This window comes from Chelatococcus sp. GCM10030263 (genome assembly GCF_042666455.1).
GTDB lineage: Bacteria > Pseudomonadota > Alphaproteobacteria > Rhizobiales > Beijerinckiaceae > Chelatococcus.
Map to the genome: position 1 here is coordinate 513,101 of NZ_JBHTDB010000016.1, position 56,392 is coordinate 569,492.

Annotated in this window: 50 protein-coding genes and 1 tRNA gene (2 of these 51 cut by a window edge); 19 read left to right on the forward strand and 32 right to left on the reverse strand. The window is 65.0% G+C overall.

All coding sequences use genetic code 11. The features are described 5' to 3' along the window. Both mfd and ACFQU1_RS24740 read right to left on the reverse strand, forming a co-directional pair. Window positions 1–1,971: the 5' portion of a transcription-repair coupling factor gene (gene mfd, locus ACFQU1_RS24735; RefSeq protein ID WP_378137805.1), read on the reverse strand. Its footprint begins 1,551 nt before the window's first position; the window shows 1,971 of its 3,522 coding nt (coding positions 1–1,971); the start codon lies at window positions 1,969–1,971; its stop codon lies off the left edge, out of view. A gap of 98 nt (window positions 1,972–2,069) precedes the next feature. Further along, window positions 2,070–2,357 (reverse strand): succinate dehydrogenase assembly factor 2, encoded by a 288-nt coding sequence (locus ACFQU1_RS24740; protein ID WP_378137807.1) that lies wholly within the window; start codon window positions 2,355–2,357, stop codon window positions 2,070–2,072. Window positions 2,358–2,615: 258 nt separating this feature from the next. Between ACFQU1_RS24740 and ACFQU1_RS24745 the strand changes: the two genes are divergently transcribed. Beyond that, window positions 2,616–2,999 carry a hypothetical protein gene (locus ACFQU1_RS24745; protein WP_378137809.1) on the forward strand — a complete coding sequence of 128 codons (384 nt, stop codon included), beginning with the start codon at window positions 2,616–2,618 and terminating at the stop codon, window positions 2,997–2,999. Between the two features lie 143 nt (window positions 3,000–3,142). Then, complete coding sequence (recG, locus tag ACFQU1_RS24750) at window positions 3,143–5,245, forward strand: ATP-dependent DNA helicase RecG (RefSeq protein WP_378137811.1); 2,103 nt, start codon at window positions 3,143–3,145, stop codon at window positions 5,243–5,245. Window positions 5,246–5,429: 184 nt separating this feature from the next. Here recG and ACFQU1_RS24755 read toward each other — a convergent pair whose 3' ends face one another. The 3 genes from ACFQU1_RS24755 to glmU all read right to left on the reverse strand — a co-directional run bounded on the left by ACFQU1_RS24755 (window position 5,430) and on the right by glmU (window position 9,639). Then, window positions 5,430–6,218 (reverse strand): DUF502 domain-containing protein, encoded by a 789-nt coding sequence (locus ACFQU1_RS24755; protein ID WP_378137813.1) that lies wholly within the window; start codon window positions 6,216–6,218, stop codon window positions 5,430–5,432. 106 nt (window positions 6,219–6,324) lie between these two features. Beyond that, window positions 6,325–8,151: a glutamine--fructose-6-phosphate transaminase (isomerizing) gene (gene glmS / locus ACFQU1_RS24760; RefSeq protein ID WP_378137815.1), complete on the reverse strand. Its 1,827-nt coding sequence runs from the start codon at window positions 8,149–8,151 to the stop codon at window positions 6,325–6,327. 108 nt (window positions 8,152–8,259) lie between these two features. After that, entirely contained in the window at window positions 8,260–9,639 is a 1,380-nt protein-coding gene (glmU, locus tag ACFQU1_RS24765) for a bifunctional UDP-N-acetylglucosamine diphosphorylase/glucosamine-1-phosphate N-acetyltransferase GlmU (protein ID WP_378137817.1), read from the reverse strand. A gap of 225 nt (window positions 9,640–9,864) precedes the next feature. On the opposite strand from glmU, the gene ACFQU1_RS24770 reads away from it, so the two are divergent. Both ACFQU1_RS24770 and mdoH read left to right on the forward strand, forming a co-directional pair. Then, window positions 9,865–11,460, forward strand: coding sequence for a glucan biosynthesis protein (locus ACFQU1_RS24770; protein WP_378137819.1), 1,596 nt, complete (start codon window positions 9,865–9,867; stop codon window positions 11,458–11,460). 11 nt (window positions 11,461–11,471) lie between these two features. After that, window positions 11,472–13,622 (forward strand): glucans biosynthesis glucosyltransferase MdoH, encoded by a 2,151-nt coding sequence (gene mdoH / locus ACFQU1_RS24775; protein ID WP_378137821.1) that lies wholly within the window; start codon window positions 11,472–11,474, stop codon window positions 13,620–13,622. A 673-nt stretch (window positions 13,623–14,295) separates the two neighbouring features. Here mdoH and ACFQU1_RS24780 read toward each other — a convergent pair. The 3 genes from ACFQU1_RS24780 to ACFQU1_RS24790 form a co-directional block, all read right to left on the reverse strand. Further along, window positions 14,296–16,503, reverse strand: coding sequence for a hypothetical protein (locus ACFQU1_RS24780; RefSeq protein WP_378137823.1), 2,208 nt, complete (start codon window positions 16,501–16,503; stop codon window positions 14,296–14,298). 195 nt (window positions 16,504–16,698) lie between these two features. Then, a complete protein-coding gene (locus ACFQU1_RS24785) occupies window positions 16,699–17,664 on the reverse strand; it encodes a TIGR03557 family F420-dependent LLM class oxidoreductase (protein ID WP_378137825.1) in 966 nt (321 codons plus the stop codon). A gap of 332 nt (window positions 17,665–17,996) precedes the next feature. Next, window positions 17,997–18,386: a hypothetical protein gene (locus ACFQU1_RS24790; RefSeq protein ID WP_378137827.1), complete on the reverse strand. Its 390-nt coding sequence runs from the start codon at window positions 18,384–18,386 to the stop codon at window positions 17,997–17,999. A gap of 366 nt (window positions 18,387–18,752) precedes the next feature. Between ACFQU1_RS24790 and ACFQU1_RS24795 the strand changes: the two genes are divergently transcribed. Further along, window positions 18,753–19,400, forward strand: a complete 648-nt coding sequence (locus ACFQU1_RS24795) for a glutathione S-transferase family protein (protein ID WP_378137829.1) — start codon at window positions 18,753–18,755, stop codon at window positions 19,398–19,400. A gap of 255 nt (window positions 19,401–19,655) precedes the next feature. Here ACFQU1_RS24795 and ACFQU1_RS24800 read toward each other — a convergent pair whose 3' ends face one another. Then, window positions 19,656–20,783 carry a helix-turn-helix transcriptional regulator gene (locus tag ACFQU1_RS24800; RefSeq protein ID WP_378137830.1) on the reverse strand — a complete coding sequence of 376 codons (1,128 nt, stop codon included), beginning with the start codon at window positions 20,781–20,783 and terminating at the stop codon, window positions 19,656–19,658. Window positions 20,784–20,993: 210 nt separating this feature from the next. Between ACFQU1_RS24800 and ACFQU1_RS24805 the strand changes: the two genes are divergently transcribed. Then, on the forward strand, window positions 20,994–21,752 hold the full coding sequence (locus tag ACFQU1_RS24805) for a rhodanese-like domain-containing protein (RefSeq protein ID WP_378137832.1): 759 nt from the start codon (window positions 20,994–20,996) through the stop codon (window positions 21,750–21,752). A 278-nt stretch (window positions 21,753–22,030) separates the two neighbouring features. On the opposite strand, the gene ACFQU1_RS24810 is transcribed toward ACFQU1_RS24805, so the two are convergent. The 6 genes from ACFQU1_RS24810 to ACFQU1_RS24835 all read right to left on the reverse strand — a co-directional run bounded on the left by ACFQU1_RS24810 (window position 22,031) and on the right by ACFQU1_RS24835 (window position 24,569). Then, window positions 22,031–22,429: a DUF6481 family protein gene (locus tag ACFQU1_RS24810; protein ID WP_378137834.1), complete on the reverse strand. Its 399-nt coding sequence runs from the start codon at window positions 22,427–22,429 to the stop codon at window positions 22,031–22,033. Window positions 22,430–22,711: 282 nt separating this feature from the next. Continuing rightward, window positions 22,712–22,909 (reverse strand): hypothetical protein, encoded by a 198-nt coding sequence (locus ACFQU1_RS24815; protein WP_378137836.1) that lies wholly within the window; start codon window positions 22,907–22,909, stop codon window positions 22,712–22,714. Window positions 22,910–22,935: 26 nt separating this feature from the next. After that, entirely contained in the window at window positions 22,936–23,157 is a 222-nt protein-coding gene (locus ACFQU1_RS24820) for a hypothetical protein (protein ID WP_378137838.1), read from the reverse strand. 62 nt (window positions 23,158–23,219) lie between these two features. After that, entirely contained in the window at window positions 23,220–23,429 is a 210-nt protein-coding gene (locus ACFQU1_RS24825; protein WP_378137840.1) for a cold-shock protein, read from the reverse strand. A 790-nt stretch (window positions 23,430–24,219) separates the two neighbouring features. Further along, on the reverse strand, window positions 24,220–24,336 hold the full coding sequence (locus tag ACFQU1_RS24830) for a winged helix-turn-helix domain-containing protein (RefSeq protein WP_378138362.1): 117 nt from the start codon (window positions 24,334–24,336) through the stop codon (window positions 24,220–24,222). Further along, on the reverse strand, window positions 24,282–24,569 hold the full coding sequence (locus ACFQU1_RS24835; RefSeq protein ID WP_378138364.1) for a transposase: 288 nt from the start codon (window positions 24,567–24,569) through the stop codon (window positions 24,282–24,284). Before ACFQU1_RS24835 ends, ACFQU1_RS24830 begins: the two co-directional genes overlap by 55 nt. Window positions 24,570–24,688: 119 nt before the next feature. Between ACFQU1_RS24835 and ACFQU1_RS24840 the strand changes: the two genes are divergently transcribed. After that, window positions 24,689–25,921 carry a patatin-like phospholipase family protein gene (locus tag ACFQU1_RS24840; RefSeq protein ID WP_378137842.1) on the forward strand — a complete coding sequence of 411 codons (1,233 nt, stop codon included), beginning with the start codon at window positions 24,689–24,691 and terminating at the stop codon, window positions 25,919–25,921. Between the two features lie 475 nt (window positions 25,922–26,396). On the opposite strand, the gene ACFQU1_RS24845 is transcribed toward ACFQU1_RS24840, so the two are convergent. Both ACFQU1_RS24845 and ACFQU1_RS24850 read right to left on the reverse strand, forming a co-directional pair. Further along, window positions 26,397–26,472: transfer RNA gene (locus ACFQU1_RS24845), tRNA-Lys, on the reverse strand. Window positions 26,473–26,609: 137 nt separating this feature from the next. Continuing rightward, window positions 26,610–26,912 carry a hypothetical protein gene (locus tag ACFQU1_RS24850; protein WP_378137844.1) on the reverse strand — a complete coding sequence of 101 codons (303 nt, stop codon included), beginning with the start codon at window positions 26,910–26,912 and terminating at the stop codon, window positions 26,610–26,612. Window positions 26,913–27,152: 240 nt separating this feature from the next. Here ACFQU1_RS24850 and ACFQU1_RS24855 point away from each other — a divergent pair, with 240 nt between their 5' ends. After that, window positions 27,153–27,578: a nuclear transport factor 2 family protein gene (locus ACFQU1_RS24855; protein ID WP_378137846.1), complete on the forward strand. Its 426-nt coding sequence runs from the start codon at window positions 27,153–27,155 to the stop codon at window positions 27,576–27,578. Between the two features lie 40 nt (window positions 27,579–27,618). After that, window positions 27,619–28,920: an MFS transporter gene (locus ACFQU1_RS24860; protein WP_378137848.1), complete on the forward strand. Its 1,302-nt coding sequence runs from the start codon at window positions 27,619–27,621 to the stop codon at window positions 28,918–28,920. A gap of 17 nt (window positions 28,921–28,937) precedes the next feature. Here the strand turns inward: ACFQU1_RS24860 and ACFQU1_RS24865 are convergent, their stop codons facing one another. Genes ACFQU1_RS24865 through ACFQU1_RS24875 form a run of 3 tightly spaced genes read right to left on the reverse strand, consistent with a single transcriptional unit; the run spans window position 28,938 to window position 31,131 of the window. After that, complete coding sequence (locus ACFQU1_RS24865) at window positions 28,938–29,225, reverse strand: PTS sugar transporter subunit IIB (RefSeq protein ID WP_378137851.1); 288 nt, start codon at window positions 29,223–29,225, stop codon at window positions 28,938–28,940. 15 nt (window positions 29,226–29,240) lie between these two features. Then, complete coding sequence (locus ACFQU1_RS24870) at window positions 29,241–29,702, reverse strand: PTS sugar transporter subunit IIA (RefSeq protein ID WP_378137853.1); 462 nt, start codon at window positions 29,700–29,702, stop codon at window positions 29,241–29,243. A 4-nt stretch (window positions 29,703–29,706) separates the two neighbouring features. Continuing rightward, window positions 29,707–31,131, reverse strand: a complete 1,425-nt coding sequence (locus ACFQU1_RS24875) for a PTS galactitol transporter subunit IIC (RefSeq protein WP_378137855.1) — start codon at window positions 31,129–31,131, stop codon at window positions 29,707–29,709. A 294-nt stretch (window positions 31,132–31,425) separates the two neighbouring features. On the opposite strand from ACFQU1_RS24875, the gene ACFQU1_RS24880 reads away from it, so the two are divergent. Together ACFQU1_RS24880 and ACFQU1_RS24885 are read left to right on the forward strand one after the other, a co-directional pair. Further along, entirely contained in the window at window positions 31,426–32,349 is a 924-nt protein-coding gene (locus tag ACFQU1_RS24880; RefSeq protein WP_378137857.1) for a sugar-binding transcriptional regulator, read from the forward strand. Window positions 32,350–32,367: 18 nt separating this feature from the next. Then, window positions 32,368–33,021, forward strand: coding sequence for an HAD family hydrolase (locus tag ACFQU1_RS24885; protein WP_378138366.1), 654 nt, complete (start codon window positions 32,368–32,370; stop codon window positions 33,019–33,021). A 184-nt stretch (window positions 33,022–33,205) separates the two neighbouring features. Here the strand turns inward: ACFQU1_RS24885 and ptsP are convergent, their stop codons facing one another. From ptsP to ACFQU1_RS24910, 5 genes are all read right to left on the reverse strand, one after another. Beyond that, entirely contained in the window at window positions 33,206–35,158 is a 1,953-nt protein-coding gene (ptsP, locus tag ACFQU1_RS24890; protein ID WP_378137859.1) for a phosphoenolpyruvate--protein phosphotransferase, read from the reverse strand. 74 nt (window positions 35,159–35,232) lie between these two features. After that, entirely contained in the window at window positions 35,233–35,619 is a 387-nt protein-coding gene (locus tag ACFQU1_RS24895; RefSeq protein ID WP_378137861.1) for a PTS glucitol/sorbitol transporter subunit IIA, read from the reverse strand. A 241-nt stretch (window positions 35,620–35,860) separates the two neighbouring features. Beyond that, on the reverse strand, window positions 35,861–36,883 hold the full coding sequence (locus ACFQU1_RS24900) for a PTS glucitol/sorbitol transporter subunit IIB (protein WP_378137863.1): 1,023 nt from the start codon (window positions 36,881–36,883) through the stop codon (window positions 35,861–35,863). 17 nt (window positions 36,884–36,900) lie between these two features. Further along, complete coding sequence (locus tag ACFQU1_RS24905; protein ID WP_378137865.1) at window positions 36,901–37,692, reverse strand: PTS glucitol/sorbitol transporter subunit IIC; 792 nt, start codon at window positions 37,690–37,692, stop codon at window positions 36,901–36,903. Window positions 37,693–37,741: 49 nt separating this feature from the next. Further along, window positions 37,742–38,143, reverse strand: coding sequence for a transcriptional regulator GutM (locus ACFQU1_RS24910; RefSeq protein ID WP_378137867.1), 402 nt, complete (start codon window positions 38,141–38,143; stop codon window positions 37,742–37,744). Window positions 38,144–38,587: 444 nt separating this feature from the next. Between ACFQU1_RS24910 and ACFQU1_RS24915 the strand changes: the two genes are divergently transcribed. From ACFQU1_RS24915 to ACFQU1_RS24930, 4 genes are read left to right on the forward strand one after another with little or no spacing between them, the layout of a single operon-like run. After that, window positions 38,588–39,904 carry an NAD(P)H-dependent oxidoreductase gene (locus tag ACFQU1_RS24915; RefSeq protein WP_378137869.1) on the forward strand — a complete coding sequence of 439 codons (1,317 nt, stop codon included), beginning with the start codon at window positions 38,588–38,590 and terminating at the stop codon, window positions 39,902–39,904. Between the two features lie 49 nt (window positions 39,905–39,953). Continuing rightward, a complete protein-coding gene (locus ACFQU1_RS24920) occupies window positions 39,954–40,979 on the forward strand; it encodes a thiamine pyrophosphate-dependent dehydrogenase E1 component subunit alpha (RefSeq protein WP_378137871.1) in 1,026 nt (341 codons plus the stop codon). 7 nt (window positions 40,980–40,986) lie between these two features. Then, complete coding sequence (locus ACFQU1_RS24925) at window positions 40,987–41,985, forward strand: alpha-ketoacid dehydrogenase subunit beta (RefSeq protein ID WP_378137873.1); 999 nt, start codon at window positions 40,987–40,989, stop codon at window positions 41,983–41,985. Between the two features lie 2 nt (window positions 41,986–41,987). Further along, window positions 41,988–43,352 (forward strand): acetoin dehydrogenase dihydrolipoyllysine-residue acetyltransferase subunit, encoded by a 1,365-nt coding sequence (locus tag ACFQU1_RS24930; protein WP_378137875.1) that lies wholly within the window; start codon window positions 41,988–41,990, stop codon window positions 43,350–43,352. A 34-nt stretch (window positions 43,353–43,386) separates the two neighbouring features. Here the strand turns inward: ACFQU1_RS24930 and ACFQU1_RS24935 are convergent, their stop codons facing one another. After that, a complete protein-coding gene (locus ACFQU1_RS24935; RefSeq protein ID WP_378137877.1) occupies window positions 43,387–43,890 on the reverse strand; it encodes an MEKHLA domain-containing protein in 504 nt (167 codons plus the stop codon). A gap of 51 nt (window positions 43,891–43,941) precedes the next feature. Then, on the reverse strand, window positions 43,942–44,451 hold the full coding sequence (locus ACFQU1_RS24940) for an isoprenylcysteine carboxyl methyltransferase family protein (protein WP_378137879.1): 510 nt from the start codon (window positions 44,449–44,451) through the stop codon (window positions 43,942–43,944). A gap of 202 nt (window positions 44,452–44,653) precedes the next feature. Between ACFQU1_RS24940 and uvsE the strand changes: the two genes are divergently transcribed. Continuing rightward, window positions 44,654–45,721, forward strand: coding sequence for a UV DNA damage repair endonuclease UvsE (gene uvsE, locus ACFQU1_RS24945; RefSeq protein WP_378137881.1), 1,068 nt, complete (start codon window positions 44,654–44,656; stop codon window positions 45,719–45,721). A 78-nt stretch (window positions 45,722–45,799) separates the two neighbouring features. On the opposite strand, the gene ACFQU1_RS24950 is transcribed toward uvsE, so the two are convergent. From ACFQU1_RS24950 to ACFQU1_RS24970, 5 genes are read right to left on the reverse strand one after another with little or no spacing between them, the layout of a single operon-like run. Beyond that, the gene (locus ACFQU1_RS24950) at window positions 45,800–47,683 is read right to left on the reverse strand and encodes a TRAP transporter large permease subunit (RefSeq protein ID WP_378137883.1); all 1,884 of its coding nucleotides are present in this window, start codon (window positions 47,681–47,683) and stop codon (window positions 45,800–45,802) included. Next, entirely contained in the window at window positions 47,680–48,687 is a 1,008-nt protein-coding gene (locus ACFQU1_RS24955; protein ID WP_378137885.1) for a TRAP transporter substrate-binding protein, read from the reverse strand. Before ACFQU1_RS24955 ends, ACFQU1_RS24950 begins: the two co-directional genes overlap by 4 nt. A gap of 58 nt (window positions 48,688–48,745) precedes the next feature. Next, window positions 48,746–49,843, reverse strand: a complete 1,098-nt coding sequence (locus ACFQU1_RS24960) for a maleylacetate reductase (protein WP_378137887.1) — start codon at window positions 49,841–49,843, stop codon at window positions 48,746–48,748. 6 nt (window positions 49,844–49,849) lie between these two features. Further along, window positions 49,850–51,040: an enolase C-terminal domain-like protein gene (locus ACFQU1_RS24965; protein ID WP_378137889.1), complete on the reverse strand. Its 1,191-nt coding sequence runs from the start codon at window positions 51,038–51,040 to the stop codon at window positions 49,850–49,852. 18 nt (window positions 51,041–51,058) lie between these two features. Further along, the gene (locus ACFQU1_RS24970) at window positions 51,059–52,036 is read right to left on the reverse strand and encodes an NAD(P)-dependent oxidoreductase (protein ID WP_378137891.1); all 978 of its coding nucleotides are present in this window, start codon (window positions 52,034–52,036) and stop codon (window positions 51,059–51,061) included. Between the two features lie 98 nt (window positions 52,037–52,134). Here ACFQU1_RS24970 and ACFQU1_RS24975 point away from each other — a divergent pair, with 98 nt between their 5' ends. The 3 genes from ACFQU1_RS24975 to ACFQU1_RS24985 all read left to right on the forward strand — a co-directional run. Continuing rightward, window positions 52,135–53,025 (forward strand): LysR family transcriptional regulator, encoded by an 891-nt coding sequence (locus tag ACFQU1_RS24975; RefSeq protein WP_378137893.1) that lies wholly within the window; start codon window positions 52,135–52,137, stop codon window positions 53,023–53,025. Between the two features lie 286 nt (window positions 53,026–53,311). Continuing rightward, window positions 53,312–54,343 (forward strand): ABC transporter substrate-binding protein, encoded by a 1,032-nt coding sequence (locus ACFQU1_RS24980; protein ID WP_378137895.1) that lies wholly within the window; start codon window positions 53,312–53,314, stop codon window positions 54,341–54,343. 102 nt (window positions 54,344–54,445) lie between these two features. Beyond that, window positions 54,446–56,392 carry the 5' portion of an ATP-binding cassette domain-containing protein gene (locus tag ACFQU1_RS24985; RefSeq protein ID WP_378137897.1) on the forward strand. 546 nt of this gene lie beyond the right edge of the window, so 1,947 of the gene's 2,493 nt are visible here — the first part of the coding sequence; it begins with the start codon at window positions 54,446–54,448; its stop codon lies beyond the right edge, outside the window.

Here is a 56,392-nt window from a genome sequence, read left to right on the forward strand (position 1 = left end):
TTTGCCGAAGCCGACGTCGCCGCAAACGAGCCGGTCCATCGGCCGCCCCGAGGCGAGATCGTCGAGCACGGCATCGATGGTGTTCTGCTGGTCTTCCGTCTCCTCATAGGGAAAACGGGCGGCGAATTCGTCATAGAGGCCCGGCGGGGGCACGACGCGCGGCGCCTCCTTGAGCGCGCGGGCTGCGGCCACCTTGATGAGCGCGCCGGCCATCTCGCGGATGCGCTGCTTCAGCTTCGACTTGCGTGCCTGCCAGGCTGCGCCGCCGAGCTTGTCGAGCGCGACCTCGGTGTCTTCCGAGCCGTAGCGCGACAGAAGGTCGATATTCTCCACCGGCAGGAACAGCTTGTCGCCGCCGGCGTAATGCAGCTCCAGGCAGTCGTGCGGGGCACCCGCAACGTCGATCGTCTTCAGCCCGACGAAGCGGCCGATGCCGTGATCCACGTGCACGACGAGGTCGCCGGCGGCAAGGCTCGATACCTCCGCAATGAAATCTTGCGCGCGCCGTGACTTGCGCTTCTGGCGCACGAGCCGGTCACCGAGGATGTCCTGCTCGCCGATGACGGCGAGATCGCCGACCTCGAAGCCGGATTCGAGACCCCAGACGGCAAGGCCCACCTCGCCCGCCGGCAATCCCAGCGCGACCGAAAGGCGGCCGACCGGCGTCATCTTCTTGAGGCCGTGGTCGGCGAGCACCGAGCCTAGCCGCTCGCGCGAACCTTCCGACCAGGCCGCGACGACGACCTTGCGGCCAGCAGACTGCAGGTCGCGGATATGGGCGACGGCGGCCTCGAAGATATTGATGGTGCCGTCGGCGCGCTCGGGCGCGAAATTGCGCGCCTGCCGGCCGCCGACATCGATAACGAGCCGCGCCTCGCTTTCGGGCTGGGCGAAGGGCGTCAGCCGCGCCACCGCGCTCGCCTTCAGGCGCTCCTGCCATTCCGCCTTCGGCAGATAGAGCGCATCTGGCGGCAGAGGCTTGTAGGGCGGTGCCCCGCCGGTCGCGCCGGCGGCGGGCTGGTTGCGGCGCGCCTCGTAATAGTCGGTGATCTGCGCGAGCCGTTCCTCGGCGGCGTCTTCCAGCAGCGGATCGAAAACCAGCGGCACGCCGGGCAGATAATCGAAGAGCGTATCCAGACCGTCATGGAAGAGCGGCAGCCAATGTTCGAGGCCGGGATGGCGCCTACCCTCGCTCACCGCCTCGTAGAGCGTGTCGTCGCGGGTGGCGGCGCCGAAGGCTGCCACATAGCCCTGGCGGAAGCGACGGATGGTCTCGGTCATGAGCTTCACTTCGCTCATCGGCACGAGATCGAGCGAGCGCAGCTGATGGGTCGTGCGCTGCGTCTCCGCATCGAAGGCGCGGATCGATTCGAGCGTATCGCCGAAGAAGTCGAGGCGGAGCGGCTCCGGCAGGCCGGGGGCATAGAGATCGACGATGCCGCCGCGCACCGCATATTCGCCGGTGTCGCGCACGGTCGCCGTGCGCTGAAAGCCGTTGATCTCGAGCCACTGCACGAGCGCGTTCATGTCGACCGTATTGCCCGGCGCCGCCGACAGCGTTTCACGGGCGATGCGCGCCTGGGGCGGCACGCGCTGCAGGACCGCATTGATCGTGGTCAGCACAACCCGCGGCCGCTCGGCCGAGGAGCGGGTGGAGGCGAGCCGGGCAAAGGTCATCATCCGCCGGGCGGTAATCGCCGCAGATGGTGAGACGCGGTCATAGGGCTGGCAGTCCCAGGCCGGCAGGGTCAATACGTCGAATTCGGGCGCGACGAAGCCGAGCGCCGCTTCCATGGCGCTGAGGCGCCGGTCGTCGCGCACCACATGCACGACCGCGGCGACCCGTTCCGCACTCGCCTCGGCGCGTGCGAGATCGGCGACGACGAGGGCGTCCTGCCCGTCGGCCACGCTGGAGATGAGCGGACTGTCACCCCGGCGGAGGGCGTCGACAGCGCGCTGGAGCGGATTCATGTCAAACCTATCGAGATGCAAAATGGCGCAGCGCGCCGCGAGCGGAGATCGGACCTATAAGCCCGCAATCACCGCCACTCAACGCCGACGGACGAGGTTCAGTTGCTCGTCGTGGCTTCGTGGACCGGAAAAGCCCTGAGCTTTGCGAAAAAGGCGGTATCGTGAGCCGCCGGCACCGGCACTTCGCCGCAGAACCAGGAGAAGACATCCTTGTCCTGTTCCTCGAGCAGAGCCTCGAAGGCGGCGATGTCGGGCTCGTCCAGGCGATCGAGCTCCGCATCGGCGAAGCGGCCGAAGATGAGATCCATCTCACGCATGCCGCGATGCCAGGCGCGAAACCTGAGCCGCCTGCGGCGCAGCGCAAGAGCTTCGGTTTCGTCGGACATCGCTGTTCTCCAATCTGCGGGACCGCCCGTATATAGGAGCTGATATCTGCCATGTCAGCAGAAGTCCGGCGGTAGCGGTCGTCAGTGACGACTGGCCGCTGAGCGCGCGCTTCTCGTCCCATATCACGGTCATTCCATGGCGCCGGCCGCCAAAAAGATATTACCCGCCAATAATATACGTCTTATTCCCCCTTGCCCTTCTTGATTGCGCTCTTATTATCAAGTCGTTTTCATGCACATTTTTGGACGTTGATTATTATGCTTCACGCTCTACATTTTGCTACCAATTGGATCAAAGATGACGAATACGATTCTGAAAGATTTGTTGAGAAGATTATCTTGGATGCTTGCAAGAAGTCCCCACGATTGGACGAGGCGTATTTGAGCGGAGAGCTTGAAGTCGTCGCTGGAATTCATCGCAAGAGCGGCCCTGGCATGGGCGGTGACGCGCGGCCCCACATCACGGTGCGGCTGAGAGACGCCGGCGAAGCCTGGCACATTATTCTCAACAGAAGCGGCGGCCGTTATTGGTTCCACAAGGTTGAGACGCGGCCGAAGGTGAACCAGGAATTCCTCTCCGCCAATGCCCAGCGGCAACGACGCCAAAATACCCCGCCGCTTCCAAACGCCCCTCAAATCTGAACAAGGGAGTTTCTCAGCCCGCCTTCATCGGGCTGCTCCGGTGCCGGACGATCTCGCGACGGTTCTCCACCGGCGCGGAAGCCGGCACCACGCCGATGCTCGATGGACTGGCTAGGGCCTAGGCTGTTCCGCTATGAAGCCTCATGCGTCCACCGATCCTCGATCCTCTCTTCGCACCGCTGTCGGCCCTGCCGGGCGTGGGGCCACGCACGGCCCAGCTCTTCGCCCGGCTGCTCGATGCCGCGCCGGGTGAGGCGCGCGTACTCGATCTTCTCTTTCATCTGCCGCATACGGGCATAGACCGGCGCGCCCGGCCGACGATCGCCGATGCCGTGCCGGGCGAGGTGGTGACGCTCACCGTGCGCGTCACCGCCCACCGCCCGCCGCCGCCCGGGCGCTCGCGCGCGCCCTACCGCGTGCTCGTCGAGGACGAGACCGGCGACGTCACACTCGTCTTCTTCAGCATGGTTCAGACACGGCTCGACAAGATGCTGCCGCTCGGTGCCGAGCGGCTCGTCTCCGGCCGCATCGAGCTCTGGGACGGCCGCCGCCAGATGGTGCATCCGGACCGTGTCCTCGACCCGGCCGAGGCTGAGAAGCTGCCGCCGGTCGAGCCGGTCTATGGACTCACCGAAGGGCTTTCGGCGCGCTATGTCACGCGCATCGCGGGGGCGGCCCTCGACCGCTTGCCGGAGCTGCCGGAGTGGCAGGACGCGGCTTGGCTGCGCCGCGCCGGCTTTCCCGTTTTCGGAGAGGCTATGCGGGGCGTGCATCAGCCGGCGGATATGACACCTTTCCTGCCGGAGGCCCCTGCCCGGCGTCGCCTCGCCTATGACGAACTGCTGGCGACGCAGCTCGCGCTCGCGCTCATGCGTGCCCAAGGGAGGCGCAAGGCGGGGCGGAGCATCGCCGGCGACGGCAGGCTGACCGGCGCCATCCGCGCCGCGCTGCCCTTCGCGCTGACTGCATCGCAGGAGAAGGCCGTCGCCGATATCGCCGGAGATCTCGCCTCGCCGCACCGCATGGTGCGGCTGCTGCAGGGCGATGTCGGCTCCGGCAAGACGGTCGTTGCCCTGATGGCCATGGCGAGCGCGGCGGAAGGCGGCCGGCAGGCCGCCCTGATGGCGCCGACCGAAATCCTCGCCCGCCAGCACCATGCGCGGCTCGCGCCGCTTGCGGCTGCGGCCGGCATCGAGGTCGGCCTGCTGACTGGCCGCGACAAGGGCGCCGAGCGCGCCGAGACGCTGGCGCGGCTCGCGAGCGGCGATCTCAAGCTCGTCGTCGGCACCCATGCGCTCTTCCAGGAGGCGGTCGCCTTCGCCGATCTCGGGCTTGCCGTCATCGACGAACAGCATCGCTTCGGCGTCCACCAGCGTTTCGCCCTCGGCCGCAAGGGCGAGGCCGTCGACCTCCTCGTCATGACGGCGACGCCGATCCCGCGCTCGCTGGTGCTCAGCTATTTCGGCGACATGGACGTGTCGCTGCTCACGGAGAAACCGGCCGGCCGGCGGCCGATCGACACGCGCGCCGTGCCGCTCGACCGCATGGACGACGTGGTCGCCGGCCTGCAACGGGCACTCGCCGGCGGCGCCCGCGCCTATTGGGTCTGCCCGCTCGTCGCCGAATCCGAGACCCTCGACGTCGCAGCCGCGGAGGAACGCCATGCGGTGCTACGCCAGATCTTCGGCGATACGGTCGGGCTCGTGCACGGCAAGATGCCCGGCCGCGACAAGGATGCCGCCATGGCCGCCTTCCAGCGCGGCGAGACGAAGATCCTCGTTGCCACCACTGTCATCGAGGTCGGCGTCGACGTGCCGGAAGCGACCATCATGGTGATCGAGCATGCCGAGCGCTTCGGGCTCGCGCAGCTTCACCAGCTGCGTGGCCGGGTCGGGCGCGGCGCGGCGCAATCGAGCTGTGTCCTGCTCTACAAGGCGCCGCTCGGCGAGGTCGCCAAGGCGCGGCTCGGTGTCATCCGCGCGACCGAAGACGGCTTCCGCATCGCCGAGGAGGATCTGAAGCTGCGCGGCGAAGGCGAAATTCTCGGGACCCGCCAATCCGGGGCGCCCGACTTCAAGCTGGCGCAACTCGCCCTAGATGCCGACCTGATCGCGGCAGCGCGCGACGACGCCCGCCTCATTCTCGAGCGCGACCCGAAGCTCACGAGCCCGCGCGGCGAGGCGCTCCGCCTTCTTCTCTATCTCTTTGAACGCGACGAGGCGATCCGGCTGGTCCGGGCGGGGTGAGTAAACGCCGTGTCATTCTGGGGCCGGCGAAGCCGGAGCCCGGAATCCAGAATCGATGCGGATCGAAGGTGAGTCTTGGTCGGCAATCGTCGCAGGCTCCACCGTCCCGATTCGTCTTCCACCACCATCGACTCTGGATCCCGGACACCTCACTTCCTTCGGTTCCGGGATGACGGGTGAGTGATCACGCCACGTCTGATTTCTCCAGCGCCCGCACCTCTTCCGCCAGTGCAGCAAGACGGGGTTGGGCGGCGGGCGCGGGTTGGATCATGCCGGCCGACATGATGAGCTTGGCGCCGTCCTCGACACTCATCGGCACCTCGATGATCTCCCGGCGCGGCACGAAGAAGAAGAAGCCGGTCGTCGGATTGGGCGTGCAGGGCATGAAGGCGCTGACATAATCGCCCGCCTCCGGCAGATGGGCGGCGGTCTGTTCCGTCGGTGGCGCCGACAGGAAGACGATGGACCACATGCCCGGTGCCGGAAACTGCACGAGCGCCACCTTGCGGAAGGACGTTCCGGACTGGGAGAAGATCGTCTCGAAGACCTGCTTCACACCCCTGTAGAGGCCGCGCACCACCGGCATGCGGGCGAGCAGCCGCTCTCCGGCGTTGAGCAGGGTTCGCCCAACCAGCCCCGCCGTGAGAAAGCCGAGCAGCGTCAGCCCGATGAAGGCGACCACCAAGCCGAAGCCGGGAATCGGAAAGGGCAGATAGGTCTCGGGCAGATAGGCGGGCGGAATGAGCGGTTTCACCCAGCCGTCGACGAGCGTCACAAGCCACCACACGATATAGGCGGTGACGGCGAGCGGCCCCGCAATAATGAGACCGGTGAAGAACGAGGTTTTCAGGCGCCCGCGCACTGTTTGGCGCGCGCCGATAGCCGCCATGCCGCGAACGACCTCGTTCGCGCTCGGCAGAAGATCACCGGGAGACGACGGTTCGCCGCCACCCGTTTTGTCGTCGGGAGCCATGCCTGCCCCTGTGAAAAGGGATGTGAGTTCTCACAGTAGCATGAATCGGGAGCATGAATCGCGCCAAGGCCACTAGGTGTTATGGTCCGTTGTTATCGCATCCCGATCACTCGACCGTGACCGATTTGGCGAGATTGCGCGGCTGGTCGACATCCTTCCCCATGACGACGGCCGTGTGGTAGGCGAGGAGTTGCACGGGAACCGCATAGACGATCGGCGCCACGACCGGATCGAGCGCCGGCATGCCGATCGCAGCGAATGTCGCAACGCCCGCTTCGTCGACCGCCCTGCCCTCGCCGATCAGGATGATCTTGCCGCCGCGTGCGGCAACCTCCTGCACATTCGACACGGTCTTGTCGAAGACACCGTCGTGGGGCGCGAGCACGATCACCGGCATCGCCTCGTCGATCAGTGCGATCGGCCCGTGTTTCAGCTCGCCGGCGGCATAGCCTTCGGCATGGATGTAAGAAATTTCCTTGAGCTTCAGCGCGCCTTCCAGCGCCAGCGGATAGGCGGTGCCGCGGCCGAGATAGAGCACGTCGCGCGCCTTCGCGAGTTCCCGCGCCAGAAGCTCGACGTCGCGCTCGTGCTTGAGGCTGTCGGCGATGGCGCTGGGCACGGCGATGAGCGCTGCAACCAGGCGCTGCTCCTCGGCCTCGGAGATGACGCCACGCGCCCGGCCGGCGGCGATGGCGAGCGCGAGCAGCACCGAGAGCTGGCAGGTGAAAGCCTTGGTGGAGGCAACGCCGATCTCGGGCCCTGCCAGCGTCGGCAGCACGACAGCGCTTTCCCTGGCGATGGTCGAGGTCGGCACATTGACGATCGAGACGATATGCTGCGCTTGGGCTTTGGCATAGCGCAGCGAAGCGAGCGTGTCGGCCGTCTCGCCCGATTGCGAGATGAAGAGGGCGAGCTCGCCGCCGTCGAGCGGCATCTCGCGGTAGCGGAACTCGGAGGCGACATCGATGTCGACCGGCAGCCGCGCCAACCGCTCGAACCAGTATTTGGCGACGAGGCCCGCATAATAGGCGGTGCCGCAGGACGAGATGACGAGCCGCTTCAGCCGCGCGAAGTCGAAGGGCAGCGCGGCCGGGAGATTGACCCGGCCGGTGGCGAGATCGACATAATGGGCGATGGTGCGGCCGACGACCTCCGGCTGCTCATGTATTTCCTTCGCCATGAAATGGCGGTGGTTGCCCTTGTCGGCGATGAAAGCGCTGGGCGCAATATGCTGGCGCGCGCGCTCCACGAGCGCGCCTGATTGATCGCGAATTTCCGCCCCGGCGCGTGACAGCACGGCCCAGTCGCCATCATCGAGATAGGCGACGTCCTCGGTGAAGGGGGCGAGCGCCAGAGCGTCCGAGCCCAGATACATCTCCCCCCGGCCGTAGCCGATGGCGAGCGGGGCACCATGGCGTGCGCCGATCATCAGGTCGTCTTCGCCCGAAAAAAGAAAGGCGAGCGCAAAGGCGCCCTTGAGGCGCGGCAGCACCGCCGCGATGGCCTCGCGCGGCGAGAGGCCCGCGCCCAGCCGCTGCGAGACGAGATGCGCGACGACCTCGGTATCTGTCTCGGTGTCGAAGACCACGCCATCATCCGTCAGCTCCGCCTTCAGTTCGCGGAAATTCTCGATGATGCCGTTATGGACGACGGCGACACTTGCGGTGGCATGGGGATGGGCGTTGGTTTCGTTCGGCCGGCCATGCGTTGCCCAGCGGGTATGGCCGATGCCGCTCGCGCCCTGCAGGGGGGCGAGCGTCAGCCTCTCCTCGAGATTGCGCAGCTTGCCCTCCGCCCGCCGGCGGTCGAGCTGACCGGCATGGATGGTCGCGACGCCGGCCGAATCGTAGCCACGGTATTCGAGCCGCTTCAGCGCGTCGACGACCTGCGTCGCGACCGGCCCCTGCCCGAGAATTCCCACGATGCCGCACATGTATCCCGGTCCCCGTTCAACGTCCTACGTTACCGAAGCAGCTAGCAGAGGCGTAGCCGGAGCGACAAATCAAGTTGGATATCTGTTTGTATCGTGGTTTCGAAAGACTCAATCGTGCTTCTTCGGGCCGAACTTCTCGCGAAAGAGCGCCGCCCATCCCTCTTTCACCACCTGTCGCCCCCGGCCTATCGCAAGGGCGTCCGCCGGCACGTCGCTGGTGATCACCGAGCCGGAGCCGATATAGGCGCCGTCGGCGATCGTCACCGGCGCGACCAGTGAGGAATTGGACCCGATGAAGGCGTTGGCGCCGATCGTTGTCCGATATTTGCGGAAGCCGTCGTAATTGCAGGTGATGGTGCCGGCGCCGATATTCGTCCCCGCCCCCACGCTGGCATCGCCGATATAGGTGAGATGGTTGATCTTGGCGCCGGCCCCGATTGCGGCCGCCTTGATCTCCACGAAATTTCCGACACGCGCCGAGGCGCCGAGGTCGGCGCCGGGCCTCAGCCGGGCAAAGGGCCCGACGGTCGCGCCTTCGCCCACCCGCGCGCCTTCCAGATGCGAAAAGGCATGGATTACCGCGCGGTCTCCGACGCTGACGCCGGGGCCGAAGACGACATTCGGCTCCACCACGACATCCGTGCCGAAAGCCGTGTCGGCGCTCAGGAAAACGGTGTCCGGCGCGACGAGCGTCACGCCCGCCGCCAGGACCGCCGCCCGGAGACGGCGCTGCAGGACGGCCTCCGCGGCCGCAAGCTGGGCGCGATCGTTGACGCCCTGGATCTCTTCCTCGCTCACGGTCAGGACCGCGGTCTCTAGCCCGCGCCGGTGGGCTATCTCCGCGACGTCCGTCAGGTAATATTCGCCCTTCGCATTGGCATTGGAGACCTGTTCGAGCAGGGCGAGCGCCGTCGTGCCGGCGAGCGCCATCACGCCGCCGTTGCAGAGCGTGATCGCGCGCTCGACCTCGCTCGCGTCCTTCTCCTCGCGGATGGCGACGAGCGTCTCGCCGTCGCGCACCAAGCGGCCGTAGCCTTTGGGATCGCGCGCCTCGAAGCCGAGCACGACGACGGCGGCTCCTCCGGCGAGCGCTTCGCGCAGCCGCAGGAAAGTCTCCGGCCGCACCAGCGGCGTATCGCCGAAAGCGACGATAACGTCGTCGGCGCCGCGCATGAGCGCCTCGCGGGCGGCGAGCACGGCATGCGCGGTGCCGAGACGTTCTCTCTGCACATAGATTTGGGCGGCAGGCGCCACCTTTCGGGCGGCGGCGCCCACGTCGTCCCGGTCCGGGCCGACCACCACGGCAATCTCGCCGGCGCCCGCTTCGGTCGTCGTGGTCAGCACATGTGCGAGCAGCGCGCGGCCGGCCACCTCATGCAGCACCTTGGGGCGCTGAGAGCGCATACGCGTGCCTTCGCCGGCCGCCAGCACGACGGCCAGGCAACGACGCGCCACCAGGGCGCCGGGGTGCGAAACTTGGGTCACCATCACCGCCTATCCTCAGGTCCGCGCTGCTCGTCCTCCGGCAGCCGGTTTGCCGGGAACGCATGCCGCAGCCAATCGATTTCGTCAAAGCTTTGCCGATATTTGATGATCAAGATCATACGCGTCATGCATGAATCGATCTCGCGGCCCGGCCGCTCGCCATGTTAAATGTCGGCCTTGCGGGCCGAAAGCTAGCTTAGCCCTACCCACAAGGAATAACGGACTCACGTGTCAGACGCCGCCTCGCGCCCGCCCTCCCACACCCAGTCCGTGCTCGCACGGCGCGATCTGCTCGGCATGGGCGCAATGGCGATCGCCGCCGGCGTGTTCCGTCCCCTCCCCGCTCTCGCCCAGGAGCCGAATGTCGTCGATGCAGCGCTGCAGACGCTCGGCGACGGGAAGTCCTTCAATCCGGCGCGCGTCGCAGAAATCGCCAAGTTCCTGGCGACCAAGCCCTTCGTTCCGCTGCCCAATGATTTGCCGGATAATTTCGGCAAGTTGCCTCTCGATCAGTACAACAGCATCCGTGCCAAGCCGGAGGCCGTTCTCTGGCTGAAGGAGGGCCGCGGGTTCGGCATCGAACCGCTGCATCGCGGCTTCGTCTTCTCCACCCGCGTCAGCCTTTTCGTCGTGGAGGACGGCGTCGTCCGGCATATCGCCTACAGCCCGTCGATGTTCGACTTCGGCAAAGTGGCACCACCGGCGGGCGATGACGATCTCGGCTTTTCCGGCTTCCGGGTGCTCGCGGAGGGCCCTGACGCGACCAACTGGGAAGCGGCGATCTTCCAGGGAGCGACCTTCTTCCGTGCCATGGCACGCGGCCAGAATTTCGGCGTGCATGCACGCACGCTCATCCTGAAGCCCGCCGATCAGCGCGGCGAGGAGGTGCCTTTCATCCGCGCCTTCTGGATCGACCGCCCGACCGCCGGGAGCGGCGCCTTGGTGGTCAATGCGCTGTTCGACACGGAAAGCGTCGCGGGCGCTGCGCGCTACACGCTGCGCCCTGGCGACGTCACCATCACGGACCTCGAAGTAAGCCTTTATCCGCGCGCTGCCCTCGACCATGTCGGCTATGGCGCGATGACCGGCGCCTATTTGTTCGGACCCAATGACCAGAGCGCGGCGCCCGATGTACGCGCGGCGGTCTACGAGGTCGAGGGCCTGCAGATGCACAACGGCCACGGCGAATGGATCTGGAGGCCGGTGAGCAATCCGACCAACCTCGAGATCTCGGCCTTCGTCGACGTCAATCCTGCCGGCTTCGGTCTTCTCCAGCGCGAGCGCGACTTCAACGCCTTCCAGGACGATCAGCAGCATTTCGAGCGGCGCCCCAGCCTCTGGGCCGAGCCTCTGGGCGAATGGGGCGAAGGCTCCGTGCAGCTGATCGAGGTGCCGACAGAATCGGAGATGAACGACAACATCATCACCTATTGGCGGCCCAAACAGGCCCTCCAGGCGGGCAGCGAAGTGAGCTTCGCCTGCCGCCTCTACTGGTGCTGGTCACCGCCGGAGCGGCCGAGCTTCGCCATCGTCGAGGCGACCCGCGTCGGGAATGGTCCAGGTGGACGCCAGCAACGTTTCGCGGTCGATTTCACGGCCGAAAGTTTCGCAGATCCGAATGTGTTGAACAATGCGACGGCGCAGGCGACCGCCTCCCCCGGCAAGATCGCCGGGATCAAACTCTGGCCTTATCCGGAACGCAAAACGCTGAGAGTGATCTTCGATCTCGATCCCGGCAGCGAGCCAGCGGTCGAATTGCGTCTCGTGCTGGAGGCGGCAGGGAAACCATTGGGCGAGACATGGCTTTATCGGTGGACAGGTTGACGGAGCACCCGATGACGGACTGCCCCCTGCCACGCGATCCGCTGCCGCCCGAAAGGCGGCTCGCCATGCCGACCCAGTCGCTGCGCGTCTGGACGGCGCCTGAACGGCGTCAACTGGTTCGGCCGCAGCGCATGTCCGGCTGCTGGCTCGCGCGCCTCGGCGTCTTCGGCGGCGCAGCGGCACTCACCGCCTATGGCGCTTGGGAAATGTACCAGGTCGTCTCGGTCAGCCGCACGACCGTTCTGCAGTGGGTGCTGCTCACCCTGTTCACCATCAATTTCTCGTGGATCGCGCTGGCCTTCACGAGCGCCGTCGTCGGCTTCGCGGCCTTTCTGGTCGCCCGGCGCGGCTCGGATGTGCTGCCGCAGCAGCTGCGCACGCGCACTGCGGTCGTCATGCCGATCTATAACGAGTCGGCGGCGCGGGTGTTCAGCGCGCTCGCCGCCATCCGCGAATCCGTCGAGGAAACCGGTCTCGGTGACCAGTTCGACTACTTCATCCTGTCGGATACCACGCATCCCGACGTCTGGCTGGCGGAGGAGCGCGCCTTCCTGGAACTGCGCCGGCGCTGCGGCGAGAACTGCCGCATCTATTACCGGCACCGGCCGAAGAACACCCATCGCAAGGCCGGCAATATCGCCGATTTCGTCGCGCGCTGGGGCGGCGCTTACGACCACATGCTGGTGCTCGACGCCGACAGCCTGATGACCGGCGCCTGCATCGTGCGGCTCGCCTATGCGATGGAGCATGACCCGGACGCCGGCATCATCCAGAGCCTGCCGCTCATCATCAACCGCAACACGCTCTTTGCGCGGGTGCAGCAGTTCGCGGCGCGTGTCTATGGGCCGCTCATCGCCAAGGGGCTCGCGGTTTGGATGGGCCGCGACGGCAATTACTGGGGGCATAACGCCATCATCCGCACGGCCGCTTTCGCGGCCCATTGCGGCCTGCCGGATCTGCCGGGCAAGCCGCCCTTCGGCGGCCATATCCTGAGCCATGACTTCGTTGAGGCGGCGCTCATGCGCCGGGCTGGCTGGACCGTCTATATGATCCCGGAGATGGTGGGGAGCTACGAGGAAAGCCCGCCGTCGCTGATCGATGTGGCGGCGCGCGACCGCCGCTGGTGCCAAGGCAATCTCCAGCACTCGCGCGTCATCGGTGCCAAGGGGCTGAAGCTCGCAACGCGGCAGCATTTCGCGACGGGCATTTTCTCCTATCTCGCCTCGCCGCTGTGGCTGCTTCAGCTCATCGTCGGTATCGTGCTGGTCTGGCAGACGCATTACGTGCGGCCGGAATATTTCAGCAAGGAGTTCTCGCTCTTTCCCATCTGGCCGCGGTTCGACCCAGAGCGCGCCTTGTTCCTCTTCGCGCTCACCATGGGCATTCTCGTCGCGCCGAAGATCTTGGGGCTGGTGCTGATGCTCCTGTCCGGGCGCGAGCGTAAAGCGAGCGGGGGAGGCATTCGCCTCGGCGTATCGGCGCTGCTCGAGATCATATTGTCGGCGCTGCTCGCGCCGATCATGATGCTGGTGCAATCCGGCGCCGTATTCCAGATCATCGCCGGGCGCGATACCGGCTGGCAGCCGCAGCGGCGCGACGACGGCTCCATCCCCTTCCGCGATATCGTGCGCCGGCACAGCGCCCACACCTTTCTCGGAGTTCTCACGGGCATCTCGGCCTTCATGATCGCCCCGTCCCTGTTCGGCTGGATGTCGCCAACGATCGTCGGTCTGGTGCTCGCCATCCCAATCTCCTGGGCGACGGGGACCTTGGCGGTCGGGCTTGCCCTGAAGCGGATGGGCCTTCTCCTGACGCCGGAGGAGACAAAGCGACCGCCGATCGCCGTCCGCGCCGCCGAGCTTCATGCCGATTTCATGCGCAACGGTTTCGATGATGCCGATTCAATCGACGTGCTCCATGCCGATCCGGAAGTCAGGACATGGCATGAAGCGCTTCTCCCGACGGCACCGAAACGGCATCGCGGCGAGATCGATGCCGATCACGCGCTCGCCTTCGCCAAGCTCATCGACGCCGAGACGATCGAGGATGCACGCGCCTGGCTCAAGCCCAAGGAACGCATGGCCGTGCTGCACGACCGCGGGATGATCGCGATGCTCGTCAAGCTGCCGCCGGCCGAGACCCGGTCGGCGGAGGCGGCTTGAGAGCCGAGGCAACCGCTTTCCCAAGTGCCGTAGCCTTGCGGTCGGAAACAGGCCCGCTCGGGTGATCCATTTGGCCGCAGGCTATCCGCACGTCCTTGGCGAACAATTGCCGCTGGCGCGTCACAGCAGCCAGTACTCTGCTTTTCGAACAAGTAATTCCAGCAATATTTGTTAGAATTGATTTGAAAGTTCTCCTAATAAGAAGAGTTGCAGAAGTGACTTTTGCTCTGTAGAGGTGACGCATCATCTTCTTTGAGAGACATTCATGCACCAGCTGTCGATCAACCAAACAGCGAATGTTTCGGGTGCCATGCCTGATGCCATATGGTGGCAGGAGCCTGGGGAGCCGGACTTGGCCTTACGATAAGAACGGCAGCGGCCGTTTTAGGTGGTCCTATTGCCGCTGCCATCGTCATCAGCGGCGTCGGCCTCGGCGCCTATGCCGTGAGTAAGACCATATTTTGCGACGGTGTCGAGACGACAAACGCGGTGCCAGAAACGGCCCTGGCCGCTCGACAAAGCCACTGATTGCGCCGTTCGATGCGTTCCCTTGCCTGAGTGGACTGAGCAGACGGAAGCGGCGTAGCGACGGCGGCTATCAAATCCAGCGAAGGGCTGCGCGTCGGCTGTATGCAGCCGTTTGTCCAGCTGGCGACGATCTGTGAGGCACCGACTACTCTTGAATAGAGGGCGATCGGTTCTCGATCGGAGCCGGCAAGTCGGCGTGTTCGGCGCGCGGATCATTGTCGGCCAGTGGACGCAACCGAATCCGCATCTTGGGCCGCGGGGCAGCGCCTGCGGGAGGCTTTGTCCCGAGGCGGCGCGGCCTGTCGAATGTCGCCTCCGGGGAGGCCCGCGTTCTGTCCGCCATATCGAGGGCGAGAGCCTCGAAAGCGTCCGTCACGCCGCGAAAATAATCCCGTGCGCCGGCCGGCGCCGGATAGCCGAGGCGTGTAGGAGTTGATCCGGCGATCATCTCCTCGAGGGACGGCTCGCAGCGGATTGCACCTGCCCTGTCGGATTCCCGCCGCGCTGCCGCGTAGCGGCGCGCGAGATCCTCGAAGGCGGCCATGAAGTTGCGATACCGCACCCAGCGGTGGTTCGCGAAGACCCGCGCATTGGGCTCGCCCGTCTCGGGGTCGATGGCCGCGAGCGGATCGAAGCGGGCCGATATCAGGAGCCCGGCCGCCCGGCCTCTGAGGTCGAGGTCGGCGACCACATTGCCCTTCATGTCGAGATTGAGGCCGCCCTCGTCATCGCGAAGCGCGACGTGAACGACCCGGTCGCGGACACCGGGCGCGATCAGCATCTGATTATCGCTCCAAAAGCGCGCCGTGTTGAGGAGCGTGTTCAAGAACGAGAGGAGACCGGTGCCCGCCCCCGAATCGAAGGCGGTGAACGGAACTGGCGTGAAGCGGTTTCCCTTCGCCATCGAGACGAAACCCCAGACCTTGTTTCCCGGTCGGGGGTCGGCTGCCGGCGTTTCAGCCGGACGTTGGCGAGCGGTGCGCTCCGGCGCCTGCGGACGCGTGATCGGCTTTTCTTCGGCGTCGGTGATCCCGCTTTCAGGTGCGCGTTCATCCGCCACCTCGGATTCCTCCGCCAGTTCGGCCGTCGGCACCTCGGCATCGAAGTCCACGAGGTTGAGGCAGAAGGTCGGTCGGGAGGGAATGGGGCTGTCGAACAAATGGATCGGGAAATTGGACGTGAGCCCACCGTCCGAAAACCATAGGGGCCGGAGCGGGATTGCACCGGTCTCATCGGCCTTCTTGTGGAAATCTGGTGTGAGGAGCGGCACTGCGGACAGCAGGATCGGGAAGCTCAGGGAGAGCCGCGCGCCAAAGACGACAGGAAGATCCTGCGGCATCGGCAGCCGGATGACGCCGTGCCGCCGCTCGATACGCGCATCATATTCGCCGGCGCGACGCTCCATCCATTCCACGACCTCCTCGGGGAAATAGCGGCGAAGGACGGCCAAGTCGGCATAGAGGGGGGACGGTGTCTGGATGAAGGGAATCTGGACGGTTCGGTTCCGGCTGATGTCGCTCGCGATCATCGACAGGTCGATCGCGCGGTGCGCTGCCGGATCTGTGGCGCCCACGTCCTCTCCCGCCGCAAGGGGCGCCCAGAGATCACCGAAGGTGAGTGGCGGCTCGCCCGGCGCGCGCCCGGCGGCTCGCTGGATGATCCCATGCATCCAAGGCGTGAGCCCCTCCCAGGCGGTCTCCCCCTCCCTTCCCGGGAATTCCGGCGATGCCATGCCGGTGCAGATGCCATAGCCGTTCGTGCGCCAAGCCGGCAGCCATTGCCGCCGCAATACCCGGACGAGCGACAGCACGAACACGGCCGCGACGAGCGCGCCCGCGGCGATCAGACCGATTGCGGCGAGAGCGAAACGAAACTCCAGCGCGGGAGCCACGATAAGGGCGAGCCCCGCGAGCAGAGCAGCCAAGAGGGGAAGAGCGATCCGCCACTCCCGAAGGAGCGGCAGGAGATCGGCGAGCTTTTGGACGATGCCTCCCTTGCCCATGAACGGCGTCAGGAGCGACATGAAGGGCCGGGTCGCCGCCTCCGGCGTGAACAAGTGAAACAGGCGCGAGTGTCCGCTCCGCGCCTGTTCGGCCAGCGTCATCGGGATGGCGGCGAGTTCCTCGAAAGCGCCCGGGTTGCGGCCAGTTCGCCGTCCGTATTCCGCCGCCGCCGTGGCAGCCGCCGCGATGGCACCGACCGACGTTCCCCCGATCGCGTGGAAGGAGAAGCGCCGGGCGATCATGGCCACGGCTCCGGGATAGATGATACCGCTCGTGACCCCGCCCGCCATGACGATGTCGCACGGAAGAAGCGCCTCATCAGCCGACGCAGGCTGCCGATCGTCGGCCATGGGCCCTCCATGCCGTCTGTTATCTCGCAAGATGTTAACCGAGCGGGAAAGGGCCGACCAGCCAGCACGCGGGTTCGCTCATGCGGGTCGAGATAGTGTGGGCCAGCTATTTTGTGGGTTTGGGGCCGCGGGACGGCTCCAAATGGTTCGACCTGTGCTCGTTAAGCCGATCGAAGGTGACCTTCAAGGCTTGGCTCAGGCCAGCCTGCTCAATGGGTCCCGGAGCTCGTTCTGGAAGAAGTCGATGAACCGCTCCTGGTGAGGGCCGGGACAGGTCAGAACAACGTGATCGTAGCCGGCGTCGATATACTTCCGGATCAATGCCACATGCGCTTCGACATCCGGACCGGTGGCGATGGTGTCCTTGAGATCGTCCGGTCTGACGAAAGCGGTGGCGGCTTCAAAGCCTTTGACCGTCGGCAGCTCGCTGTTGACCGCCCAGCCGAGCACCGAAAACCGGAAACGCTCGTGAGCCGTGTTCAGCGCTTCTTCCTCTGTCGGCGCATAGGCCAGGACCGCCTCGGCGTAGCATGGCCCGTCGGAGCGCCCCTTGGACCGAAAGCCGGTCACGAGATCCGGGTTAGGCTCGGTCGTCATGATCCCGTCGGCCTTCTCGGCGGCGAGTGCGACGGAGGCCGTCCCGCTGACGCCGACCACGAGCTCGATCGGGTTGTCGGGCAGATCGTAGAGCTCCGCATGATCGAGCACGAAATAGCGCCCCTTCCAGCTGTGGACGCCGCCCTTCCACAACATGCGGCAGATGTCGATCGCCTCGCCCAGCATCTCGTGGCGTTCGGGAATGGACGGCCAGCGGACACCCGTTACATGCTCGTTCAGGCGCTCGCCTGCTCCGACGGCAAGCGTAAAACGGTTCTCGCTCAACAGGGCGACCGTCGCCGCCGCCTGGGCGATGATGGCGGGATGATAGCGCAGGATCGGGCATGTCAGGCCGGTGGCAATGCCGATGCGCGATGTGGCCTGGGCGATAGCGCCGAGCACGCTCCACGCAAAGGGCGCGTGGCCCTGCGCCTTCAGCCAGGGATGGAAATGGTCGGAGATCGAGAGAAAGTCGAAGCCCGCAGCTTCGGCGCGGCAGGCGTTGCTGACGAGGGCCGCGGGACCGTGCTCCTCGGTCATCAGCTTGTATCCGAACTTGACCATGGCGTCCTCCATCCTCGTCCCTTAACGCGGCGGAAGGCAGAACGATCCTCGTAAGACTCGGGATCGGGCTCCGGTCAGGTGCCGCTCTCGCGCCTTAGACAATCCCGAAGGCCCGCCCTCAGGTGCACGCGAGCGATCGAAAGAAGCTGTCGTGTGAGTAGGCGCGATCGCCAGTCGGACTGCGAAAGGCCGGCGGGCCCGGCAACGCGCGACCGGTCTGGCTGACCCGGCCGCACATGCGGGCAATCCAACGCACCTGTCGTCGCGCGTGAATCCACGAGCCGCGGCATACCAATTCGCCAGCGGTGAAGTTCCGCATGTCCTGAGCGAGTTCAGGGCTGCTTCTGGAGCCTCGCGCAAACAGCGAGGCCGTCATTGTCGCCGGCCTCGAGATAGCAGGCGTCCAGCGTCGTGCCGTTGAGTTCCGCGATGTGGATCCCATCATCAGCCGCCAAATATATCGATTTGCCGTCAGGGGCGAAGGTCCCGACGATGTTGTCAGTCTGGTCACCGCCCTTGGGCGAGGCATAGGTGATCCTCGCCTTGAATGACCGCCCGCGTTGCTCGGCCACCACCAGCGTGACGGGGCCTGTGATCCAGCCGTCTTTCGCGCTCAGCCCGTCGCTCGCCCCCTTCCAAGTGCCGATGATCGAGGGAACCTCTTGGGCAACGGCGGGCGTGCCGAGTAGCGTCAGGCCGAGCAGTGCGATGACGGATTTCATGTGAGGTTCCTTCCTACTGACGTTGAACGCGCCCAGTGCAGAGCACCGACAGCCGGCGCCCCTACGCCAACTCTCCTATTCGCTTTCTTCATTCAAACCTAGCTCATGCCAGCTATAGACCGCGCCTAAACCGCACCCCGAGCGGTCCTTACTAGCCGCCGCCATAGAGCGCGGCATAATAGGTGTCGAGATCGGCGGAAGAGCCCGAGCTGCCGTCGACGTTTAGAAATGATTTTGCATGATATCAACGATGTATATAGACGCTGCTTGACCGGCATATTCCCAAGAATATGTCGGGTTCCGGCAATCTCATTCGTCATCACCTGTGATCCCAATGCCGATGGATCAAGCAAGGAGATTGACGCAATGAGCAGCACCATTACCGCCTTTGAACGGTCGCCTGATGGCGGCAAGGGACTGGCGCGCGATACGCGTGCGCGCTGGGCGCTCGAAGAAACCGGCCAACCTTACAAAGTTCGCCTGGTTTCTTTCGCCGAGATGAAGAAGCCCGCGCATCTCGCTCTCCATCCTTTCGGACAGATTCCCACCTATGAGGAGGGCGATCTTACCCTGTTCGAGACAGGCGCGATCGTCTTCCACATCGCGGAGCAGCATGCGGGCTTGCTGCCCGAAGATGCGAACGCCCGGGCGCGCGCTATCACGTGGATGTTTGCCGCCCTCAACACGGTAGAGCCGCCAATCCTCGACCTGGTCACCGCCAGAATAGTCGAGGGCAACAGATCCTGGAGCCAGGAGCGCCTGCCGTTGGTCGCTGAGCGCATCCGCGCGCAGCTGAAACAGCTGTCCACTCGGCTGGGCGATGCCGATTGGCTGGACGGCGCGTTCAGCGCAGGTGACCTGTTGATGGTGTCGGTGCTGCTCCGATTGAGAATGTCGGGCATCCTGGACGAATATCCGAACCTGGCCGCTTATGTCGCTCGCGGCGAAGCCCGACCGGCCTATCGTCGAGCTTTCGCCGCGCAACTGGCGATCAACGCCCCGACGACTGGCTGAAATGTATCCCTACGAAGTTCATCCTACGGCTCTACGGTTTGTCAGAGGTCAGCGTCCACGCCACACGTATGACCGACTTTGGCGCGTTTGCCGATTGCGGCGTTCATGGCGCCGTATTTTGATTAGACTCAACATGAGCCGTCATGATCTGGCCGACTTGGATTATGACGTGACCGATTTGGGAAATGGCGCGGCCGCTGCTGCCCGGCCGCGAGGCGTACTGTGCCGAGTGGTATCGTTTGGGTGCGCCAAGGCCTAGCCCCGCATCAAAAGCCGAACAAGTTCAGCCTGCCTCCGTAGGCCGGTTTTCCCGAATATTTGGCTGAGATGCGCTCTGACGGTGTTGGCGGTGATACCGAGCCGAGCTCCGACTGCCTCTCGGCCGTCACCTTTGGCAATCTCAAGCGCTACGTCGGCTTCCGCCGGAGTGAGACCGTACCGATGGCGCAAATCCTCCTTTCGCATGAGCTCTTGCTTTTGGGGATTGGCGATCATCAGAATTGCCGCCGGCCGGGCGGCGCCGAGCCAGGCAGTAGCAATCTGTGCCTCCTCCGCTCGAAATGGCGCGACCACGACGCGTAAGACGCCGCGCCCATCCCGGCGTGGAACCTCCATCCTCCCGCCGGGACCGCGGTCGGACAGCGTCATGCACGCGCAGCTCGCGATCAGACGGCGTAGCAGCCGGGTTGCATTTTGGCTGCAGCAAGCGCGGATGCCGTCCCGATCGGCCGTTAGGCCGTCATTGCCGTCGATGATTGCCGTGGCGGTCCGGTTCGCGAATAGAATTCGAGCCACGGGGTCGACAAGAATGACGCCAGTCTCCAGCAGATCGAGGGCATCCTCCGCTCCCGCCGTATGCAGATCGGCGACGGCCAACCGCTGGGCTACGTGCAGCGCATTCACAAGATGCGGCACCAGGATCCGCATTGCCGCGACGTCCTCGGCATTGTAATCCTCACGGCCTAAACGGCGGCCGGTCGAGAGGTGAATCAACCGCTGCGGCGTGCTGAGCGGCGATAGCACCAGACCGTGAAAGGCCCCCAAGGGCCTTACTCCCTCGTTGTAGAAGCGTGTCCGGGCGTATTCGCGGTCGGGCGAGAGTGCTGACGTGGGCGTCGGGCTTTCGGCCGGTAGCGCTCGGATGATCTCCCAGAGCTTGGACCCGCTGGCCGCCACGCCGGCGAAGGCGGTTGTCTGCTCCGAAGTCATCTCGAAGCTCACGGCATGCGCGATTTTCCGGCCAGCATTCTGAACAAGCAGAATGCCGTGCTCGCTACACAAGGCGCGGGCGATCGACGGCAACGCGCGCGTCCAGCCGTCCGTTGTAAGCGGCGCCTCATGGATGTGCTGCACTGCCGCCAGAATCGCGTCTGCACGTGCCATCGGGCACCCGCCTGAGCTGACTGAACTCTTCAACGCCTCCAACGCCAAGAATATAGAACGAACGTCCGATGCGCCAGCGCTCCGCAGGTGAGATCAATTCGACCTGCTACGACACTTCGCCAGGCGGCTGTAATCCTGCTGCGGTGTCAGAGCGATCAAGCCGCGCGAACAGCGCGGCGAGCTCGAGGGAAGCGCATCGACGAGGTAGCCATGGGAGAGCACAGCTTTAAAACCCTCTCGCGGATTGCCGTCATGGCCATGACGTTGTTCGCAGGTGATGCATACGCACAAGAGATCAATATCTATCAGGCCATCATCGGCGAACCTGACCAGAAGACGCAGGAAGTCAGCACCGAGCAGATGCGGCGGATCGTGTCAGATGGCAGCGCCATCATCCTGGATACGCGACCGCACGACGAATTCGTGAACGGACACATTCCCGGTGCCCGCAATCTAAAGGGCTCACCCGAAGAAGCGATGGCCGCGGTCGAGCAGCTAGTTGACGGCGACAAGAGCAAGGCACTGGTGCTCTATTGCAATGGACCGTTTTGCCAGGCCAGCCGGCGAATGAGCGAGCAACTGCTCGATGCTGGATTCATCAATGTCCGCAGATATCAGCTCGGTATGCCGATCTGGCGCGCGCTCGGCGGCCCGACGGAAGTTGAACTCGAAGGGGTCGTGAGAGTTTTCAAGAACGATCACACGGCAGTGTTTTTCGACGCCAGGTCAGCAGAAGAGTTCGCTGAAGAAAGTCTTCCACGAGCTCGCAACCTTCCTCTTGCCGCGGCCGCCACTGTGAGGGGCAAGCCGATGCCGCTCGACGACTTCAACACACGCATTGTCTTATTCGGTCGTGATGCCGCGCAAGCACGAGCTCTCGCCGACGCGCTGAGTAAGCGTCCTTGGCACAACGTAGCTTACTATCCGGGCTCGTTCGAGACGCTATCGACCGCAGTCAAGGGCGAATAGTTCACCGCACTGGGAAAATCGTCTGATGCGGCGAAGTGTTATCGATGAGACTCTATCGAGTCTGCAATGGCCTAGCCACGCTGGCTGATCGGTTCCACGCCCCGACGCTGAGCCGGCGCCCTAATCGGCCCCTTTGAAACATCCCCTGGCCAGCGCCAAACAGAGGCCCCGAGAGCCCCGGCCGCTTCCGCGCCGCGGCGGCAAGCCGGCGCACCCTTCAGCTCCGCGGCCGAAACGGGCTCCGAGCATGGGCAGCGGACCGGCCGCCCGATCCTATCTCAACGCGCTGCGCGCTGCTTCCGGGCGGCATAACGCAGGTCGCGTCGGGCTTTACGTTCCGCCTCGTCCGCGATGACACGTACGACCCGCTCCCGCTCGAGCTGCTGGCGCTCTCGCACTTCGGCCTGTGCGGCGGCTTCGAGGGCAGCCTGCTCTTCCAGATGTGCGCGCTCTTGCGCAGCTGCCGATTCCGCCGCGGCTTCGCGTTGAGCCTTCTCTTCCAGCTCGCGAAGATTCTTGCGCTCTGCACGTGCCGCTGCGATAGCCTGGCGCGTGGCAGCCTTGGCGAGAACCGCCGGATCATCCGGCGCCGGGCGCTTCTTGAGATTGTCGATGAGGCGGGCCTTGGCGGCGGCCGCGGTTTTCCTGCGGTCGGCGAAGCTGTCCACTGGTTTCATGATGTCCCAATTCTAATCGGAATGGTAGAGTGGTCGATCACCCGGCGAAGCGCGTCTGGGCGTCGTCGGGTCGTGACGCCGTCGCGTGGGCCTGGAAGGAGCTGACGTCCCGGAACATCCGGCCAGTTCCTTTGGGAGCTCGAGGGCTCGAAGCCGAGCCGTCCTGTCGCGCACGCCTGAACGTCTCTCTGGTACTCCAGCATGACCTTCTCCTTGGCGGCCGTTCGACGCTATGCTTCCGGAAAACTGGCTTCTGCCCGGAGCTTGGCAGTCTGCACATAATCAGTCACTGGACGCTTTCGTCGCAGGTCCGTCGGCCACCGGCCCGCTCTCGCCGAGCGTATCGGATGCCTCTGCCTCCCGGCCGGACTTGCGCTGCTCGGCGCGGTCCCGCAGAGCGTTCATTTTCTCCGCCGATTTGGCTCGGGCAGCGCGGTCGCGCTCGGCGCGTTGCTGATTGTAATTTGGGCGTCTCGTCATCTGGGCCTTTCTTGTGTGCGCGACGGCTACTTCGTAGCGCGGCGTAGCGACTTTATGGGGATCGCGGGCATGCCGGACTTTTCGGCGATGTCCTGGTCCTGCGCCTCGACCACCGCACGAGCAGGTTCATCGCCGTCGAGACCGCCGAGCACCGAGCTGGGAACGCGGCGGTTCGAACGCTGCGAACCATCCTCGTAGAAAACGTCGAACAGAACAAATTCAGCGCGGGTTCCAGGCTTGCGTGCCATGTCGCGTCCTCGAATGAAAAAGCCCGGCGCGAGCCGGGCTCTTCGACCATATCAGCGATCAGTTACGCTGCCTGAAGATTTGCAGCGGCCGACTTACCGGATCGCCGATCAGCTTGAATGTCGAAGCTCAGCTTCTGCCCTTCGACCAGTCCCGGCATTCCGGCAGCCTCAAGCGCGGAGGCGTGGACAAAAACGTCCGGACCGCCATTGTCCTGCACGATGAAACCGAAACCCTTTTGGGCATTGTAGAACTTTACCGTACCGACAGCCATCTTGGCCTCCTCGTAGACGCGCGAACGCGATTGTACCGCGCGATCGTCGCGCGGCGCCTAATCCGAATTCAGCGTTGTCTTGAGGAAAGCCCTAAACGGGGGCGGACAGCAAGTCAGGCAGAAAGCTCGAACGTACAGGGCATATGAGCGCTTTATGCCAAAAATGCAAGCTCGGATTGTGCGGGCTGCGTCTTCGGGACAGGGCTGCGCGCGAGCTGGCCCCGCCTCGTCATCAGGCAAGCGGTCGGGGTCATGCCGCAGCCGGCCTTCGATCATACCGAGGCAGGAGATAGGCATTACCGACATGCGGACACAGAGTCGATCGGCCCTGCCCCACCGCCTAGCTACGCTGAGTCGGCATTTAGAATGACATTACTTATGGTGAGCGCGCTGGGGCTCGAACCCATCGCGTTTCCAGCATGTGGCTTTGGCGACGGGCCAAGACCGACCCCTCCTTCCCTCCGACTAGTACTTGGGGCGCCAAAGATTTTGGCGATTGGTTGATATCGAGCGCTGGGAGCGCCAGCAGGTCGCCGGGAGGGCGTCGTCATGAGCGGCGGGGACAAGTCGATGGAGATCCTCTCCGACATCTACGACGTGCTCGCGGAGCACGGTGTCAGGCCATCTTTTGCGCTGATCCTTGGCCGCGGCGGGCCCAACGTCGGATGATACCGTTCTTCTGGCCTATGCACGCCTCCTCTTGCCACCAGAGTTCCAGTGCCGAGCCGCGCCCGGGCCATTGCCAAGAGGGCGGGGAAGCTTTTTTGAACGCCGGGATCGCCTCTGGATGCTACGCATGATGACGCGGGCGGGCGGAGAGCCTGCGATAGCCCATGGCCCGCAGCTCACGGCTCATCGTCTGCGGGCTGAGGGAGATCCGGAACTCCTCGAACACCCATTGCACCAAATCGGCCAACCGCTAGCGCACGTGCCGTGCACCGCCGGGATCGTGCCGCTCTCGACCAGCGCCGCCAGCACCCCGCGCTGCTCGGCAGTGAGCCTCGGCGTCGGGCCGGGAGTCTTGCGGTCGAGCAGCCCGTCCGGGCCTCGTGCGTTGAACCGCAGCACCCAGTCGCGCACAATTTGTAGCGTCACGCCGCCCAACCGCGCCGCACCCGCACGGGACCCACCGTCGTAGATCGCGGCATAGCCCGGCTCAGAGAGAAGAACCGTACTCTATGGTGTCCAGCTGACATCGGACGCTCTGTCTTCTAGTAAGTAGAAGCTGGATATTACCTGACGTAATCCGGGGTCTGACAATGAAGCGAACGGCCGGCGGCATCATCCTATCGATCGTGATCCTCGGCGCCGTCGCAAAGTTGTCGGCATGCGAGCCACTCCCTCGGCTGAACCATGTGTCACAGGCGGAAAAGGGCGACATCACGGTCCTCGGTCTCAGTGATATCCGCTACTGGGGCGATGAGGTAACGCCGCAGATGGTGGCAGGAGGGCTCGCGTCCTACCGCCGGGAACAAGATTATGCCACTGCGACGGGACATGCGGGACCGCTTCCGCCGGCCCAATATCTCGCCATTTCCGGCGGTGGCGACAACGGAGCGTTTGGTGCCGGGCTCTTGGTCGGCTGGACGGCCGCCGGCACGCGCCCAACCTTTAAGGTGGTCACCGGGATCAGCACGGGCGCCTTGATCGCGCCATTCGCGTTTCTTGGTGCCGCATATGATGACCAGTTGCAGCAGATTTATACGGAAATTTCGGCGAAGGACGTACTGGAGCGACGCTGGATCCTCTCGGCCCTGTTCGATGATGCCATCGCAGCCAGCCAGCCTTTGCACCAGACCATTGCGCGCTTCATTACCCCGGCGATTTTGCAGGCGATCGCCCGGGAACATGAAAAGGGACGGCTGCTGCTGGTTGCCACCACCGACCTCGACGCGGGCCGTCCGGTGATCTGGAACATAGGCAAGATCGCCGCGAGTGGTCACCCGGGGGCGTTGAAGCTTATTCAGAATCTGATGCTGGCCTCGGCGGCCATCCCCATCATATTTCCACCGGTGATGATCGACGTCGAAGTGGGCGGGAAGCAGTACCAGGAAATGCATGTGGACGGCGGGGCAACCACGCAGGTGATTGTTTACCCGCCAGGCCTGCGTGTGAACGACCTTGGTATCACGCGAGAGCGCCGTCTTTATGTCATCCGTAATGCTCGACTCGACATCGAATGGGTAGACGTAGACCGGCAGATCCTCAGCATTGCCCGGCGTGCCATGGCCACAATGATCGAGACGCAGGGTATCGGTGACCTCTACAGGATCTACAGTCTTGCCCGGCGCGACGGCATCGATTTCAACCTCGCCAGCATACCGCGGACGTTCAAGATGAAGCGTGTGCAACTATTCAATACTCGATACATGAAGGCATTGTTCCAGTATGGCTACAACCTTGGCGAGGCGGGCTATTCATGGGCAAAGGTTCCGCCCGGTTACGGAGGCACGGACCCTCGCGTAGCCCCGACTGCGTTGACTGAGCATTGATCGCCTGGATGAGGCGCCGCGATCGCCAGCGCTTCCAGGCGAGGGATTTCCGCACGCTCGGCCGAGCGAGGCGGCGCCTGACCCATCCGGCTCTGCCGCAGAGCGCGGTGTTCATCCCACCGCTCCTGCACCACCTCCGGGAACACGATCTGAACCTGCTTGAGGGTCTCGCGTGGTCCGCCGCTACCGGACGACGTCGCTCCGATAGCGTCCGCTTCGGAAATGCCGGCCCAGTGGCTGCTATTGGCGCGGATGGGATGCGTCTGGAGCACTGTCCCAATATAACTTGTTCATGGAGCATTTGGCGCCGAGCCGTTCGACGTCTTGCTCTCATCCGGCCAGGCCAGGGTTGCGGCTAAATCGGCCTCGATCGCCCTTCATCACGGTGGGAAAGGCCTGGCAACGCCTCTGTTACCCCAAGCGGTCATTCTGTGCCGCCAAAAGTCGGGAAAATTGTCTAAGTCATTGATCTTCATGGTGAGCGCGCTGGGGCTCGAACCCAGGACCTACTGATTAAAAGTCAGTTGCTCTACCGACTGAGCTACGCGCTCGCTCACGAAGCGCCCAGGAGATACGGGTTGCCGGCGCCCCGGTCAACCTTTTGCCGGAAGCTCCTGCTCGTCGGCTGCACAACCGGGAGGCCGGAGGGCTCTGCACCCCCGGCCGTTCTCCGGAATTTCCCGGCCGCTCAGCGGGCCGCCTTCTGGTCGCCCTGCTCCCGCCGTTCGACGGTATCGCGGCCGACGATCTTGCTGAACAGGCCGTCCTCGTCATAGAGCAGCGCAAGCTTGCTCTCCTCAAACTGCTCGAAGAACTCGTCCCAGGAGATCTCGACGAGGCTCTCGTGCTCCGACTGAGGATTGTCGGGGAACATGATGCGGATGATGCCGACGTCCCCGCCCTTGTGTGTCCGGTCGACGGCGGCCGGCTTGCCGCCCTTCTTCTCCGCCCATTTGCGGATCGTCGCGTGATCGGTGGTGGCTTCAGCCATGATGCGTCCTCCGTGCCTGTGTCCAGGAGAACGCCGCAAAGGCCATAGAGTTCAACCGGGTGACAGGGGCCTTGCAACCCGTCGCCGGGCCGAATCTGGACGAAGCCGGCGGGCCGTCCGGATGACGCCGAACTCGCCGCGGATCTCGGCGGGCACGCCTTGACTCCCACCTCGAACCCTCGAATGATAGTCCTATAAATAGTCGGTTCGCGTTGGGGCCGGCCAAAGGGGAGGAAGCGCATGCACCCGCCGTCGGTGGAAGATCGCCTGGCCATTCAGGACCTGTTCGCCCGCTACATGTGGGCGCTCGACGGCGGCGACGCCGAAGGCATAATCGATTGCTTCACCCCCGACGGGGCGCTCGAAAGCCCGGCCATTGGTCGGCGTGAAGGCCGGGACGGCCTGCGCGAATTTGCCACCCGCTTCTCGCGCTTTCACGCCAACGGCGCGCAGCTCCGGCACATGATCTCCAATATCCGCTGCGAGGTGGACGGCGACCGCGCCAAGGCGCGCTGCTATCTCGTGGTCTATCTCACCCGCGACGGCCAGAGCCGACTGCTCGGCCCCGGTCATTACGATTGCGATTTGCGCCGCCAGGATGGCCGCTGGCTGTTTGAAACGCGCCGCGTCCTAATGGACCACGATTACGAGCTCGAAGGCCTCTAGCTCCGCCCGACGCCGGAACACTCTCGGAGGGCGGGCGAGCATGCGCGACCAAAAGCGGTTCTTGATCTATATCCTGCTGTTCCTGTTCCTGAGCTTTTACTCGCTCGACAGGGTCACCATGGCCGTCGCAGGCAGCTCGGTCGCCAAGGAAATGGGCTTGAGCCCAGTCTCGCTGGGTTATCTCTTCTCCTCCTACCTGTGGCTCTATGCTTTCGTGCTCTTGCCGGCCGGCGCCGTTACCGACAGACTCGGCGCGCGCCGCACGAGCGCGCTGGCCGCCACTTTCTGGTCGCTCTGCCAAGCGCTGGGTGGGGCCGCGACCTCCATATTCACGCTCCTGCTCACGCGGCTCGGCCTCGGCCTCTTCGAATCGGCTGCCAATCCATGCGCTCATAAGGCGATCCGGGAATGGACGCCGCGCAGCGAGCGAGGCCTCGCCACCGCCATCTGGTACGCCGGCACCAATGCCGGGCCAGCGCTCGGCTCGCCGCTCGTTGCATGGCTCATCACCTATTACGGCTGGCGTTCTGCCTTTGTCGTCACGGGCGCGCTCGGCCTGATCTGGGTCGTCGTCTGGCTCTTCGTTTATCAGCCGCCGGAAAAGGCCCGCTGGATCACCGAGACCGAGCGCCGCAAGATCCTCGATGAACGGGACGCCGCAACGGCCCAGGAGAGCGCGCCCTCGATCGGTTACCGCGGGCTCCTCACCACCACCCCGACCATGTGGGGCTTGGCGCTCACCCAGGGCTGCATCAATTATACGTCGTATTTCTTCCTGGCCTGGTTGCCGATCTTCCTGCAGTCGTCCTATCACCTCTCGGTCCTCGAGACCGGTGCCTATACCGCCCTGCCCTTCGGCCTCAGTGCCGTGCTCAGCGTCGTCCTGAGCGGCGTTGCCGACCGCGTGTTGAGCGCAGAGGCGCTTCACCAGGGCAAGCGCCGCTATGCGGTTGCGCTCGGCAGCCTGGCCTCAGCCTTGATCGTGGCGACGCCCTATGTCGGGTCCATCGGCTTCGCCATGGTCGTCCTGACCATTTCGCTGACCTGCAACACCTTCGCCCAGTCCATGAATTTCGCGCTGGTCAACGACCGGCTGCGCACAGCCGGCGATGTCGGCCGCGCCTATGCCTTTTTCACGCTCGGCGGCATCAGCTTCGGCATCGTCGGACCGATCGTCACCGGCTATCTGGTGAATATGCTGGGCGACTTCAAAATAGCCCTGGTGCTGTGCGGCGGGCTTGCCGTCGTCGCGGCAATTCTGGTCACTGCCTTGACGCGCCGGGCAATGGGCGAAAAGGTCGGCGCACTTGCGGCCCCTGTCGCAAGCGTTCCGGCGGCGTAGCCAGCACCGCTGCAATCTCAGGCGCGCAGCGCCTTTTCGATATCGTCGAGGAGTTGGCTTTTGCCGATGCCCGTCAAGAACGGCAGGCCTTTGAAGACGGGCTTGCCGAGATCGCCGGGCACCGGCGTCGTCGCGACCACCAGGTCGACGTCGTCGATCATACTGCGGACTTCCGTGGCCTTGCATTGGCGGATGGTGACGGGAACACCGCGCTCGGCCATCGCTTCTTCGATGGCGTGGGCCACGACGGTCGACGTGGCGACGGCGGTCCCGCATGCGACCAGAACGACTTTCGGCTGAGCCATCGGTTACTCTCGCATTCAGTGTGGAAGGGCGGCGAAGGCTTCATCCGGGCTCCGGGCTGCCGCAAGCGCCGCCAGGGCGTCGGCGTTCTGGATGAAGCCCGCCACGGCTTGCAGCATTTCGATCTGCGCGTTCTTGTCGTTCAAGGCGAGCGCGATCACCACCTTGACCGGGATTGTCACGTCCGGGTCGTCCATGCTGGCGAAGAGGACGGGCTGGGTCAGCGTCGCGAGCGCGATAGCTGGCGCACGCACATAGGCCGGCTCGGCGTGAGGCACCGCGACATTGATGGCGCCGAGCGGAAGCCCCGTCGGCATGGTGCGCTCGCGTTCGATCAGCGCGGCGGGATAATCCGGCGTCACCTTGTCGAGCGCAATGAGGCAGTCGCCGAGGAGCATGATCACCTCGTCCGACGAGCGCACGGAGGCCCCGAGGCACATGGCCTCGGGCATGAGGATCGACCGGAAATCGACAGCCATTGCGCTACTCCGCAGGCATCGTTCGCGCCGCGGCAGGCGGCTGCGGGGGCTCGGCGCCGGCGATGCGCTCCCAGGCCTTCGGCGCGGCCCGGAAGCCGAACAACAGCGCGAGCACCACCAGGAGCACTATCCCGACCCCGACGATACCGAGCGCCGAGATCACCCCTATGACGAGATAGGGAAGATAGAGGAAGCCGTCCACCACGCTCGTGATCTGCGTCGTGTTGGCAGGCATCTGGAAGCCGGCCGTCTGCGCCGTGGAGGTCATCAGCGGCGACAGCGCCATGCCGACATAGAAGCCGACGATGAGCGTGACGGTGCCGATGATGATCATGCGGAAGACATTGCCGTTGACGATCGGCGCGGCCATGGCCACGACGAAGGGAATGACGGCGAGGTCGGCGAAGAGGATGATCCTGTTGCCGGGCAGGATGATCGACAGAAGAATGGCGATCGGCACGAGCACGAGCGAGCTCGCGATGGCCGCGGGATGGCCGATGAGGATCGCGGAATCGAGCCCGACATTGATCTCGCGATCGCCCGCTCGCTTCTGCACGAAGTCGCGTGCCGCCTCCGAGACGGGGATGAGCCCCTCCATCAGGATCTTCACCATGCGCGGCAGGAGAAGCATCACGGCGGCGAGATTGATGCCGACCTTGAGCGCTTGGGCGATCACCGCGCCGGCATCGCCGGCGTTGTAATAGGCCGCGAAGCCGAGCACGAGGCCGATGATGAGGCCGAGCACGATCGGCTCGCCGAAGACGCCGAGCCGCTTCTGCACGGTGTCGGTGTCGATCTGAATGGAATTGATGCCGGGAATGCGGTCCATCACCCAGTTGAGGCCGATGGCGATCGGCACGATCTGCGCCGAGGCGAGATGCGGCACGGAGACGCCCGGCACCTCGTAGAACCGCTGCACGCCCTTGGCTGTCCAATCGGCGAGCACCAGCGCGAGCGCCGCCATGAGAGCAGCGGCCATGAGGCCGTAGCCGAGGCTGCCGGTCGCGGCGACGACCAGCGAGCCGACGAAGGCGAAATGCCAGAAGTTCCAGACGTCGACATTGAGCGTGCGTGTGAGCCCGGCGAACAGGAGGGCGATGTTCACCAGGATGCCGATGGGAATGACCCAGAGGCCGACTGAAGAGCCGAAGGCGATGGCGGCGGCCGATGGCCAGCCCACGTCGACGATATCCCGCTGCATGCCGGTGTTTTTGACGATCGCCTGCGCCACGTCGCCGAGCGTCGTGAGCATGAGCCCGAGCACCAGATTGATGCCGATGAAGGCGATGCCGATGGTCAGGCCGGCGCGAAAGGCCCGGCCGGGGCGCGCACCCAGAACGAGGGCGATGATGAAGATGATGATCGGCAGCAGGACCGTTGCGCCGAGCGTGTCGACGACGGCCTTCAAAGCGGCGAGAATGCTGTCCATGGCACCTGCCCTCCCAAATGTGATTCGTATTCCCGGCGTTCTTCGACCGGCGCCGCAGCATAATTCAAGCGGGCTCCGACTGGCAAAACGTTTAAGATCTTTTGTCTAGCGGAGATGCAAATTGTTCTGGATGGGGGCAGCATCATTGTGTGCCGATCAGGCCTAGGTTACAAACCGGACATGAGCCAGAACAAGACGCGAAGGAAGGCCCCTGCGGCCGCGTCACTCGAAGCCGAGAATGTCCCCATTTCTGTTGGACGCCGCTCGGATCGGCTCCGGCTTCGGGCTGCCTGGATGTATCACGTCGAGGAGATGACGCAGAGCGCCATCGCCGATGCGCTCGGCATCGGGCGAGTTACCGTCGTGCGCCTCTTGTCGGATGCGCGCAACAATCACGAAGTGCGCATCTCCCTGAGCCGTGCCGTCTCCGAACTGACGGCGCTCGAAATGGCGCTGGAGAGGGCCTTCGGCATCGGCGAGGCGATTGTTGCCCCCTTGTCCTCGAAGGAGGCCGATCCGACCCGGCCGATCGCCGCTGCCACCGGGCAGTTCGTGTCGGATTTCCTGCAGCCCGGCATGAAGATCGGTGTTGGCTGGGGGCAGACCCTGCATCAGTCTCTATCCTTCGTCAGTGACCGCCAGATCCCCGATGTGTCGGTGGTGTCGCTTCTCGGCGGCATCGCCAAGGCCAAACAGTACAACCCCACCGAATTCGCCTGGCAGTTTTCGCGAATCCTGCAGGCGGAGTGCTTTTTGCTGCCCGCCCCCGCGCTTGTCGACAGCGTCGACACGAAGCGTGCGCTGATCGACCGCTGTGGATTGTCGGAGATCTTCGAGGTCGGCCGCTCCCTCGACGCGGTTCTGCTCAGTGTCGGCGGCATGACCCCGGATGCGACCGCCTACCGCTTCGGCTATTTCTCCGAGCAGGACCGGTTGTCACTCATCAAGGAAGGGGCGGTCGGCGACCTCCTCTACTATTTCTACGGGATCGATGGTCAGCTCGTTCAGCATCCCATCAATGAGCGCGTCATGGCGGTCCCGGTCGAGAGTCTCGCCGTGGCGCCGCACCGCATTCTGACCTCCGGCGGACCGAACAAGATCAACGCGATCATCGGCGCCGTCCGCCTGGTGAAGCCGACCGTCTTCATCACCGATGAAGTAACCGCTTCGGCTGTTTTGTCCGCCGTCGGCGTTCCCTCCCTGCAGTCCTCCTTGTAGCCGGAAAGAGCCCTCGTCATTCGTCCGGATCTCGTCATTTTCGATTGTGACGGCGTGCTGGTGGACAGCGAAATTCTCGCGAGCCAGGCCATGTGCGCCGTCCTGCAGCGCCAGGGCGTTCCGGTGAGGCCCGAGATGATCGCCCAATGCGTGGGCATGAAGCGGGACGACATTCTCGCTAAACTCGCGCAACAGACGGGGATTGCGATCAGCCCTGAGACGGCGGAAGAGATCTGGCCGGCGACGCGCGCCCTCTTCGTCGAGACATTAAAACCGACGCCCGGCATCGCCGCCTTCCTCGACCGCCTGCCCCACCGGCGCTGCGTCGCTTCCTCGTCGGACAAGACGCGCATCCGCTTGAGCTTGGAGGTCACGGGATTGCTGACGTACTTCGGCGACCATCTCTTCAGCTCGCAGGAGGTGGCGCGCGGCAAGCCCGCGCCGGACCTCTTCCTGCATGCGGCGCGGTCCATGGGCGTGGAGCCGGCGCGCTGCGTCGTCATCGAGGACTCGCCCTTCGGCATCGAGGGCGCGCGCGCCGCCGGCATGACGGCCATCGGCTATATCGGCGGCAGCCACCTCGAGCCGCCCCATGCCGATGTGCTTCTCGCCGCAGGCGCGCAGCATGTGGAGGCGGACTGGGCAGCCATCGGCCGGCATATGGGTCTTTAGTGGGGCCGCTTCGGCGCCGGTCATCCCGGGACGGCCCGTAGGGCCGGGACCGGGATCCAGAAACAATGTCATTGAGCTCGTGGGCGCGCCGTCACCGGCGAGGGTCCTAGCCGAACAGCGACATCGTTTCTGGATCCCGGGCACCTCGCTTCGCTCGGCCCCGGGATGACCTGGAACTCTTGCGCTAAAGCTCCACGATCCGCTTCTTGGCGCGCGGGATGGAGGACGGGCTCATGCTGAGCTCGGTCACGCCGAGCCGGATGAATTCCGGGATCAGGTCTTCTCGCGCGGCCGCCTCGCCGCAGACGCCGACCCAGATGCCGGCCTTCTCGGCGGCCTGGCAGATCAGCGCGACGGCCTTCATCACGGCCGGATGATCGGCACGGTTGAGCTTGGCGAGCCGTGGGTTCAGCCGGTCGGCGGCCATGATATACTGGGTCAGATCATTGGTGCCGATGGAGAAGAAATCCGCCTCCGCTGCGAGATCTTCGGCGAGCAGCGCGGCGGCCGGCGTTTCCATCATGACGCCGAGCTCCATCGCGCCGAAGGGGATGCCGCGCTCGCGCAGCTCGGCCCGGCATTCCTCCAGAAGCGCCTTGGTCGACTTGAGCTCTGAGACATCGGCGATCATCGGCAGCATGACCTTGACATTACCGACGGTTGCCGCACGCAGGAGCGCCTTGAGCTGCGGGCGGAAGATGTCGGGCTGATCGAGGCACATGCGGATACCGCGCCAGCCGAGGAAGGGGTTTTCCTCCTCGGGGAACTCGATCCCAGCCACGGGCTTGTCGCCGCCGATGTCGAGCGTGCGGACGATGACCGGACGCGGCGCGAAGGCTTGAGCGAGCTCCGTATAGATGGCGGCCTGTTCGTCCTCGCTCGGCAGGACCTTGCGCTCCATGAAGAGGAGCTCTGTGCGGAAGAGCCCGACGCCCATGGCGCCGGCCTTCAGCGCCGCCTCGATCTCGCTGAGCGAGCCCAGATTGGCCGCCACCTCGATCAGCCGGCCGTCGCGGGTGCGCGGCTCGCGATCGGCATAGGAGGAAAGCTCCGCGCGCGTGCTGGCCTCCTTGCGGATGCGCGCGTGGAAATCCTCGGCGACCGCCTCGGAGGGATCGAGCACCACCTCACCGGTATGGCCATCGATGGCGACGGTCTTCGCCCGACGCAGCTCGTCAAGGGAGCCCTGGTAGCCGAGCACGGCCGGCAAGCCATGGGTGCGCGCCATGATGGCGACATGCGAGGTCGAGGAGCCCTTGGTGCAGAGAATGCCGGCGATACGGGCGATCGGCGCCTTCGCGAAATCCCAGGCGCTGATTTCCTCCGCAACGACGATCGCGCCGTCGGGTGCCTCCGCCAACGTGGCCTCCTTGCGCCCGAGAAGCGTGAGCGCCACGTTGCGCGTAACCCCGCGGATGTCCTCGGCGCGGGCGCGGATATAGGCGTCCTCCACGGCCGCGAAATTGCCGGCGAGCTCTTCGCCCGTCGCGAGCGTCGCGGATACCGCCTCTTCGCCATTCCTGATCCGTCTTTTGACCCCCTCGACGAGTTCCGCATCGCGCGCCACGTCGACGAGAGCATCGATGATCTGGAGGTCTTCCGCCTTGAGGTCCGCCCCCTCCCGTTCGTCGAGCAGGGCGGCAACCGTCTGCGCGAGAGCCCTCTCGTAACGGAGGATCTCCGCCTCGATCCGTTCCGGCGGCACCTGCCGTGGCTCAGCTTTCAGCGCCTCCTGAAAGAAATGATAGGGCGCGCCGAGGGCCGCGCCTTCGCTCGCCGGGACGCCGTGTCCGACGACGGCTCCGGCGGCCGGCGGTTTGGCCGGGGATGGTGGCGCGGGCTGGGCGTCAGCCGCCGTGCCTCCCAGATCAACGCCGGCATCGGGGGTTTCCATGAAGCGGGTGAGCGTGGAGACCGCAATCGCCGCGTCGTCGCCGGTGGCGCGCAGAGTGATCTCGTCGTCCTCCTTGATGCCGAGCAGCATGAGCTTGACCGAGCTCTTGGCATTGACGCCCCGGCCGTCGCGGACGATCTCGATATCGGACTGGAAGTTCTTGGCTAACTTGACAAATTGCGTCGCCGGCCGGGCGTGGAGACCGTCCCGCACTCTGACGCAAACGGTCCGTTCGACCTGCATCGTTCAACTCCCAGGATGCACAGCAGCCGGCACCCGCCGCGCCCCATTTATAAAAGAACGCATGGCCGCCTTTTCTAGGCGGCCGAGGTGATGGTGATCTCGGCGCCGGCGACCAGCGCCCGGATGAGGGCCTCGGCCTCTGTCTTGGAGGCGCAGAGTTCGCCCGGTCTTCCGGCGGTTGCGGCCCTATCGAAATTGATCACGACATGACCGATGTCCGCGACCTTCTTCCAGGCGAGTTCCCCGACAGCCGTGAGCTGGACCGAGACTTCGCCGATGCGCAACCGGGCGCCGACCGGCGGCGTATCCGCCGTCGGCCCCTCCTCCACGCGATGCAACACGGAGACTTCGGCAAGCTCCGGCGGGGCACCTTCCGCGTAGAGGATGAGGATCCCGCCCTCGATGAGTTCGGGAACCTCAGGGCCGACCTCGGTGATCTTTGTCCGGTAAAAAACTGTCATGGATCTCTGTGCGTTAGGAACTTCACGGCCAACTTGATACTGAGGAACCTCCGGCGTCATGGCCGGGCTTGGCCCGGCCATCCCGATCGGTAGGACATTGCGCCTTTCCGATCGGGATCAAGGGAACTCGGGTGTTCCCGAGTTCCTCACCTTTGCACCGAAATCGGGAGCACCCGATTTAGGGCACAAGGCCGGGGATGACGGTGGCCCATCCGGCGTTCAACCCGATCGGGTCATACGCCTACAGAAAGAAGCTCGCTCCGTAAGCGATGATGACGGAGACCGGCCCCATGATCTGGCGGCTGATCAGGACGGCGGGAACGCCGATTTCGATCGTCTTGGGCTTTGCTTCCCCAAGAGCCAAACCCACGGGCACGAAGTCGCAGCCGACCTGCGTGTCGTAGGCAAAGAGCGCGGGTAGCGCCATCGCGGGTGCAATCGTGCCATTGGCGATCTGTGGGCCGACGATGGCGACGCCGATCACTTGAGCAATGACGGCGCCAGGCCCGAGAATCGGGGAAAGAAACGGCAAGCCGCAGATCGCGGAGAGAATGACCAGGCCGACGATATTATTGGCCAGCGGCCCCATGGGCTGGGCCAGCAGATCCCCGATCCCCGTATAGAGAATAATGCCGATCAGCATGGTCACGAAGGCCATGAACGGCAGCACGTTGCGGATCACCTGATCGATCGTCCGACGCCCGGCATTGAAGAAGATGCCCACAGCCCGGCCCATGACCCGGCCGATGCCCGTCACGAGGCCGACGAGGCCGCCGGCGGGTTGTGCGGGCGATGCCGCTCCTTCCTTGCGGGCATCGGCGGCGGCTGCGCCGACCGAGGGCGACAGATCTCGCACGCCGGCGGTCGCCGGAATCGGCCTGTCCGTGGCGTCGGCGAAGGAGACGTTGTTCTCCCTCACGCCCGAGACATAGATGTCTTCCGTGATGAATTGGGCCAAGGGCCCGGACTGTCCGACCGGCGTCAGATTGACCGTCGGAATGCGCTTGCGCGGATAGACGCCACAGCGCGCCGTTCCACCGCAATCGATCACGACCGCCGCGATCTCGCCCTCGGGCGGCGGCGAGCGGAAACCGTCGATCACCGTCGCGCCGGTCATGTCGGCGATCTTCTGCGCGAGCGGTGGAATGCCGCCGCCGGTCACCGCAACGATCTTGTCCTTCTCTGCGGTCGGCTTGATGACCAGGGGGCCGCCCCAGCCACCGGACCCGCGATCGATGCGGACTGCCTTGAATTCCTTTGCCATGGCTTGCCTCCCCCGCCTTAGAGCGTCACGCCTTCGCGGCGGGCCAGGATCTGCGTGATCTTTTCCGTGACGATGCCTTTGAGCAGGATCACCACCAAGCCGACGATGAAGTACCAGATGGCCAGATTGACGTGCCAGCCTGCGGGCAGCTTGCCCGCCGCCTCGAGCTGCTGGATAGCCACGAGCACACCACCCCAGACGAAATATTCGCCCGGATTGGCGTGGGGAAAGAGACCGGTGATCGGATGGCAGAAGGATACCGCCGAGTCGTAGAAGGCGGGCTTATGCTTTTCTTCGAGAAAGGTGCCGAAGGTATAGGCCATCGGATTGGTCAGGAAGAACATGGCGAGTACCGGCAAGACCGTATAGCGGGTCAGCGCAATGCGGCCTGCGGCGCGGGCAAGGCCATGCACGCGCTGCTCGCCGACCATTTCGGTGATCGCATAGAAGGCCGTCATCAGCACGATCAGCGTCGGGATGATGCCGGTCACGAAGCCCGCAAAGACCTCGCCGCCTTTCTGGAACATGCCGATGAAATGACGGCCGATGGTGGTGAGCCAGCCGAGCTGCTCCTCCGGGGCCAGATTCTTCACCCGGTCGGCGAAGTCGGCGGTCGCGCCGCCGGGCACCGGGGCGGCGGGTGCCCCATTCTGCGCGAGAATGATGAGATCGCTCGTGGCCTGGCCCGTATGGCCGCCCGCGGCAGCCGCGCCAAGGCTGTGGACGGCGTGGCTCGCCCCCATGGATGCATAGTCCAGCCCCTGCCCGACCGCATCCATGTGCTGCGCCATGATGGCAAAGATCGTCATGTCCCCTCCCCTTGATGAGGTCGCTCGGCCTTTTATCGTCCGCCGGAGCTCAAGCCGGCTGGACCGTCATTTCCGAAGGCGCGGCCTTCTCGGCTTTCGCCTTTTCGATCTGCTTTATCGCCTGTTCCAAGGCATGTGCCCGCCCGCGTACGGCGTTGAAGCCTTCATCGTCGCGCAGGCTTTTGAGACTGCGCCCATCAAACGCGCCGAGGCGCTTGAACTTGGCGAGCACGCTCCGCCCCTCCATGATGAGGAGATCACGAACCGTGTCGTCGGGACCGACGACCAGCATGAGAATGACGCCGCGTCCCAGGCTCGCGCGGGCATTGCCCACGCCCAGATATCCGTCTGACCAGCGATCCCGGATCGCCGCCATCACCTGCCGGTAGTGACGCATCTGGAGCCATGTCCCAAGGGCCTGCAACAGCCATACGACGACCAGCAGAATCAATCCGATTTGCCAAATGGGCATGGGCCACCTCCGGCTTCAGCTATGCAGACGACTCTGCACGTCCCAAAGGGCGACCGGCTTCTGTGGCCGGTCCTCACCATCGGCTCAGAAGAACATTTGATATATCTTGTGTCAATATGTACTACTGCTGACCACAAAGCTTATACCAGGTTGTGTCTAGCGCCCATCGCGGCACCGGGGTTACCCTAGGGGAGAGCCCTGGCATCCACAGTTCGCCGGCCGGCTTAGGTCCGGCCCCGCACGCTCGACGCCAGGCTCGGGAAGGGCCGCGAGGCAGCCTTAAAGCGACGCTGGCCTTTCGGCTTATCCGACACACCGGGACGTCTCGGGCGACAGCATCTGAACACGTTGTTTGACCGTCATACAAAAGTTCCATAATTTGATATCCATGTGGGTTGAGAGGTAGGTTCGATGGAGCGAGCAATGCAGCTGGGATTGGCGGCCGAACTGGCGGCGCGGGCGGAGACGTCCGGGCCGATCACCATCGGCTTGGCCGGCGCTGGCCAGATGGGCACGGACATCGTCGTCGAAGTCGCCCTGATGCCCGGCGTGCGCATCGGCGCCATTTCCGAGATTCGCGTCGATGCCGCGCGGGAGGCGGCGCTGCTCGCCGGTCGCGCCGCCGATGACGTCGTCAATGCCTCGAGCGCGTCCGATATCGACCGCGCCATCGAGGCGAACAAGCTCGCCATCACCGACGACATGAACGCGCTCTGCGCCGCCGGCCGGATCGACGTGGTGATCGATGCCACCGGCAATCCGAATATCGGCACGCTCTTCGCGCTCGAAGCGATGAAGAACGGCAAGCATGTCGTGATGCTGAACGTCGAGGCGGACATCACAGTCGGCCGCTTCCTCAAGGAGGAGGCGCGCAAGGCGGGCGTGGTCTACACCGGGGCGGCAGGCGACGAGCCGGCCTGCACGCTCGAGCTCTTTACCTTCGCCCAGAGCCTCGGCTTCGAGATCGTCGCGGCCGGCAAGGGCAAGAACAATCCACTCAAATTCGATGCGATGCCGGTCGACTACGAGGAGGAGGCCCGGCAGCGCAATATGAATGCGCGCATGCTGGTCGAATTCGTCGACGGCTCCAAGACCATGGTCGAGATGGTCGCGGTCGCCAATGCCACCGGCCTCGTACCGGACGTGCCCGGCATGCATGGGCCGAAGGCGACGCGTGAGGAACTCGCGCAGGTGCTCTGCACCAAGGCAGACGGCGGCATTCTCAACCGCTCGGGCGTCGTCGACTATTCCATCGGCAAGGGCGTCGCGCCGGGTGTGTTCTGCGTCGTGAAGCCGAGGCATCCGCGGGTGCTGGAACGCATGATCGACCTCAAGGTCGGTCCCGGCCCGTGCTTCTCGATTATGCGCCCATATCACCTTACCAGCCTGGAGACGCCGCTGTCGGCCGTCCGCGCCGTGCTCTATGGCAAAGCCGACATGCAGCCGCTCGATTATCCGGTCGCCGAATGCGTCGCCGTCGCCAAGCGCGACCTTCAGCCCGGCGAGACGCTCGGCAAGATCGGCGAGACCGACTATCGCGGCTTCGCCATGACCTGGGGGGAGGCGCGCAGCGCCGGCGCCCTGCCGCTCGGCCTTTCCGAACGGGCGAAGGTTCTGAAGCCCATCAAGGCTGGAGAGCGCCTCAGCTACGACAATTGCCAGCCGGACGACTCGCTCGTCGTCACCCAGATCCGCCGCCGCCTCGACCAGGCGGATGCGCGCTTCGTGCCTGCTGCCTGAGCCGAGGCGGACGGCGCTGCCGACCGCCCGCTATGCCGAGAGGATCGTCATGGCTCAATCCGCCACCGAAAAGGCAGCCCTCACCCAGGCTGCCAATCTGCCGGCCGTCTACCGGCGCCTCACCACCGACGACCTGCGTGAGGCCCTGCGCAAAATGCATCTCATCCGCCGCTTCGAGGAAAGCGCGGAAGAGGCCTATATGCGCGGCCTCATCCACGGCACGATGCATCTCTCCATCGGCCAGGAAGCGAGCGCGGTCGGCATCTGCGCGCCCCTGACCGACGCGGACTTCATCACCTCGACCCATCGCGGCCACGGCCATTGCATCGGCAAGGGCGCGGAGGTGAAAAAGATGCTCGCCGAATTCTTCGGCAAGGAGGGCGGCTATTGCCGCGGGCGTGGCGGCTCCATGCATATCGCCGATGTCTCGAAGGGCAATCTCGGCGCCAACGGCATCGTCGGCGGCGGCATTCCGATCGCGGTGGGTGCGGCGCTTGCCATGAAGAAGCAGGGCAAGGGCTCGGTCGTCGTGTCCTTCTTCGGCGACGGCGCCAACAACGAGGGCGCCTTCCACGAGGCGCTCAATATGGCCTCCATCTGGAAGCTGCCGGTGATCTTCGTCTGCGAGAACAACGGCTATGGCATGTCGACCTCCACGAAGCGCTCGACGGCGGTGGCGAATGTGGCAGACCGCGCCAGCGCCTATGCCATGCCGGGCGTGATCGTCGACGGCAATAATTTCGCCGAGGTTGCCGCCGCCGCCTTCGAGGCAGCCGATCGGGCGCGCCGCGGCGAGGGGCCGACGCTGATCGAAAGCAAGACCTACCGTATCCGCGGCCATTCGCGATCCGACCGCAACCGCTACCGCACCAAGGAGGAGATCGAGGCCTGGCAGGCGCGCGATCCCATCACGCTGTTCGAGCGGGAGCTGACCGGTCTCGGTCTGATCACGCCGGAGGAGATCGAAAAAATCCGCGCCGAGGTGGAGGCCGAGATCAAGGAAGGGCTCGATTTCGCCACGCAGAGCCCTTCGCCCTCGCCCGCCGACGTCACCCGCTATGTCTATACGGATTGAGCCGGCCATGGATGCGAAAGTCCGCGAATTGAGCTACGCCCAGGCTATCCAGGAAGCCATGGCGCTCGCCATGGAGGCCGACGAGCGCGTCTTCCTCATGGGCGAGGATATCGGCGTCTATGGCGGCGCCTTCCAGGTGACGGGCGATCTCGTCCACCGCTTCGGCGAAGACCGGGTGATGGACACGCCCATCTCCGAGCTCGGCGGCGCGGGCGTGGCGGTTGGGGCGGCCATGACCGGCATGCGGCCGATCTTCGAATTCCAGTTCTCGGATTTCGCGACGCTCGCCATGGAGCAGATCGTGAACCAGGCCGCCAAGATGCGCTACATGCTCGGCGGCAATGTCTCCGTTCCGCTCGTGATGCGCTTCCCGGCAGGCTCCGGGACGGGAGCCGCCGCGCAGCACAGCCAGAGCCTGGAGGCCTGGCTCGCCCACGTGCCGGGCTTGAAGGTGGTGCAGCCGGCTACGCCGCATGACGCCAAGGGGCTGCTGCTGGCGGCGGTCGAAGACCCCGACCCGGTGATGATCTTCGAGCACAAGCTCCTCTACAAGATGAAAGGGCCGGTGCCCGAGGGCCATTACACCGTGCCCATCGGCAAGGCGGAGATCCGCCGGCGTGGCCGCGACGCAACCGTCGTCGCGACCTCGATCATGGTGCACAAGTCCCTCGATGCGGCAGCCCAGCTGGCCGAGGAGGGCATCGAAGTCGAGGTCATCGACCTGCGTTCGCTCAGGCCGATGGATACGGCCACCATCGTCGAGAGCGTTAAGAAGACCTCGCGGCTGCTGACGGTCTATGAGGCCGTGAAGACGCTCGGCATCGGCGCCGAGGTGAGCGCCGCGATCGTCGAAAGCGAGGCCTTCGACTATCTCGACGCGCCGATCATGCGCCTCGGCGGCGCGGAAGCGCCCCTGCCCTACAATCCGGAGCTGGAGAAGGCCGCGGTGCCGCAGGTGCCCGACATCGTCGCTGCGCTGCGCCAGCTCGTGCGCAAGGAGGTCTGACGATGCCGACCGAGGTGATCCTGCCGCGCGTCGACATGGACATGGCAACCGGCAAGGTCTCGCGCTGGTTCGTCGACGAGAACGCCAAGGTCGAGAAGGGCCAGGTGATCTTCGAGATCGAGACCGACAAGGCGGCGATGGAGATCGAGGCCCCCGTCTCGGGCATCATCCGCGACATCGCCGATGATCAAGGCAAGGAGCTGCCGGTCGGCAGCGTCGTCGCCAAGATCTATGGCGAGGACGAGGCCTCTGACGCCCCCGCAGGCCCCAAGCCGGTCGCAGCGGCGCCCGGTGCGCCTCTCGACATCCCGACCGCGGCCGACGCGCCTGCCGAGCCTGCCCCCCTTCCCCCGGCGGCAGCCTCGACGACTCTGGCTGGTGTTGCAGCGGTCGAGAGCGCGGGCGAGGCGGAGCCGAATGGTGTGCGTGCCACACCGCTCGCGCGCCGCCTCGCCCGTGAGCACCGGATCGACCTCGCCGTGATCAAAGGAAGCGGCCCGCGCGGACGCGTGCAAGAGAGCGACGTGCTGGCGCATGTGGCCTCAACCGCCCCCGCAATCGAGGCGCGGCCACGGCCGCAAGCCCAAAAGGCCGCGTCGGGGCAGACCGCCGGCCCGCTCCACCGTGTCTGGCTGCGCCAGGGCGGCGGCACGCCGCTCGTGCTGGTGCACGGCTTCGGGGCGGATATCAACGGTTGGCGGCCCTTCGTCCATTCGCTGCCGGCGGATCGGCCGATCCTCGGCATCGATCTGCCCGGCCATGGCCGCTCGCCACTGTCGGGCGGGATCAGCATCGACGACTTCGCCGCGGCTCTTCTCGACACGATCGAGGCGGAGGGCCTCGACAGCGTCCATCTGATCGCCCATTCGCTCGGGGCTGCCGTTGCGGCCACGGCCGCGGCGCAGGCGCGGCTCGACGTCCGCTCGCTGATGCTCATCTCACCGGCCGGCCTCGGCCCCGACATGAACGGCCCCTTCGTCGCGGGCTTCCTCAGGGCGACGGGCGAGGCAAGCCTCGCGCCATGGGTCCGCGAACTCGTCTTCGACGCTCAAGCCCTCGGACCGGCCTTCGCGCTCGGCACGCTCCGCGCGCGCACGGACGAGCAGATCAAGGCGCAGACCGAAATCGCCGCCCATCTCTTTCCGGACGGCACCCAGGGTTTCAGCATCCGCCGCCTGCTCGGGCAATTCGAATGGCCGGTGAAAGTGGTCTACGGCGCCGAAGACCGCATCATCCCCGCACGCCATGCGCAGGGCCTGCCGGGCACCATCGCCGTCCACATCTTCGCGGCGACCGGGCATCTGCCCCATATCGAGCAGCGCCAGGCGGTCGGCCGGCTCGCAGCGGAACTCGTCCGCGCGGATTGAGCCTGAGCTACCGGTGGCCGCCTTCACGGCTGCATCAAGCGTCGCTCCAGCCACGCAGGACGGCCCCCTGGCCATAGAGCGTGCCGTCCGGACCCAAAAGCTGCCAGACGGTCGCGTCCTCGATCCAGAAAAGACGCCCGGACTTGGCGATCCGCAAACCGCGATAATCCGAGGCGAACCCTTGGCGGGTCACGCTGTCGAGCAGGCGCTGCCGTTCCTCGCGGTTCGGCGCTTCCGCTGACAGCCGCGAGGGCAGCGATGTCAACTCGTCCCAAGAGTATTCGAAGCAGGCCTGCGCGGTCGTGTTCGCGTAGACGAAGCGCGGATCCGGATCCGTGTTGTGCGCCAGAATGCAGAAAGAGGCGTCTTCGTAGAGCCAACGCGGGCCGTCCGGCCGTTCGGGCGCGAGCGGCGTCCCGACGAGGCGCGCGTAGCTGCCGGTGAGGAGTTCGTAGAAAGCCGGATCGGTGGCGAGTGCGCGATCGCTCGGCCCTGCCGATCTCAGAACAGCCGCAAGGGCCGAAGGGTCATTCCGCATGGAGGCTCCGTTCAGCGGCAGAAATGCGGGTCTTTGACGTCGCAGCGCCGGTCAGTATTCGTCGAAGCGGCCTTTCATCACCTGATCCTCCAGGCGGATGCGGATGGCCAGCACGACGAGATAGCACGGCAGCCCGATGATCAGCGTGGCGTAGGCGTGCAGCGCCAGCGCAAAACCCACCAGCTCCGGCAGGATGTTGAGGTAGTAATTCGGATGGCGGACGGCGCTGAACAGCGGGTGCTGCACGAGTTGATGGTCCCGCGCGAGGATGAGTTTCACGGTCCACCAGCGCCCGAGCAGACGGATCACGACCAGAAGCATCACCATGCCGAAGGCATAGAGCGCGAAGCCAAGGTAGCTGATCGTATCGACCGGGGCCGCCCGCCAGAAGCCCTCGGCAGCTGCGGCGACATAGAAGGCGACATGGGCCAGAGCGAGCACGGACGAATTCGTTGCGCCGAACTCGACAGCACCTTCGGCCTTGAGCCGCTTCTCATTGCGGATGGAGACGGCGAGGGTCGCCAGGCGGAGCAGGACCGCACAAAGAACGAACCAGATCATGGCCTCGGGAATCGGTAACAGAAAGGCGCGTGAACTCTTACGGCAAGATCCTGAATACACAAGCCGCCGCCCGCACGTCGCATTCCTTCAGCGCCGCGCGCGATCCATTTCCGGATTCCGGCGTTCCGATCTCGAAGCGCCTTCGCACAGGCCGCGCTGGCGGCTTAAGCGAAGCGGTGCGCTTCGGCGCGGAGGTGCTGAGATGAACGGCGTCCCAATGAGGCTCGGATTTCCCGTGAAGGTGCTCGGGCAGCCGGAGCTCAAGTCCAATGACGCCCGGCGTTGGGCGAATGCGCCGCATCTGAAAACCTCGCTGGGCTATCTCGATGCCATCTTCGATTATCTCGCCATGCATCGCATCCGCATGTATCGGATGTCCTCCGACCTCGCGCCCTATGCCACCCATCCCGACATGCCACAGTTTCACGGCATGGTCCGGGACAGCGCGCACGAGCTTGCAGCCATCGGAAGGAAAGCGCGCCAACTCGATATCCGTCTCTCCTTCCACCCTTCGCAATACATCATCCTGAACAGCCCCGATCCGGCGCTCACCACAAAGAGCATCGCCGATCTCGTCTCCCAGGCGGAAATGCTCGACTTGATGGAGCTCGGACCGGAAGCCGTGCTCGTCATTCATGTGGGCGGAACCTACGGCGACCGGCCGGCGAGCAATGCCCGCTGGGTCGAGACCTGGGCGAAACTGCCCGAGCCGGTTCGCCGACGGCTGGTGCTCGAACATGACGATATACGCTTCAGCGCCGCCGATACGCTCTGGATTCACGAGCAAACGGGCGTGCCGCTCGTCTTCGACCACCAGCACTTCTGGTGTCTGAACCCGGAAGGGCTCGACCTTCGCGGCACTCTTCACCGCATGCTCGCCACCTGGCCTGCCGGCGTGCGGCCCAAGGTCCATTTCTCCTCGCCGCGAACCGAGCTTCGGGAAGCGAAGCGCAAGGATCCCAAGACGCGCAAGTCCGTCACCGTCAGGCTGGCGCCTGTGTGGACGGGCCATGCCGACTTCTGTCACCCCTTCGAGTTCATCACATTCATGCGCATGGCCGACGGCCTCGAGCCGGACGTGATGCTTGAAGCCAAGGCGAAGGATCTCGCCCTGATCCGGCTGCGGCGAGATCTTCTGCGCTATGCGCCCGACATCGCCCTTCGCTTCGGGCTCGATCCGGCCGAAACGCCGGTTTTCGAGAAGGAGACCTCCGATCTCATCGACGAAACGGCCGAGGCGGATGCGGATGAGAACGAGCCGGATGCGTGATCGCCTCCGCAGGCAAGGGGCCGCCGTGAGCCTCGGGCGAGCGAACCTCGCCTGCCCGAGAGCCTCACGGCGAAGTCCTCAGAGGAAGCCGGTCGAGATCCACGGAATGGCGGCGACGAGCAGGAGCCCGACCATCAACGCGGCCAGATAGCCCCAGATCGGCTTCATGCCCTCGTCCGGATGCACCTTCCCGATGGCACAGGCTACGTAATAGCCCACGCCGAAGGGCGGCGCGAAAAGCCCGAGGCCCATCGCCAGAATGGCGATCATGGAATAGTGCACCTCGTCCACGCCGAGCTCTCGTGCCAGCGGAAAGAGAAGCGGCCCGAACAGCACGATGACCGGAATGCCTTCCAACACGCTGCCGAGAATGACGAAGACGAGGATGGAGACGGCAATGAAGCCGGCCTTGCCCCCGGGTAGGGCCGCGATCAGGGTGGTCAGGTCGCTTGCCAGCCCAGAACGGGTGAGGCACCAGGCCATGCCGGTCGCCGTGCCGATGATGAAGAGAATGGCGCCGGACAGGGCCGCCGTCTCGACCAGCATCGGCCCGATGCGGCTCCAATCGAATTGCCGGTAGATGAGGAGACCCGCCACGACGGCATAGGCGATGCCGATGGTCGAGACTTCCGTCGCCGTCGCCACGCCCTCCACGACCGCCGCGCGAATGATGAAAGGCAAGGCAAGCGCCGGCAGCGCGATGATGAAGCTGCGCCCGAGCTCGCTGCGCGTCGGCCGGCGCACCAGGGACAGGTCCTCGTGGCGATAGCGAAACCAGACCACGCCGCAGAGCATGAAGGCGAGGACCAACCCCGGCAGCAAGCCGCCGGTGAAGAGTGCCGCAATGGAGACGCCCGTCACCGAGCCGATGGTGATGAGCACGATGCTAGGCGGAATGGTTTCCGTCTGGGCGCCTGTGGCCGCCAGCAGTGCCACGAGATCACCGGGCTTGGCGCCCCGCTTCTGCATTTCGGGAAAAAGAATGGGCGCGACCGCTGCCATGTCCGCGGCCTTGGCGCCGGAAATGCCGGAGACCAGATACATCGCCCCGATGAGCACATAGGAGAGGCCGCCGCGCACATGACCGAGGAGATTGGCGAGCACGCTCACCATGGCGCGCGCCATGCCGGTCATCTCGATGAGCTGGCCGAGAAAGACGAAGAGCGGCACCGACAACAGGATGAGGTGCGACATACCCTCGTCCATGCGCCCGACCATGGCGAGAAGCGGCACCTTCGTGGTGAGGAGCAGATAGCCGAAGGTCGCCAGCCCGAAGGCGAAGGCGATGGGAACGCCGGCGAAGACAGTGGCCGCCACGACGCCGACGAAGAAGATGAGGAGATTGAACTTGCCGAGGCCGGCGAAGAGCGGGCTGAGCAGGTAGAAGACCGCGCAGAGGATGGCCGTCATGGCAACGGCGCCGAAAACGACGCGAAGATTGCCGGCTTGCGCCAAACGCAACAGCGCCGAAAGCGTCATCAGGGCGATGCCGGTCGGCAGCGCCGCAGCGCGCCAGGCGTTCGAGATCTGCAAGGCCGGCGTCGTGATATAGCTTTCTTCATAGGCAAATTCGACGGCCGGCTGCAGAACGAGGAGCAGGAAGGCGAGCGCGGCTGCGATCGCCAAGGTGTCGAGGAAGGCACGCTTCGGCGGCGAAGCCGAGCCTATGAAGGCCGTCATGCGCATATGCGCGCCGCGGTGGAAGGCGACCACCGCGCCGAGCATGGCGAGCCACAGGAAGAGCGTCGAGGCGAGTTCGTCCGACCAGGTGATCGGAGCGTGGAGTAGATAGCGCGCGATGACCCCGGCGAGCAGGATGAGGATTTCGGCCCCGACCAGAAGCGCGACCGGTATCTCGACGAGCCGCGCCATGAAGAGGTCGAGGCCCGCCAGCCGGCGGCCGTCGGCGGCGAGCGCCGCGCCCGGTGCGCCGACCGCTTCCAGCTCCGACACGCTGTTCATGCGAGCTTGCCTACGGAGGACTCGAGCGCGCTCCAGGCCTCTTCACCGTATTTGGCCTTCCACTCGGCGTAGAAACCGGCCTTGCGCAGCGCTTCCCGGAAGGGCTCGGGATCCGTCTTGTTGAAGGTAAGGCCCTTGGCCTGCAGGTCTGTCTGGAGGTTCTCGTTCAGCTTGGCGATATCCTGCCGCTGAACAAGACCGCTCTCGTTGAAATTGCGGCCGACGATCGCCTTCAGATCGTCGGGCAGGGTCCGCCAGGCGCGGCCATTGGCCAAGAGCCAGGACCCGTCCCAGACGTGATTGGTCAGGGAGCAGAATTTCTGCACCTCGTAGAATTTCGCGGTATTGGCGACGACGAGCGGGTTCTCCTGGCCGTCGACCACGCCCGTCTGCAGGGCTGTGTAGACCTCCGCGAGATTGATGCTCGTCGGCGCGGCGCCGAGCGCCGAGAACAGCGAGACATAGAGCTGGCTGATCGGCACGCGGATCTTGAAATTCTTCAGATCCTCGGGGCCGTTGATCGCCCTGGCCTTCGTCGTGATCTCGCGGAAGCCGTTGTCCCACATGCGCTCGAAGGCGAAGAGCCCGGCCTTCTCGAAGCCCGTGCGCACGACCTTGCCGAGGTCGCCGTCCATGGCCGACCATACGGCGCCGTAATCCTTGAAGACGAAACCCATGCCGTTGATGGAGGCCACTGGCACGAGCGTCGAGAGGATGAGCCCGCCCGTGCTGAACATCTGGATGGCCCCGGAACGGACCTGCGCCAGGAGGTCGCTGTCGCCGCCGAGCTGGCTGTTCGGCAGCACGTCGATTTCCATCCGCCCGTCGCTGTCCTTCTTGATCCTCTCCGCCGCCTCGACCGCGCGAATCTGCAGCGGATGATTGGCCGGAAAGCCGTGGCCGAACTGCCAGCTGACCTCGGCTGCGCGCGCACGCGACACGAAGGGCGCGACCGCGGCAAAGGACGCGGCGGTTGTCAGAAATGTTCTGCGGGCGATGGTCATCGACGTTCCTCCTTCTGAATTTCTTGCAGGTTTGACTTGATTGGCCGGAATCCGTGCGTCAGCCGGGGCGTGTTCCCTCATAGGCCGCCTGCAGGATGCCGTGGACGGCCTCTGCCGTGACCGGCCCCGGGTTGAGCCCGTTGTCGGTCTCGACGGTGATCTCGACGGCTCTCGGAATATCCGCCTCCTTGAAGCCGAGATCCTTGAGACGGATCGGCAGGCCGACCTCCACCATCAGGTCGAAAATGGCGGCGCCGACATTCTCCACACCCATCGCCGCGGCGATCCGCGCAAAGGCGGGCTGGGCGAAGCGGGCGTTATAGGCGGCTACATGCGGCAGGACGAGAGCATGCGACAGGCCATGGGCCACGCCGAAGCTGCCGCCCAGCGTATGGGCGAGGCCATGCTGCAGGGCAAAGCCGCCGGTGAGCGCTGCGCCCGCCAGATGTGCGCCGAACAAGAGATCGCTCCGCGCCTCGATGTCGGCCGGCTCCCGCGCGACGCGTGGAATGGCATGGGCGAGAACGCGGGCGCCCTCGATGGCGGCAAGCAGGACGGTGGGGCTCACCGTGGGCACGTAGATGACGTCGATGCAGTGCGCAAGCGCGTTCAGGGCGCTCGCCATACCGGCCTCGTGCGGCAGGCTCAGGGTCAGCGCCGGATCATAGACGACGGTGCTGGCGAGCATGTTGAGGCTCGTATGCATGCGCTTCACGCCATCGATGGTGATGCCGCAGAAGCCCGTCATCTCCGAGCCGGAATAGGTGGTGGGCACGGCGATGATCGGCAGCGGAAGCTCCAATCCAATCCCCTTGCCGAGCCCGATGGAGGCACCGCCCCCGACGCTGATCAGGCAATCGGCGCCGAGTTCACGGGCCCGCTCCTGGCCGTGCTTAGCGAGCTCGATCGGCACTTGCGACACGGCTTCCGGCAGGATGCCGACGCAGCGGTCGTCCAACCGGCGAACGACCTCGTCCCCCAAGGCGCTGCGGCCGGGCGTCGAGAGCACGAGCGCGCGGCGCGCACCGAAACGCTCCACTTCCTCGGCAATGCCGGCGATGGCTCCCACGCCGAAGACGATCCGCGGCGGCAGGGCGTTATAAACCCCGCCCGGCGTCGAGATGCGTCTGTCGCCGTGTTGGAAAGCTGCGTTCATGTTGATTCACCAATCGACAATGGTGCCGTCTTCGAGGACGGCGGAAGCGGAATGCATGACTTCGGGCTTGAAGGGATGCTTGGCGGCTTCGCGTTCGTTGACTTCGACGCCGAAGCCAGGCGCATGAGGGATTTCCCAATAGCTGCCGACGCGGCGCATCGGCGTCTGCACGACATCGTCATACCAGGGCACCGCCCCCGACATTTCCTCCTGGATGACGAAATTCGGCGTGGCGATGTCGAAATGGAGCGCGGCGGCGCCGGCGAGCGGACCGTTGGGGTTATGCGGCGCGATGCCGATGAGCTCGGCCTCGGCGGCGGCGGCGATGCGCTTGCCCTCGAGCAGCCCGCCGGTGTGATTGAGATCCGGCTGGGCGATATTGAGCGCCTTTTGGGTGAAGACCGGCAGGAACTCACGCAGGCCCACGAGGCGCTCGCCGGAGGCGATGGGGCAGCCCGCCTGTTCGGCGATGATGCGCAGCGCCGCCGTGTCGCCCGGCTGCACCGGCTCCTCGCAGAACATCGGCCTGTAGGGCGTGAGCTCCTGGATGAATTCGAGCGCCGCGGAAATCGATGCGGGCCGGCCGTGGAAGTCGATCATGATGTCGACGCTGTCGCCCACCGCGTCACGCAGCGCCTGCATCAGCCGGCCGACGTGGCGGCGCGACGGAATCGAGGCGGTGTAGTGACTGTACGGAATGAAGACGACTTTGAGCGCGTCATAGCCCTGCTCGACGACCGCAGCCGCCCTCTCCTTCAGGGCGCCTGGATCGAAGGTCTCATAGACGGAGCGCATGTCGCCGAGCCCGAGATGCGTATAGACGCGGACGCGGTCGCGGGTCTTGCCGCCGAGAAGGCGCCAGACGGGCAAGCCGACGCTCTTGCCGAAGATGTCCCACAGCGCATGTTCGATGCCGCTGATCGCCGTGACGCCGACCATGCCCAGCCGGTAGTAGCTGAACTTGGTCATGGCGCGCAGGCATTGCTCGATATCACGCGGATCGCGGCCGATGAGGATCGGTTCGAGATCTTCGAGCGCCCCGACGACCGCGCGCGTTTTCCAGTTGAGGCTCGCTTCGCCCCAGCCGTAGAGGCCGTCCTGGTCGGTGAGGACCTTGACGAAGATCCAGTTGCGCATTTCGGCATTGACGACGAGCGTCTTGATGCCGGTGATCTTGATGGGCGTATCGCTTGTCATTCAGCTTGTTCCAGGCGGTCAGGCGAGCGGCCGGCGCACGACATTGAGAAGAGGTTCGCCCGCGGCCAGACGCTTCAGGTTCTCGGCGATGAAGCTGTAGCGGCGGCCGGGCAGATTGGCGGTCCAGGCCGAGGAATGCGGGGTCGCGATTACATTCGGCAGGTCATGGAACGGCAGGTTCGCTGGCGGCACCTGGTCGTCGGCGCCAGCCGGATAGCGGTACCAGACATCGAGGCAGGCGCCGCCGATCACGCCGTCGCGCAGCGCTTCGTAGAGTGCGGCTTCCGCCAGAATTTCGGCCCGCGAGATGTTGATGACGACGGCGCTCGTCTTCATGGCGCGGAACTCAGCCGCGCCGAAGAGGCCGCGCGTCTCCTCCGTCAAGGGACAGGCGATGGCGATATAGTCGGCCTGGCCGAGAAGCTCCGGCAAATTGCCGGGGGACAGGAGCTGGTCGGCCAGGCCCGGGGGGACTTCTGTCGCGGCGTCGAGCGCCACGATGCGCATGCCGAAGGCGCGCGCGCGTGCGGCGATCGCCCGGCCGATGCGGCCGAAGCCGATGATGCCGAGGGTGCGGCCGAACAATTCGCCGTGGGGCACGCGGCTGCGGTAGACGTCCGACCAGCTCTGCGGCGTAAAGCTCTGCCGCATCTCGTCGAGGCGGATCTCCCACTGGAGCATCGCAAGGCAAACATATTCGGCGATCGGAATTTCATGTTCGAAGACGTTGCAGACGGTCGAGGCGGCCGGCAGCGTATTGAAATCGATGCCGTCGAGGCCGGCGCCCGGCACATGCAGCAGCCGGAAGGACGGCGCAGGCGATGTCTTGCGTGAGAAGCGCAAGGAAATCACCACGTCCTCCGGCCCGATCTGGTTATCGAAGGACGGCGCCTGGGCTGCTTCTCGCGGCAAGGCGACGAATTCATAGGTGCTCGGCAGCTTGGCGGCGAGTTTATCTTTGTGATTAGCCGCCTCGCCAATCATGAAGATCTTCATGTGCAAGGCCTCTCCCTGTGGCGCGACGGTAGCCGCGCCACTAAACAAGTCCAATTATTTTACTTGATTTATTGATAGCTGATACTTATCAGGCGACCATGGATCGGCGACGGCTCACCTGCTTCGTGGCGCTTGCGGAGGAACTGCATTTCCACCGCGCGGCGGCGCGCTCCCACATCAGCCAGCCGGGGCTCAGCCAGCAGCTGCGCGAGCTGGAAGACCAATTGCAGGTGCAGCTCGTCTACCGGACGAAGCGGCGCGTCTCGCTAACCCGCGCCGGCGAGGTCTTCCTCGCCGAGGCGCGCAAGATCCTGCGCACCATGGACGAGGCGGTGCATCTCGCGCGGCAGATGGACAGCGGCGCGATCGGCCAACTGGTCGTCGGCGCCACGGCACCAGCCCTGTTCATCGTGCTGCCGGAAATCGTCAAGCGTTTCAGTGAGATCCTGCCGCGGGTCGAGATCGTCGCCCATGACATGACGACGGCCGAGCAGGAGGCCGCCTTGCGCCGGGGCGACATCCATGTCGGCATCCTGCATCCGCCCTTGGACGACCCGTCCCTCGCCTGCCGCGAGATCGCCAACACGCCCTTCGACATCGTGCTCTCGGAGAGAAATCCGCTCGCACGCCTGCCTCATCTCACGATGGGCGACTTGAAGGACGAGCGCTTCGTCATCTTTCCGCGCCAGATTGGGCCACGGCTCTACGACCACATCATCGCCCTTTGCCATGACGCCGGCTTCAGCCCGAAGGAGATCGTCGAGGCCTCGCCCGCCCAGTCGATCGTGGCGATGGCGGCCTGCAATATCGGGATCGGCTTCGTCGCGTCGCGGCTGCAGCACTACGCCCGGCCGCTCGCCACCTACCGGCGGCTGGAAGGTCCCGCGCCCCAGCTCACCCTCGGCGCCGCCTATGTGCGCGACAATCCCTCCCCTGCCCTGCAGAAATTCCTCGATGTCGCGACCGAGGTCGGCGCCTTCGTGCAGTGATGCCGGCCGCGGCCGTAGGCCAGGACCAACGCGACGCCGCCGGTATAATAGCCGGCTATACTATTGGAACGAGCCTGTACCTACTGCCGACCAGCTGGAGCGATTCTTCGCTGGCGTCGGGACCGTCGCCCACCGGGCAATGACCTGAGCTGGCACGCAAGCTTCAGGACTTGCCAATCTGGTATGATGAGATAATCTCCGGCCTGCATCGGAAAACGCCGATGTGGGGGAACAACGCCGCGGTGCGAGCCGGCATACGAAGCTCGGCCGCCAAGGAGGAAAACTCATGAACAGGTCACGCTCGACCTTCTGGCTCGCCGGCATTGCCGTGGCGGCTGCGCTTGCAGCGGCCCCTGCAGCGGCCTCGCCCGACAAGCCCGTCATCGCCCTCTCCAACGCCTATTACGGCAATACCTGGCGCCACCAGATGGTCGAGGCCTTCGAGGCCGAAGCCAAGAAGGCGAAGGAAGAGGGCAAGATCGCCGATTATATCATTCTCAACGGCGACGGCAGCGTCGCTCAGCAGAACAGCCAGATCGCCGAACTCATCCTGAAGAAGGTCGACGCGATCGCCGTGGACGCCGCCTCCGAAACGGCCGTCAACGGCATCATCGAAAAGGCCTGCAAGGCCGGCATTAAGGTCGTGTCCTTCGATTCCGTCGCCTCGGCGCCCTGCAACTTCCAGCTCAATTTCGACTTCACCGGCTATAAGAAACAGCAAGCCGAGTGGGTCATGAAGAAGATCGGCGGCAAGGGCAACATCATCGTCGTGCGCGGCGTCAAAGGCTCGGCACCCGATCACGACATGTTTGCCGCACAAGAAGCTGTTCTGAAGAACTATCCCGACGTGAAGGTCGTCGCGACGGTCTACGGCCAGGCCACGGCCTCCGTCGCCCAGGCGGCGATCGCCAATGTCCTGCCGAGCCTGCCGCATGTGGACGCGGTGCTCGCCCAGGGCGGCAGCGACGATACCGGCATCGCTCAGGCCTTCGAGCAATATGGCGGCGATTATGCCAAGAAGATGCCGGTCATCGAGGGCGGTGGCAGCTCCAACTTCGTCCAGTGGTGGGCGAAGCAGAAAGAAGAGAACGGCTATTCGACGATCTCGATGAACACGACGCCGGGTATTGGCGGAGCGGCCTTCTGGCTCGCCTACAAGATCGTCAAAGGGGCCGAGCCGCCCAAGACGATGATCATGCCCGTGGCAACAGTGACGGACGAGAACCTGAAGGATTACACGAGCTTGCCCGCCGGCGTCATCGTCAGCCCGAGCTATAGCGAGGAATGGGTCGAGAAGAACCTTCTCGCAAAGAAGTAGCTCGCCCCGGCCTCGATCGGGCCGTTCCGACCGTCTCGTCCGGCCGCGCCACAGAGCGGGGCCGGCCTTCCTTTCGAGCCAAGTTTGCGGATGACAGCGGCGATGAAGCAGGCCCTATCTCCGGTCATGGAGACTGCGCCGATCCGATCCGGGCAAGTGGACGTGGCTGCGCCGGTCGTCGCCTTGACCGGCATCACCAAGGCCTTTGGGCCGACCCTTGCCAATAGCAGTGTCGATCTCGTCGTTCGCCGTGGCGAGGTGATCGGTCTGGTGGGTGGAAACGGCGCCGGCAAGAGCACCTTGATGCGCGTCCTGACGGGCGTGATCGCGCCGGACGAGGGCGGCCTCGCCATCGCCGGCGCATCTATCCCTTGGCATGGCTATGGTCCGGCCCGGTCACGCGCTGAAGGGATCCGCATCGTCCACCAGGAGCTGTCGCTCTGCGGCAATCTCACGGTCGCCGAAAATTTCTTTCTGGAGCGGCCGGATATCGCGCGGAGCGTTCCCGGCTGGCGCCGCACCTACCGGAGCCTGGCCAAGCGCGGCCTCGACGAGGTCTTCCCCGGCCACGGCATCGACGTCGACCGGCAAGTCGACCGCCTGCCCATCGGCCAACGCCAGATGGTGGAGATCGCCCGCGCGGCGGCGGATCCAGCCCTGAAGCTGCTCGTTCTCGACGAGCCGACCTCCTCGCTCGATGTCGAGCGCAGCCGGCAGCTGCAGGCCTTCGTCAAGGCGCGCGCCGCAGCCGGCGTTTCCTTTGTCTTCATCAGCCACAAGCTCAAGGAAATCCTCGGGTTTGCCTCGCGCATCGTGGTGCTGCGCAATGGTCGGACCGCCTGGGCCGGCGATGCTGCGGGCGCCTCTGTCGAACAACTCGTGCAGGCCATGGGAGGCGCGGCCGAGGCGGCGGCGAAAGCCGAGCGCCGGTCCCTGGACACCGCCGGGCGCGGCAAAGTCGTCGCCCGCCTCTCCGGCGACATCGTCGCACCGCTCGGCCGATCCATCGAGCTCCGGGCCGGCGAAATCGTCGGCTTGGCGGGCCTTGAGGGCAACGGCCAGAAGGACATGCTCCACCGGCTCTTCACAGCCGGGCGGCAAGGCGATGTCGCCGTCCTTGCAAGCACCAGCTTCGTCTCGGGCGACCGCCAGCGTGAGGGCGTCTTCCCGCTCTGGGACGTGCTCGGCAATATTGGCCTCGGGCGCATCGCGCACCGGCCGGGCTGGGCGCCCGTCTCCGATGCGGAGGAACGCCGCGCCGCCTTGCCCGCGATCGAACGCCTCAGCCTCGATCCTTCGCGGCTCACGTCCAACATTTTGGAGCTCAGCGGCGGCAATCAGCAGAAGGCGCTCGTCGCTCGCGCCCTCGTCGGCGACGGCGAGGTTATCCTTCTCGACGATCCCACCCGCGGCGTCGACGTCAATGCAAAGACCGACTTCTACGGCGTTGTCGAGGAGATCGCCGCCGCCGGCCGCCTCGTGGTCTGGCATTCGACCGAAGACCTCGAATTCCTCGAATGCGACCGCGTGCTCGTCTTCAGCGGCGGGTGTATCGTGCGCGAGCTCGTGGGCGACGAGATCTCCGAGGACAAAATCGTCAACTCGTCCTTCCTGCAGGAGATCTCCGGCGCGACGGCAAACCGCGACGCAAGTAAGCGGCAGGGTGTGGATCGCGACATCGCCGGCCGTCTCGTCGGGCTGATGCCCTTCGTCAGCCTCATCGCCGTGATCGGCGTGATGGCGGCGATCAATCCGATGGTGCTGACGGCCTTCGGGCTCGACCTCTTGCTCGGTTCGGCCGTGGCACTCACCTTGATTGCATTCGCTCAGATGTTCGTGATCGGCGGCAGCGAGATCGACCTCGGCGTCGGCGCCTTCGCGGGTGTCGTCAATGTCATCAGCGCGACGCTCCTGGTCGACAACCCTGCCGTGGGAGCCATGGCGCTCCTCGCCGCCTGGCTCGCCTATGGCGTGCTTGCGGCCATCATCCACCTGAGGAAGATCCCGGCCATCGTGGTGACGCTTGGGGCGTCCTTCATCTGGATCGGC

Excerpts from the sequence above, each read along its gene's own strand:
- ACFQU1_RS24740 (WP_378137807.1), bottom strand. The coding sequence starts at position 2,357 with ATGTCCGACGAAACCGAAGCTCTTGCGCTGCGCCGCAGGCGGCTCAGG.
- ACFQU1_RS24745 (WP_378137809.1), top strand. The coding sequence starts at position 2,616 with ATGCTTCACGCTCTACATTTTGCTACCAATTGGATCAAAGATGACGAA.
- recG (WP_378137811.1), top strand. The coding sequence starts at position 3,143 with ATGCGTCCACCGATCCTCGATCCTCTCTTCGCACCGCTGTCGGCCCTG.
- ACFQU1_RS24755 (WP_378137813.1), bottom strand. The coding sequence starts at position 6,218 with ATGGCTCCCGACGACAAAACGGGTGGCGGCGAACCGTCGTCTCCCGGT.
- glmS (WP_378137815.1), bottom strand. The coding sequence starts at position 8,151 with ATGTGCGGCATCGTGGGAATTCTCGGGCAGGGGCCGGTCGCGACGCAG.
- glmU (WP_378137817.1), bottom strand. The coding sequence starts at position 9,639 with ATGGTGACCCAAGTTTCGCACCCCGGCGCCCTGGTGGCGCGTCGTTGC.
- mdoH (WP_378137821.1), top strand. The coding sequence starts at position 11,472 with ATGACGGACTGCCCCCTGCCACGCGATCCGCTGCCGCCCGAAAGGCGG.
- ACFQU1_RS24780 (WP_378137823.1), bottom strand. The coding sequence starts at position 16,503 with ATGGCCGACGATCGGCAGCCTGCGTCGGCTGATGAGGCGCTTCTTCCG.
- ACFQU1_RS24785 (WP_378137825.1), bottom strand. The coding sequence starts at position 17,664 with ATGGTCAAGTTCGGATACAAGCTGATGACCGAGGAGCACGGTCCCGCG.
- ACFQU1_RS24790 (WP_378137827.1), bottom strand. The coding sequence starts at position 18,386 with ATGAAATCCGTCATCGCACTGCTCGGCCTGACGCTACTCGGCACGCCC.
- ACFQU1_RS24795 (WP_378137829.1), top strand. The coding sequence starts at position 18,753 with ATGAGCAGCACCATTACCGCCTTTGAACGGTCGCCTGATGGCGGCAAG.
- ACFQU1_RS24800 (WP_378137830.1), bottom strand. The coding sequence starts at position 20,783 with ATGGCACGTGCAGACGCGATTCTGGCGGCAGTGCAGCACATCCATGAG.
- ACFQU1_RS24805 (WP_378137832.1), top strand. The coding sequence starts at position 20,994 with ATGGGAGAGCACAGCTTTAAAACCCTCTCGCGGATTGCCGTCATGGCC.
- ACFQU1_RS24810 (WP_378137834.1), bottom strand. The coding sequence starts at position 22,429 with ATGAAACCAGTGGACAGCTTCGCCGACCGCAGGAAAACCGCGGCCGCC.
- ACFQU1_RS24815 (WP_378137836.1), bottom strand. The coding sequence starts at position 22,909 with ATGACGAGACGCCCAAATTACAATCAGCAACGCGCCGAGCGCGACCGC.
- ACFQU1_RS24820 (WP_378137838.1), bottom strand. The coding sequence starts at position 23,157 with ATGGCACGCAAGCCTGGAACCCGCGCTGAATTTGTTCTGTTCGACGTT.
- ACFQU1_RS24825 (WP_378137840.1), bottom strand. The coding sequence starts at position 23,429 with ATGGCTGTCGGTACGGTAAAGTTCTACAATGCCCAAAAGGGTTTCGGT.
- ACFQU1_RS24840 (WP_378137842.1), top strand. The coding sequence starts at position 24,689 with ATGAAGCGAACGGCCGGCGGCATCATCCTATCGATCGTGATCCTCGGC.
- ACFQU1_RS24850 (WP_378137844.1), bottom strand. The coding sequence starts at position 26,912 with ATGGCTGAAGCCACCACCGATCACGCGACGATCCGCAAATGGGCGGAG.
- ACFQU1_RS24855 (WP_378137846.1), top strand. The coding sequence starts at position 27,153 with ATGCACCCGCCGTCGGTGGAAGATCGCCTGGCCATTCAGGACCTGTTC.
- ACFQU1_RS24860 (WP_378137848.1), top strand. The coding sequence starts at position 27,619 with ATGCGCGACCAAAAGCGGTTCTTGATCTATATCCTGCTGTTCCTGTTC.
- ACFQU1_RS24865 (WP_378137851.1), bottom strand. The coding sequence starts at position 29,225 with ATGGCTCAGCCGAAAGTCGTTCTGGTCGCATGCGGGACCGCCGTCGCC.
- ACFQU1_RS24870 (WP_378137853.1), bottom strand. The coding sequence starts at position 29,702 with ATGGCTGTCGATTTCCGGTCGATCCTCATGCCCGAGGCCATGTGCCTC.
- ACFQU1_RS24875 (WP_378137855.1), bottom strand. The coding sequence starts at position 31,131 with ATGGACAGCATTCTCGCCGCTTTGAAGGCCGTCGTCGACACGCTCGGC.
- ACFQU1_RS24880 (WP_378137857.1), top strand. The coding sequence starts at position 31,426 with ATGTATCACGTCGAGGAGATGACGCAGAGCGCCATCGCCGATGCGCTC.
- ptsP (WP_378137859.1), bottom strand. The coding sequence starts at position 35,158 with ATGCAGGTCGAACGGACCGTTTGCGTCAGAGTGCGGGACGGTCTCCAC.
- ACFQU1_RS24895 (WP_378137861.1), bottom strand. The coding sequence starts at position 35,619 with ATGACAGTTTTTTACCGGACAAAGATCACCGAGGTCGGCCCTGAGGTT.
- ACFQU1_RS24900 (WP_378137863.1), bottom strand. The coding sequence starts at position 36,883 with ATGGCAAAGGAATTCAAGGCAGTCCGCATCGATCGCGGGTCCGGTGGC.
- ACFQU1_RS24905 (WP_378137865.1), bottom strand. The coding sequence starts at position 37,692 with ATGACGATCTTTGCCATCATGGCGCAGCACATGGATGCGGTCGGGCAG.
- ACFQU1_RS24915 (WP_378137869.1), top strand. The coding sequence starts at position 38,588 with ATGCAGCTGGGATTGGCGGCCGAACTGGCGGCGCGGGCGGAGACGTCC.
- ACFQU1_RS24920 (WP_378137871.1), top strand. The coding sequence starts at position 39,954 with ATGGCTCAATCCGCCACCGAAAAGGCAGCCCTCACCCAGGCTGCCAAT.
- ACFQU1_RS24925 (WP_378137873.1), top strand. The coding sequence starts at position 40,987 with ATGGATGCGAAAGTCCGCGAATTGAGCTACGCCCAGGCTATCCAGGAA.
- ACFQU1_RS24930 (WP_378137875.1), top strand. The coding sequence starts at position 41,988 with ATGCCGACCGAGGTGATCCTGCCGCGCGTCGACATGGACATGGCAACC.
- ACFQU1_RS24935 (WP_378137877.1), bottom strand. The coding sequence starts at position 43,890 with ATGCGGAATGACCCTTCGGCCCTTGCGGCTGTTCTGAGATCGGCAGGG.
- ACFQU1_RS24940 (WP_378137879.1), bottom strand. The coding sequence starts at position 44,451 with ATGATCTGGTTCGTTCTTTGTGCGGTCCTGCTCCGCCTGGCGACCCTC.
- uvsE (WP_378137881.1), top strand. The coding sequence starts at position 44,654 with ATGAACGGCGTCCCAATGAGGCTCGGATTTCCCGTGAAGGTGCTCGGG.
- ACFQU1_RS24950 (WP_378137883.1), bottom strand. The coding sequence starts at position 47,683 with ATGAACAGCGTGTCGGAGCTGGAAGCGGTCGGCGCACCGGGCGCGGCG.
- ACFQU1_RS24955 (WP_378137885.1), bottom strand. The coding sequence starts at position 48,687 with ATGACCATCGCCCGCAGAACATTTCTGACAACCGCCGCGTCCTTTGCC.
- ACFQU1_RS24960 (WP_378137887.1), bottom strand. The coding sequence starts at position 49,843 with ATGAACGCAGCTTTCCAACACGGCGACAGACGCATCTCGACGCCGGGC.
- ACFQU1_RS24965 (WP_378137889.1), bottom strand. The coding sequence starts at position 51,040 with ATGACAAGCGATACGCCCATCAAGATCACCGGCATCAAGACGCTCGTC.
- ACFQU1_RS24970 (WP_378137891.1), bottom strand. The coding sequence starts at position 52,036 with ATGAAGATCTTCATGATTGGCGAGGCGGCTAATCACAAAGATAAACTC.
- ACFQU1_RS24975 (WP_378137893.1), top strand. The coding sequence starts at position 52,135 with ATGGATCGGCGACGGCTCACCTGCTTCGTGGCGCTTGCGGAGGAACTG.
- ACFQU1_RS24980 (WP_378137895.1), top strand. The coding sequence starts at position 53,312 with ATGAACAGGTCACGCTCGACCTTCTGGCTCGCCGGCATTGCCGTGGCG.